The 57,671-nt window shown below is 57.9% G+C and carries 41 protein-coding genes and 2 pseudogenes (2 of these 43 running past the window's edge); 29 read left to right on the forward strand and 14 right to left on the reverse strand.

All coding sequences use genetic code 11. The features are described from left to right. A protein-coding gene (locus CAF90_RS01940) for a PLP-dependent aminotransferase family protein (protein WP_085603108.1) crosses the window boundary here: on the reverse strand, positions 1-1,400 show its 5' portion. It extends 37 nt beyond the left edge of the window; 1,400 of the gene's 1,437 nt are visible here — the first part of the coding sequence; its start codon is at positions 1,398-1,400; its stop codon lies beyond the left edge, outside the window. A 198-nt stretch (positions 1,401-1,598) separates the two neighbouring features. Here CAF90_RS01940 and CAF90_RS01945 point away from each other — a divergent pair, with 198 nt between their 5' ends. Beyond that, entirely contained in the window at positions 1,599-2,039 is a 441-nt protein-coding gene (locus tag CAF90_RS01945) for a carboxymuconolactone decarboxylase family protein (protein ID WP_007959341.1), read from the forward strand. Between the two features lie 144 nt (positions 2,040-2,183). Here CAF90_RS01945 and CAF90_RS01950 read toward each other — a convergent pair whose 3' ends face one another. Next, a complete protein-coding gene (locus CAF90_RS01950; RefSeq protein ID WP_085603110.1) occupies positions 2,184-2,498 on the reverse strand; it encodes a hypothetical protein in 315 nt (104 codons plus the stop codon). A gap of 150 nt (positions 2,499-2,648) precedes the next feature. On the opposite strand from CAF90_RS01950, the gene CAF90_RS01955 reads away from it, so the two are divergent. Genes CAF90_RS01955 through CAF90_RS01965 form a run of 3 tightly spaced genes read left to right on the forward strand, consistent with a single transcriptional unit; the run spans position 2,649 to position 4,900 of the window. Continuing rightward, positions 2,649-3,368, forward strand: coding sequence for an STN domain-containing protein (locus CAF90_RS01955; RefSeq protein WP_085603113.1), 720 nt, complete (start codon positions 2,649-2,651; stop codon positions 3,366-3,368). Next, positions 3,365-3,916, forward strand: a complete 552-nt coding sequence (locus CAF90_RS01960; protein ID WP_011334580.1) for an RNA polymerase sigma factor — start codon at positions 3,365-3,367, stop codon at positions 3,914-3,916. The genes CAF90_RS01955 and CAF90_RS01960 overlap by 4 nt, the downstream gene beginning before the upstream one ends. A 45-nt stretch (positions 3,917-3,961) precedes the next feature. Further along, the gene (locus CAF90_RS01965; protein ID WP_085605119.1) at positions 3,962-4,900 is read left to right on the forward strand and encodes a FecR family protein; all 939 of its coding nucleotides are present in this window, start codon (positions 3,962-3,964) and stop codon (positions 4,898-4,900) included. Between the two features lie 141 nt (positions 4,901-5,041). On the opposite strand, the gene CAF90_RS01970 is transcribed toward CAF90_RS01965, so the two are convergent. Further along, positions 5,042-5,650, reverse strand: coding sequence for a prepilin-type N-terminal cleavage/methylation domain-containing protein (locus CAF90_RS01970; RefSeq protein ID WP_085603115.1), 609 nt, complete (start codon positions 5,648-5,650; stop codon positions 5,042-5,044). Next, positions 5,647-6,099 (reverse strand): type II secretion system minor pseudopilin GspH, encoded by a 453-nt coding sequence (gspH, locus tag CAF90_RS01975; protein WP_011334577.1) that lies wholly within the window; start codon positions 6,097-6,099, stop codon positions 5,647-5,649. The genes CAF90_RS01970 and gspH overlap by 4 nt, the downstream gene beginning before the upstream one ends. Before the next feature lie 133 nt (positions 6,100-6,232). Between gspH and CAF90_RS01980 the strand changes: the two are divergent. From CAF90_RS01980 to CAF90_RS01990, 3 genes and pseudogenes are all read left to right on the forward strand, one after another. Continuing rightward, a pseudogene (locus CAF90_RS01980) lies at positions 6,233-6,439 on the forward strand (type II secretion system protein N); the annotation flags it as partial. A gap of 363 nt (positions 6,440-6,802) precedes the next feature. After that, a complete protein-coding gene (locus CAF90_RS01985) occupies positions 6,803-10,492 on the forward strand; it encodes a hypothetical protein (protein ID WP_074690235.1) in 3,690 nt (1,229 codons plus the stop codon). 346 nt (positions 10,493-10,838) lie between these two features. Beyond that, entirely contained in the window at positions 10,839-11,747 is a 909-nt protein-coding gene (locus tag CAF90_RS01990; RefSeq protein ID WP_074690237.1) for an abortive infection family protein, read from the forward strand. 68 nt (positions 11,748-11,815) lie between these two features. On the opposite strand, the gene CAF90_RS29075 is transcribed toward CAF90_RS01990, so the two are convergent. From CAF90_RS29075 to gspI, 4 genes are all read right to left on the reverse strand, one after another. Continuing rightward, on the reverse strand, positions 11,816-13,471 hold the full coding sequence (locus tag CAF90_RS29075) for a hypothetical protein (RefSeq protein WP_134333647.1): 1,656 nt from the start codon (positions 13,469-13,471) through the stop codon (positions 11,816-11,818). 330 nt (positions 13,472-13,801) lie between these two features. Next, the gene (locus CAF90_RS02000) at positions 13,802-14,839 is read right to left on the reverse strand and encodes a hypothetical protein (protein WP_074690241.1); all 1,038 of its coding nucleotides are present in this window, start codon (positions 14,837-14,839) and stop codon (positions 13,802-13,804) included. Positions 14,840-15,334: 495 nt separating this feature from the next. Next, a complete protein-coding gene (locus CAF90_RS02005) occupies positions 15,335-15,697 on the reverse strand; it encodes a DUF6124 family protein (protein ID WP_007959368.1) in 363 nt (120 codons plus the stop codon). A 614-nt stretch (positions 15,698-16,311) separates the two neighbouring features. Continuing rightward, positions 16,312-16,692: a type II secretion system minor pseudopilin GspI gene (gspI, locus tag CAF90_RS02010; RefSeq protein WP_085603117.1), complete on the reverse strand. Its 381-nt coding sequence runs from the start codon at positions 16,690-16,692 to the stop codon at positions 16,312-16,314. Between the two features lie 146 nt (positions 16,693-16,838). Between gspI and gspG the strand changes: the two genes are divergently transcribed. The 9 genes from gspG to CAF90_RS02055 all read left to right on the forward strand — a co-directional run bounded on the left by gspG (position 16,839) and on the right by CAF90_RS02055 (position 39,159). Then, positions 16,839-17,297, forward strand: coding sequence for a type II secretion system major pseudopilin GspG (gene gspG / locus CAF90_RS02015; RefSeq protein ID WP_011334561.1), 459 nt, complete (start codon positions 16,839-16,841; stop codon positions 17,295-17,297). Between the two features lie 8 nt (positions 17,298-17,305). Beyond that, entirely contained in the window at positions 17,306-18,259 is a 954-nt protein-coding gene (gene gspK / locus CAF90_RS02020) for a type II secretion system minor pseudopilin GspK (RefSeq protein ID WP_085603119.1), read from the forward strand. Continuing rightward, positions 18,256-19,404 (forward strand): type II secretion system protein GspL, encoded by a 1,149-nt coding sequence (gene gspL, locus CAF90_RS02025; RefSeq protein WP_085603121.1) that lies wholly within the window; start codon positions 18,256-18,258, stop codon positions 19,402-19,404. The genes gspK and gspL overlap by 4 nt, the downstream gene beginning before the upstream one ends. Continuing rightward, a complete protein-coding gene (gene gspM / locus CAF90_RS02030; protein ID WP_085603123.1) occupies positions 19,397-19,942 on the forward strand; it encodes a type II secretion system protein GspM in 546 nt (181 codons plus the stop codon). The genes gspL and gspM overlap by 8 nt, the downstream gene beginning before the upstream one ends. Next, the gene (gene gspD / locus CAF90_RS02035; RefSeq protein WP_085603125.1) at positions 19,939-22,284 is read left to right on the forward strand and encodes a type II secretion system secretin GspD; all 2,346 of its coding nucleotides are present in this window, start codon (positions 19,939-19,941) and stop codon (positions 22,282-22,284) included. The genes gspM and gspD overlap by 4 nt, the downstream gene beginning before the upstream one ends. Next, positions 22,281-23,687 (forward strand): type II secretion system ATPase GspE, encoded by a 1,407-nt coding sequence (gspE, locus tag CAF90_RS02040; protein ID WP_039768906.1) that lies wholly within the window; start codon positions 22,281-22,283, stop codon positions 23,685-23,687. The genes gspD and gspE overlap by 4 nt, the downstream gene beginning before the upstream one ends. Then, entirely contained in the window at positions 23,687-24,898 is a 1,212-nt protein-coding gene (gspF, locus tag CAF90_RS02045) for a type II secretion system inner membrane protein GspF (protein WP_085603127.1), read from the forward strand. Before gspE ends, gspF begins: the two co-directional genes overlap by 1 nt. Before the next feature lie 473 nt (positions 24,899-25,371). After that, positions 25,372-26,481 (forward strand): substrate-binding domain-containing protein, encoded by a 1,110-nt coding sequence (locus tag CAF90_RS02050; protein ID WP_085603129.1) that lies wholly within the window; start codon positions 25,372-25,374, stop codon positions 26,479-26,481. A 189-nt stretch (positions 26,482-26,670) separates the two neighbouring features. Beyond that, positions 26,671-39,159: a filamentous haemagglutinin family protein gene (locus CAF90_RS02055; protein ID WP_085603131.1), complete on the forward strand. Its 12,489-nt coding sequence runs from the start codon at positions 26,671-26,673 to the stop codon at positions 39,157-39,159. Positions 39,160-39,207: 48 nt separating this feature from the next. On the opposite strand, the gene CAF90_RS02060 is transcribed toward CAF90_RS02055, so the two are convergent. From CAF90_RS02060 to CAF90_RS02070, 3 genes are all read right to left on the reverse strand, one after another. Beyond that, complete coding sequence (locus tag CAF90_RS02060) at positions 39,208-39,576, reverse strand: type II toxin-antitoxin system RelE/ParE family toxin (RefSeq protein WP_371915852.1); 369 nt, start codon at positions 39,574-39,576, stop codon at positions 39,208-39,210. After that, positions 39,482-39,676: a stability determinant gene (locus tag CAF90_RS02065; protein ID WP_085605124.1), complete on the reverse strand. Its 195-nt coding sequence runs from the start codon at positions 39,674-39,676 to the stop codon at positions 39,482-39,484. Before CAF90_RS02065 ends, CAF90_RS02060 begins: the two co-directional genes overlap by 95 nt. Before the next feature lie 253 nt (positions 39,677-39,929). Next, positions 39,930-40,877: a transporter gene (locus CAF90_RS02070; RefSeq protein ID WP_085603133.1), complete on the reverse strand. Its 948-nt coding sequence runs from the start codon at positions 40,875-40,877 to the stop codon at positions 39,930-39,932. 211 nt (positions 40,878-41,088) lie between these two features. Between CAF90_RS02070 and CAF90_RS02075 the strand changes: the two genes are divergently transcribed. The 11 genes and pseudogenes from CAF90_RS02075 to CAF90_RS02125 form a co-directional block, all read left to right on the forward strand. Next, positions 41,089-42,123, forward strand: coding sequence for an AraC family transcriptional regulator (locus tag CAF90_RS02075; protein ID WP_085603136.1), 1,035 nt, complete (start codon positions 41,089-41,091; stop codon positions 42,121-42,123). 56 nt (positions 42,124-42,179) lie between these two features. Continuing rightward, positions 42,180-43,067, forward strand: a complete 888-nt coding sequence (locus CAF90_RS02080) for a Dyp-type peroxidase (RefSeq protein ID WP_085603138.1) — start codon at positions 42,180-42,182, stop codon at positions 43,065-43,067. Positions 43,068-43,076: 9 nt separating this feature from the next. Beyond that, on the forward strand, positions 43,077-44,045 hold the full coding sequence (locus CAF90_RS02085) for a Gfo/Idh/MocA family protein (RefSeq protein ID WP_085603140.1): 969 nt from the start codon (positions 43,077-43,079) through the stop codon (positions 44,043-44,045). Between the two features lie 95 nt (positions 44,046-44,140). After that, a complete protein-coding gene (locus CAF90_RS02090; protein ID WP_085603142.1) occupies positions 44,141-44,887 on the forward strand; it encodes a GntR family transcriptional regulator in 747 nt (248 codons plus the stop codon). Positions 44,888-44,889: 2 nt separating this feature from the next. Then, positions 44,890-46,620 carry a fumarate reductase/succinate dehydrogenase flavoprotein subunit gene (locus tag CAF90_RS02095; RefSeq protein ID WP_085603144.1) on the forward strand — a complete coding sequence of 577 codons (1,731 nt, stop codon included), beginning with the start codon at positions 44,890-44,892 and terminating at the stop codon, positions 46,618-46,620. Positions 46,621-46,645: 25 nt separating this feature from the next. Then, entirely contained in the window at positions 46,646-46,891 is a 246-nt protein-coding gene (locus CAF90_RS02100; RefSeq protein ID WP_085603146.1) for a ferredoxin family protein, read from the forward strand. Positions 46,892-47,124: 233 nt separating this feature from the next. After that, a complete protein-coding gene (locus CAF90_RS02105; RefSeq protein ID WP_085603148.1) occupies positions 47,125-48,528 on the forward strand; it encodes an ABC transporter substrate-binding protein in 1,404 nt (467 codons plus the stop codon). A 125-nt stretch (positions 48,529-48,653) separates the two neighbouring features. Next, positions 48,654-49,427, forward strand: coding sequence for an ABC transporter permease (locus CAF90_RS02110; RefSeq protein ID WP_085603151.1), 774 nt, complete (start codon positions 48,654-48,656; stop codon positions 49,425-49,427). After that, a complete protein-coding gene (locus CAF90_RS02115) occupies positions 49,427-50,275 on the forward strand; it encodes an ABC transporter ATP-binding protein (protein WP_085603153.1) in 849 nt (282 codons plus the stop codon). The genes CAF90_RS02110 and CAF90_RS02115 overlap by 1 nt, the downstream gene beginning before the upstream one ends. Beyond that, positions 50,272-51,234: a HEAT repeat domain-containing protein gene (locus tag CAF90_RS02120; RefSeq protein WP_085603155.1), complete on the forward strand. Its 963-nt coding sequence runs from the start codon at positions 50,272-50,274 to the stop codon at positions 51,232-51,234. The genes CAF90_RS02115 and CAF90_RS02120 overlap by 4 nt, the downstream gene beginning before the upstream one ends. Then, positions 51,231-51,500, forward strand: a pseudogene (locus CAF90_RS02125) (DUF971 domain-containing protein); the annotation flags it as partial. The gene CAF90_RS02120 and the pseudogene CAF90_RS02125, both read left to right, overlap by 4 nt. A gap of 7 nt (positions 51,501-51,507) precedes the next feature. Here CAF90_RS02125 and CAF90_RS02130 read toward each other — a convergent pair. After that, positions 51,508-53,166 (reverse strand): phosphoethanolamine transferase, encoded by a 1,659-nt coding sequence (locus CAF90_RS02130; RefSeq protein WP_085603159.1) that lies wholly within the window; start codon positions 53,164-53,166, stop codon positions 51,508-51,510. Between the two features lie 317 nt (positions 53,167-53,483). On the opposite strand from CAF90_RS02130, the gene CAF90_RS02135 reads away from it, so the two are divergent. Then, positions 53,484-54,302 (forward strand): hypothetical protein, encoded by an 819-nt coding sequence (locus CAF90_RS02135; RefSeq protein WP_139834452.1) that lies wholly within the window; start codon positions 53,484-53,486, stop codon positions 54,300-54,302. Next, a complete protein-coding gene (locus CAF90_RS02140; RefSeq protein ID WP_085603163.1) occupies positions 54,295-56,766 on the forward strand; it encodes a DEAD/DEAH box helicase in 2,472 nt (823 codons plus the stop codon). Before CAF90_RS02135 ends, CAF90_RS02140 begins: the two co-directional genes overlap by 8 nt. Positions 56,767-56,813: 47 nt before the next feature. Here CAF90_RS02140 and CAF90_RS02145 read toward each other — a convergent pair whose 3' ends face one another. Then, positions 56,814-57,551 (reverse strand): TorF family putative porin, encoded by a 738-nt coding sequence (locus tag CAF90_RS02145; protein ID WP_085603165.1) that lies wholly within the window; start codon positions 57,549-57,551, stop codon positions 56,814-56,816. 102 nt (positions 57,552-57,653) lie between these two features. Further along, positions 57,654-57,671: the 3' end of an amidohydrolase gene (locus CAF90_RS02150; RefSeq protein ID WP_085603167.1), read on the reverse strand. 1,737 nt of this gene lie beyond the right edge of the window; the window shows 18 of its 1,755 coding nt (coding positions 1,738-1,755); its start codon lies off the right edge, out of view; it ends in the stop codon at positions 57,654-57,656.

Consider the following 57,671-nt stretch of genomic DNA (forward strand, 5'->3'; position numbering starts at 1 on the left):
TCGAGCGCGATATCGATGTCCAGGGTTTCGATGGCGCCGAAACCGAAGTACATCCCGCTTTTGGCCGGCTGCTGATAATAGAAGCCGTCGATGGCGTACAGCCCGACTTCGACCTTTTTCGCCAGTTCGATCACCAGCGGCAAGTCGATCGGCACCTTGCAGAACACCGCCATGTGAAAACCCGCGCTGGGCGGCACGGCCTCCAGCCAGGGCGAAAGGTCGGCGGCCATGCGCGCCAGAATCCGTTCGCGGCGCTGGGCATAAATGGTGTGGCAGCGGCGGATGTGCTTGAGCAGACACCCTTCGGCGATGAACTTGGCCAGCGCCCATTGCGGCAGGGTGGAAGCGTGCAGATCGGTGAGCTGCTTGGCGCGAATCACCGCCTCGAGAATCGCCGGCGGCAGGATCGCGTAGCCCAGTCGCAGCTCCGGCAGCAGGGTTTTCGAGAAGGTGCCGACGTAGGCGACGATGCCGCGCTGATCGAGCTTGTGCAGCGAATCCGTCGGTCGGCCCTCGTAGCGGAACTCGCTGTCATAGTCGTCCTCGATGATGATCGCGCCCAGCTCATGAGCCCGTTCGAGCAGGGCCTCGCGCCGCGCCTGACTCATCGGCATGCCCAGCGGGAACTGGTGCGATGGCGTCACGTAAATCAGCCGCGTGCCCTCGGGAATTCGCTCGACCTGAATGCCCTCGGCATCCACCGGCACGCCGACCACCGTCGCCCCGTGAGTGCCGAACAGCAGCCGCGCGGGCGGGTAACCGGGATCTTCCATTGCCACCAGACTGCCGGGACGGATCAACACCCGGGTGATCAGATCCAGCGCCTGTTGCGCGCCGTTGCAGACCACGATGTCCTCGTCCTGACAGTTCACGCCACGGGAAAACGCGATGTGCCGGGCAATCGCGTTGCGCAGCGCCGGCAGGCCTTCCGGCACGCTGTAGAAACCTTTGGAATTGGCCATCTGCCGCAGCGCGTGAGAGACGCATCGGCGCCAGTCATCCTGGGGAAACTGGCCCTTGCTGGTGGCGCCGCCGATGAAGTCATAGCGCAGCGAACCCTCAAGCGTCGGATGGCGCAGGAACACCGGCAGATTGCGCCAGCTCTCGATTACTTCGGAGCTGGCCAGCTCGGAATGGCTTTGCTTGCGCTGGACCGGCGTCGAGCGGGCGTTGACGTAAGTGCCTTTGCCGATCACGCCGGTGAGGAAATTCTCGTAGGTGAGCTGCGCGTAAGTGTCGGAAATGGTCTTGCGCGAGATCCCCAGTTGCTCGGCGAGCAAACGGCTGGGCGGCAACTGCGTGCCGGCGGCCAGAAGCCCGGATTCAATGGCGCCGCGCAGTTGCTGGTACAACTGACCGGCCAGGTCCTTGCGGCCGTTGATCACGACATGAAGTTCCATACCGAGGGGGCTCTCCGGGCGATTGAGTGTGCCGGCCAGATTACTCCCGAATGCGGGCGGGGCAGAAGTTGCGTGGTCGAAAAACCGTGAATTGGCCTCCGGTTCAGTGGTCTGCCGTTTTTTCGTGGAATTGGGGCTGTAACGTTGCCGAATCAGCGCTTACCGTGAAATCACTCTTCTGCTGCCCGAGGCCCGCCCATGTCCCCGCGTCTGGATTACTACAGCGCTTCACCCAAAGCCATGAAAGCGATGATTGCCCTGGAAGCGCTGACCAGCAGCCTGAGCATCGAACCGCCGCTGCTGCACCTGATCAAGATCCGCGCCTCGCAACTCAATGGCTGCGCGTTCTGCACCGACATGCATTCGGTGGAAGCGCGGCGGGCAGGGGAGACGGATCGACGGCTGTACGCCATCGCCGTCTGGCGCGACAGCGGCTTCTTCAACCTGCGCGAACGGGCGGCGCTGGCCTGGACCGAGGCCGTGACGCTGCTGGCGGATAGCCGGGTGCCTGACGATGTTTACCAGCAGGCGCGGGAACAGTTCAACGAGACGGAACTGGTAGACCTGACCATGGCCGTCAGCACCATCAACAGCTGGAATCGCCTGGCGGTGAGCTTCCGCCAGATTCCCAGTGACTGACCACTTGCCATCAATCGCTCCGCCTCCTACACAGTGATCGTTCCCACGCTCCGCGTGGGAATGCCTCTGGGGACGCTCCGCGTCCAGTGACGCAGAGCGTCACGGGCTGCATTCCCACGCGGAGCGTGGGAACGATCTACGAAACTAGTTCGGTGGCCGCTGCGGTTTCACCGACGTGCCAAACGTGTTGCCCATCCGCGTACTCGTGGCCGCCGGCGTCGCCAGCCCCACCTGATTCGGCGGCCGCTTGTTCACCGGCACATTCATCGCTTCCTGATTCTTCTGCGCAGCCGCCGCGCCATCGGGGTTGTTGCCCATCTGCTGGCTCAGGCAATCGTAATTCGGCGCCTTGTAACCACCCACCGTCACCTCGACGCAGCCCAGCGGCTGCTCCGCGTGCGCACCGCCCAACACTGTCAGCAACAACCCGCCGAAGACGACTTTCCAGACTGATTTCATGCCTGCCTCCTGGCCGGCCCGAAGGGGCCGCTCTAGCTCAAGAGTCTAGTGCAACGGCGGCGCCGATCCCGTGATGGTTTTTTTGCAGTGGCCGTCACACCAGATTCATAAACAGCCCTCAGGATGACGGTTTTCAGGGATACATCAGCCGTGCAGCGAGGCCGTGCCAGGGACGAATTTGCGCGCTCAGCGCTCGTGCGCCAGCTCTGTCTGGGGCTGCTGCTTGGCTTGTTTCTGAGCCGCGCCGGCGCCGACCCGATGCCAGCGACGATGCGCATGACGCTGCACATCCCTGCCCAGGAACTGGCCCGTGCCCTCGATCAGTTCAGCCGCGCCACCGGCATGGCGGTGTTGGTCGACAGCCAGTTGAGTCGCGGTCGACGTTCGTTGGCGGTGGATGGCGAATTCACCGCCGCCGAAGCGTTGCGCCGGATGCTCGGCGGCAGCGGATTGATGGCCAAGTACAGCCGCGACGACGCGTTCACCTTGCAGGTTGCGCAAGTCGAGGAAGTGCCAATGCCGGCGGAGAAACCGACCCCCGCCAGCGCAGCGGTCAACCGCAGTTACGCCACAGCGGTGCAGGCCGCGATTGAACGCAACTTGTGCCGCTCGCCGCTGACCCGGCCCGGCAGTTTTCGCGCGGTGTTACAGCTGTGGATCGGCCGCGACGGCGTGGTGCAGCACAACCGGTTGGTCACCTCGACCGGCGATGTACGGCGCGATGCAGCGCTGGTAGACAGTTTTCACACGCTCAAAATCGACCGGCCGACACCCGGCGCATTGCGCCAGCCAGTCACGTTGCTGTTGTTACCCGAATCGTCAGGAAAGCGCATGGAATGCACACAATGGGAAGGAGTTTCCGGGGGATGAAAGACGCCGGACAAAGTTCGATGGTCCAGCTGTTCCTGACGTCCTACGAGGACTTTCGGGTGCGCCTGCGACGCCGTCTCGGCTCGGAGGACCTGGCCAACGACGTGCTGCACGAAACCTACCTGCGGGTCGACCGCATGGAAGCGCCGCCGAACCTGCTGCGGCCCAACGCCTACCTCTATCGCATGGCCCTGAACATCGCCGCCGACCGCCGCCAGGCCGATGCGCGGCTGCTCACCGGCAGCGAAGTCGAAGAGCTGCTGCAAGTCAGCGACGAAGCGCTGGACCCAATGCGTGTAGTCGGCGGCCAGAAGGAAATCCAGTCCCTGCTCAGCGCCCTCTACGAACTGCCGGCCCGGCGCCGCCGGATCTTCATCGCCGCACGCCTGGAAGAAGCGCCACACCTGGAAATCTCCCAGCGTTTCGGCATCTCCACGCGCATGGTCGAGAAGGAAATCAAGGCCGCCCTCGGACACTGCGCGGCCAAACTGGAAAGAAAAGTGTTTCAGCGGTTCGGTCGCGGGGCCGGAAAACCGTCTAGTGAATGAAGCTCCGATTGAGTGTCCCGATCAACCCGTCGAGTACCTGTGCGTTTGAACATCTTCCGTCTGACACCTGCCGAGCCCACGCCTGCCGAGCGTCTGCAAAGCGAAGCCCGCGACTGGCTGATCCTGCTGACCTCCGGCCGCGCCACGGTCGCTGACGCCCGAGCGCTGCGCCAGTGGTGCGCCCAAAGCCCCGAACACGCCCGCGCCTTCGAAGAGTGCAAGGCTTTGTGGCACCTGCTGCAACCGGCGGTCGAAGCGACGCAAGCGCCACGACGGTTTGGACGCCGGGCGTTTCTCGGCGGCGCGATTGCCGCGTCGGCGGCGTTCCTGCTGGTGCGCGGCACGATTCCGGGCGGGTTCTCCGGGCTCGGCGCGGATTACATCACCGAGGTCGGCCAGCAACGCCGCGTCGAACCGGCCGATGGCTTGAGCCTGGAACTGAACACCCAGACCCGCATCAACCAACGCTCGGTGGATGAGGGCGTGCAAGGTTTTGAACTGGTCAGCGGCGAAGTCGAAGTGCAGACCGCACGGCTGCCGATGGCGATGCAGGCCGGTGGCGGTTGGTTGCGGGCGAGCAGGGCGCGGTTCAACCTGCGCAATCTCGATCAACAGGTGTGCGTGACGTGTCTTGATGGAGCGGTAGAAGTGGAAGTTGAAGGTCGTAGCCTGCACCTGGAACCGGGCCAGCAATTGACCTATGACGCGCAACAGGTTGGCACCGTGCAAAGCGTCGACACGGCGGCAGTAACCAACTGGCGCCAACAGGTCCTTGTGTTCAACGGGGCTACCCTCAGCCAGATGATCGACGAGATCAACCGCTACCGCCCAGGCATGTTGCTGCTGCTCAACCGCGAGCTCGGCCAACGCCGCGTACAAGCACGTTTCTCCCTCGACCAACTGGCCGGCGTAGGCGCATTGATCCGCGATGCCTACGGCGTCAAATGCACCGAGTTGCCGGGCGGCGTAGTCGTCCTCAGCTAACTAAAAACAGTACTCACAAACACCCTATATCCCTGTGGGAGCCAGCCTGCTGGCGATGAGGGCAGCACATCCGACATCTCATTGCCTGACCCACCGCATCGCCAGCAGGCTGGCTCCCACAAAGTTCAACGGTGACCGCCGCTACTGCAACGGCCCCATCACCTGCCGATACTTCTCCACCCCCTGCGCCGTCTCCCGAGTCAACCGCACCTCCAGCCCCAACGGATCCTCCCGCCGATTCCCACTCAACTGCCGCCACCCCTTATCCATCTCCCAAACCCGCACCTGCAAATCACTCACCTCACCCAAAACCGCCACCCCAGCCGTAGGCGCCGGCAACGGATAGCGACTGCGCGCCGGCGCGACCGCGCGATACAACGTGTCCCCCTTGAGCCACCAGCGCACCCGCTGCAACGCCCCCGGCTGATCCGCCGCGCTACGAATAATGTCCAGCCGAAACCCCTTGCTGTCACTGCTGCGCACCGTAAGGGCAGGCGGGGCCGTCGCCGGTTCATCCTCGGTGCCGACCTTCTTCGGTTCCGTCAGCTCGATCCCGGCGCGCATCTCCACATCCCGCTGCATCTGATTCAACGCCCGCAACAGGCTGTCGCTCTGCTCACCACTGGCCTGCAAATGGCTGTCGGCGCGGGTGACACTGTCCAGCCCCTTCCAGGCAATCAGACTGACCACCGCCATCAACAGAATCGCGACCATCACCTCGATCAGCGTAAAACCTTGTTGTCTGTTCATTGCACGCTAATCCGGCCCGAAGCATCGCGCAGCACACTCAACCGATTGAGCCCGTCAGACAGCGTCAACTGCAGCGGCGGATTGATCCACTCCGCGTTCAGCACCACCTTCTGCTTCGGCTCCACCCGCACCTCCAGCTTCGGACTCTGCCAGGGACGCGGCCGCAACTGCGGGTCCCGATCGAAATGATCAAAACCCTTGCCACTGTCACTGCGCCGACTGAACCGAAACCCCTTGCCATCGCTCAACCACGCAATCGGCCGGCCATCCGCACGGGCTTCGGCCTGGGCAATCTGCAGCAACTGCGCCACGCGCTCGGCGTCCTTGCGCAGCAACTGCAACGGATCGGGCTTGATACTCAGACTGATCGCCGCACTGGCGATACCGATGATCACCAGCACCACCATCAACTCGATCAGCGTAAAACCCTGCTGCCTGCACCGGTTCATCGAATGCGCACTCCCTTGCGTCCAGCCCGTCCCAAAAAAACCATCCTGCACGGCCAACATGTAAGGCGTGTGAAATAAAACCGTGAGAATTGCCGCGTAGTCTGGTCACCGGGACTAAAAGGAGATTCAGCCCATGAGATTCACCGCACGCTTTTCACCCCCCCAACTCATCCAGGCCGCCGCACTGCTGGCCGCCCTGGTCGGCATCGCCACCTGGTCATCCCTGCTCCTGACCACCGCCGAATCTCACACCCCGGCGGCCACGCCGCAACTGCTCGCCGCGCGTAGCGATAATCCGGCGTTGCAGTGGTTTTCCAACCGCACGGCGCCGGTGGAGATGCCTAGGTTGGTGAGGCCGTGATCTCTTTTGGTGTGATTTTGGCGTTTTAGTCGGGTGGCGGGTACTGGATCGCCGAGGACGTGCTTGATTGCTTTTGACCAACCGGAGGAAGCTTGGCGCAAATGTCCCATTTCGGCCAAAAGCTGCCACTGAATAATTTCGGCGATTCAATCATGGTACCCCTTTGAGCAGGCCAGCTTCTTTGCAGGTAAATCGCTACTAACGACGCAGAGCCCAACAAGGTTGGACAGATGTATGAGGCAGATTGATATCAACACGTGGGAGAGCATAATGGGTCTTTGAGATCTATCAGTCGTGTGCGGCACTCCGATGGAGGACGCAGCGAAAGTCAAGGATGCAAGGATGATGGGATTTAACAAGTTACTAGCAAAGCTGCAAAATACCTCGACCTACAAACGTATCGCTCGGCGATTTCATGCGAAAAGCCCTTTGCGCAACAGTTTTGTTGATTTGGCACCTATCGACTTTGCCGACCAAGATGGCCTTTACCAAGAAGCGCTACGCTTTGCGATGTGCAATGCATCAATACGTAATGTGGCCATTACCGGCCCGTATGGGTCAGGCAAGACCAGCGTTATCAAAACATTCGAGAAAAACAGCCCTTACCGCTCTTTGAACGTTTCCTTAGCGACGTTCAGTGACCCAAACTCTTTGACTCCGCCTCTCCAAGATTCGCAGCAGGTCGATGTCACCGTTAAAGTTGAAAGAAGTATCCTTCAGCAAATGCTTTATGGGGCGGGCTCTGGCACATTGCCCTATTCACGGTTCAAGAGAATTTCCAAGCCACGATGGGTCGATCTCAATGCGATCTTGTTCGTAGGGTGGATAGCCTCCGTCGGTATGTTGTATCAGAATCATGACGAACTTCTGAAGGCACTCAGCAACCAAACATTGGAATGGGTCTGGATATTCACTGCGGCGTATGTGCTCCTTTATCTGGCTCGGACTGTGTCAAAGGCAATTCAAGCCTCACATTCGCTGTCAGTCAAAAAGCTATCTCTTCAAAGCGGTGAGGTTGAACTGGACGGAATACCCGAAAGTTCCATACTCAACAAGCACCTAGATGAGATTATCTACTTTTTTGAAGAAAATGATTATGATCTGGTCGTTTTTGAGGATTTGGATCGATTCGGCAATCCTGAGATATTTATTAAGCTTCGTGAAATAAACAAGATTATAAATGATCGCCCCAAGCGTAAAGGGACACTTCCATTCCTAAACAGAACACAACCGCTAAAATTTGTTTACGCCATTAAAGATGACATATTTCTAAACAAGGATCGGGCAAAATTCTTCGACTTTATTCTCCCCATAATTCCAATAATAAACAACTCTAACTCACGGGAGGTTTTAAAAAGGAGCATTGAGTCGGCAGGTTATGGTATAGGGGTCCAGGATAGGTTTATCGGAGAAGTCTCGCTATATCTTGATGATATGAGATTAATAAAAAATATAAGCAATGAATTTTTGATATATGAAAAGAAAGTCGGATCCAGCAATCTCAACGTCAATAGGCTACTCGCAGCTATAATCTATAAAAATGCATACCCTAAAGACTTTGAAAATTTGCATCATGGAAGTGGCGCATTACACGAAATAGTTCAGAGGCGTACCAGTATTTTGATACAGTCCGCCAGCAACATAGATTTCCAGATAGAGGAGCTCAGAATACTGATTCAAGAATCAGATCACGAAACCAGTACCGCCATTGTTGAACTTGTGAAATTGTTTTGGGGGCATTTATGCTCAACATATAATGAGTATGATGTTGTAAGCGTATACTCAGGCGAAACGCCTATTAATATATCTCAACTTTTGGAATGGAATAATTTTGAGAAAATTTTTCAGGAGAAAAATCTAAACTTGCAGGTTCGCCAACGCAACCAATACAATAATTACGAACACAGGCTCCCTCTATCTTTGTCTTTTAAAAATCTAGAGGAGGCGATAGTCCCCGGCACAACATTTACTCAGCGCCACAGGAGTATAACTAATAAAAAAGCTAAAAATAGAACAGAGCTCAATGCGCAAATCGAAAAGCTAAAGTCCGAAAAATCTTCTCTAGCTAGGCAGCCGCTGTGCCAGCTTTTAATACTCTCTGGCTTTGAGATCTCAGATATAGCAAAGCAGCACAATATAGATGACCCTCGCCTGCTAAATTATTTTATTAGAAATGGACACATTGACGAAACATATCATCTTTACATTTCTACCTTTCACGAAGGTAGAATGTCTCGAAACGACTGGGATTTCATACTTTCAATTCGAGACTTTAGAACGCCTGACCCAGCATCGCAGGTTGATAACCCAGCGGAAGTCTTGGAGGAACTTAGGGAAGAGGATTTTGGCTCGAGTCACTCCCTCAATGTTCATCTGATTGATGAGCTTATCCAAAATGGATCGACCAATACTAAAAGAATACAACTGGTCGTTGATTGCTTTTCCAACAGCCTTCCAGAGTCACAAAAATTCTTTGACGCTTACTGGCTAATTGGAAAAAATACCGCAGCTTTAACTCGGATCATTGCTCAATATTGGCCGGGATACGGTATGGCCGCTATCGATGCCTCTTCGGCGACACAACACGTCGCACGCATTATCGCCTACGTCGAGCCGGATTTTGTTGCAGAGCAAATGAATATTGGCAGATCGTTAAGCGACTACATTTCAAAATATGCGGCAGTTATATTTTCTGAGAATATCGTATTTGAAAAAGGCTTTCAGGCCCTTGAACTTTTAAAAATCAAAATCGAACAGATCTCTGATGCCACCCAAAATATCGCGCTAGTTAACTACATACACCAACAAGACCTGTATCGAATTACGGCTGATAACATTAAGTTTTTAGTTGAGCAGTTCAGCGCGCCTATCCAGCAACAAGGACACTACACTAATCACCTTTTTGACCTAGAGAGAGCGAACTATACCGCGATACTCGAATCCGGAAGCGACTCATTAAAGTCGTACGTTGATCGAAATATTAATACTTATGTACGCGATGTTGCCTGTGCGATAGTTAGCAATAATTCAGAATCCCCGGACGCCATTATCCGATTGTTGAATCACTCCGAAATTGATCAGGACATGGCTATTCAATTTGCCCTTCAGCAAGATCACGTTTTTGCGAACTTCGATGATTTACCTGCCTATCAATGGGACGAACTGCTATATAACGAGAAGGTAAATGTAACATGGCCTAATATTCTCAGTTTTTACGGCCTTGATGATAGCGATAAGGATCGCTTAAATGAGATTCTTGATCGCAATACGGTCTACCAAGCGCTTTCTGAGCAAAAAATTCCCATCACCAAGAATGAAGAAGAACTAGTCAAGAGCCTGTGCCGTTTCTTGATCTCCAACCATGCGTTAAGTGAAGTAGGTTTTAGGGCTTTGTGCAAAAGCGTTCCATATCATTATCAGTCGTTTCCCGAGGGCTTATCAGAAGAGTTCTTAATAATTCTCATCGATCTGGGGATTGTAAGACTCAACGACATATCATTCAGCGAAACGAAAAATTCAGTTTTGCTCAGAGCAAAGCTTATAGAGAAAAGCTTCTTGGTTTATACAACTGCGATGGATAAATACCCTCTAAGCCAGGAAGTAATAACCCTGCTCTTGACTTCAACCCTTTCGGTGCAACAGAAATGTTTCATCGTGGGGCACATCACCGTAAATGACCTCAGTTCGAATGCAGAACTGGCGAAGCACGCGAGTCAATTACTCGGGCGTGAAGATCTCACCGATAAAGATTTTGATCTCGGTATGGTCTCTTATTGTCTCGCTAACGCCCCAAAAACACTGGAGCGAAAAGACATCTTATACAATTTCGTAGATATACTTTCCGAGGCCGAAATCATTAGCGCGATGTTAACTTTGGAGTCGCCATTTGCTGATTTAGCAAAACGTGGCATGCGGCCGAAGCTCGAAAATACTGAAAGGAATAGGCGCTTTGCAAAGTCACTAGTGGACAGAAAGATAATTTCATCCCAAAAGCCGAACGGCAATCATATTAGATTAAACACATTTAAATAAAATGACTTGGAATTCGGAAAGTCAAGAGTTTGGATGCCCTAACCCTTTGGTTGCGTGAAAGAGGCCGAACTGAATCCCTAATAAATACCCTCTACAATCAATATTACCCGATATCTGTTGTATTTTCAGGCTGCAATCTCCCCTAAGCATTCTCGTGGTGGGCATCTGATTTTGGCTGGTTCCCAAAAGCGGACTGATTTATTTTCAAAATAGATCAGTCCCATTTTTTCAATAGTTACACCTGGGAAATTTCCGTGGCCCTAGGTGGCTGTTTTCGGACAATTACGTTGTCGAGTTTTTCAGAAGGCTCCTGTACAACGTTATTTTTGCTTGAGGCTGAAAAATCATGGCAAGCGGTGACGGATTCGCAGCGTTGAAGGCATTGTCCCGGAGGGTAAAAAATCAGCGTAGTATGCTGCTCCACAGGCTGAAGGCCTTCGAGAATAAGCTGTTGGAATCGTCGGAGGGAGTAGGCTGCTTTGGTTCCAGTACATACGAAACACTGAGCACTTGGGACCACGAAGAAAGCGGCATCAGCGGCGGCGTAGTAGGCTGGCTGTTTTTTGATGGGGGAAAGCTTTGGGTCCGAACAGAAGCATACTCGGATAGCGGCCATGAGTCCGAATGTAAAGACCACGAATTGGATGACGTCGAACCACGTTGGTTGGTGCTGCTCAGCACCTCCAAAATCCTTAATTCACTGATAGAAAATATTTCTAGAATTCTGGAAGACGAACACATTCTCACTGCTTCTGCAAACGAGTGGCTTACCGAATTCGTCGCAGTGGAAAAGGCTTTGATTGATAAAGATCTTGAAGAGCAATTCGAGACCCATCCAACCATGCTTGAATCGTGGCAGAAAGCTCAGCAGTCTGTTGAGATCGATCCAGAAGATTCCATTGCTCGCAGCAGTTCTCATGTGGAAACAGTGCTGAAAGCGTGTCTCAAACAGCTTGGGGATACCGGGCATGAAGCCATGACAGTGCAAGCTCTCACTGCTCGCACTGTGAAGAAGCTTAATAAGATGGGCATGCTTGACGAAGGCGCTAAGCAAGCTCTGATAGGGATCGCAACGATCTTCCACGGAGTTGGAACACTTAGGAATTCTAGCAGTACTGCCCATGGTAAAAACGATGGGTACACACCACCTGGCCTAGATTTGGCACAGCTGATTAATCACCTCGCCGGGGCTTGTTCGGTATTCGTCCTCAAGCAAACGGAAAAGGTTGTAAAGGGCGGGCACAAGTCGGAATAAAAGTAAAAAAAGGGGACTGTCCCATTTGTGACTGCCCCCTTTGTGACTTATAAATTCAACCGAGCATACTAGGCTTCCCCCTTAGTGACCTCCCCCCAATATTTAGCATCGTAAAGGTTCTTCATGTGATGCGTTTCAACGTGTCTTTGATAAATGGTATGACCAGGAAGGTCGAAAACTTTTTTTTCCTCTGTGATCTCAATTTCAGATTTTATCCTATAAATAAATTCTTCAATTTTTTCTGGTAGCTCAGTTAAAGTATCGCAGCAGGGCAGCACGTTTTTAAGGAGATTACAGTTTATTGGAGCTATATTTTTGTTTTCTAGTAGTTGCCAGCTAAAGGTGCTTCCGAAACTGGAATTTGTTAAAACTGCGCGAATGTGATTGATTTGCGCCGATTCATCCATGCCGGGAAAAGATTTTTTGAATAATTTATTTTTTTCTTCAAGTTCGAGCAAGTCAAATCGGTTGGTCTGATCAACTGCTTCCCGAATTCTATCGTCCAAGCGTCTTACCATGCGAGCTGATTCAGGGTATAAAGTGGCTTTTGCCTGGACGGTCATCACGGTATTGGATTTTTTGCAAAAAACTAATAAATCAATCTCGCCCCCAGTGTAATCAGATTCTATGTCAGTACAGAATCCATTGCTTTCGAAATGTCTTTGAGCTCTTTTCAAAAGTTCAGGTTCGAAAAGATGAGATATCAAGCTGTCATAGCTGTATTTGGTGTTTTTATCATCATCTATTAGTATGGAGATCAAGAGATTCCTAGTACCCAGCAGAGCTGGAACTAAGGCAGGGCAGAAGTATATGTCATCCGAAACAATCCAGAATGGTGGCATGAATTTTAAGCTTAGGTTGCTATTTTTTTCCTCGCCGCAGAAGAAGAATTCAGAAAATTTATCGTAGTCTGACTCAGATACCCCAGTGAGCGCTTGTACTAGACGTTTCAACTCAGCGGCACCCAATTTGGCCATGCCCAAGCCTTGCAAATGATGATCCCCATCCCCTGAGTCTTGAAGCTTATTGACTTCCAGATATTTGTAAACTACGAACGTAATATCATTATAAATTTGCCCTATACAAATAAAAGCATTCCTAATTTTTTTAAAGGCATCAGTAGAAGAGAACCCAATCTGCGTATAGAAATCAGGTGGAATGATATCTGCTTCAATGAATGCATTTTCAGATGCTTCGTACTGTTCGGAAATATGATCAAAATAGAATGTGGGGTTTACTGGCTTGTTTGTTTTGAGTCGATTAATAACGCTCGCGAGCCAAGGTCTAGTATCGTGAGTTTGATTTGAAATAACTGGAAGAGACAAATGCGTTAAAATTATGTCATTAATTTCATGCTTGAGTGTGGTTTCATCGGCATAGTCGATAATTGATTTCTCGCTGCTTTCGCGAGTAAAGCTATATATTTTGCTACGAATAAACGGGATGACTATATTGAGGTTTGCACAAGCGAATAAATTTTTAAAGTCATTAGAGTTTAGTTTGCGCAAAAAATTATCACATGATTCAGGCGTTTGAGGGCTAAAGTCGTTCATGCGCTCAAATACAAATGTATATGGAGTTGCGAAGCTGTGAGGTACTTGCTTTTCCTGAATGAATTTGAAGGTGGCAATTTGGCAAAAATGATTATAAACATGGAGGAAAGGCTGGCGAAGAATTGGGTTTTCATCAAACAGTTTGTCGATCTGTGGCTCGAGAGTTTTCATTGATAAGCCTAGCTGCAATAATTGGAAAGTAGAATGGAAATGCCCCGTCACGTCAGACTGTATTGTCGATTTAATGGGGTGGGAGAATGTTATTATCTCACGCATTTCCAAAGTAGGTAGAATACGATAAATAGAAAAAGCTTGGATCTTAAGTGCGCATTGTTTCTTAGTCTCGGGCAAGCTCTGCTGGCAGTAGTTGAAAATGTTTAGAAAAAGGGGGGCGGTTCATTGTTGTAAAATAAATCAGTCTTCTTTGTTCTTTTGTCCTCCGGTTGCTGCTAAAGCAATCTTGAAAGGACGTTTCACTGCCTTTGAACGAATAACGAGGCCTCAAGAATCTAATTTCTCGTTATCTGCCAAAGCCCATGTGAGCCTGTGAGCCTGCATGTCTGGGTGGAAAAACAGCCTGTAGGATATATTTCTTCGCTCTTCGGCAAATACGCCGTCACGTATTCTGTCGAATTTAATATGGGAGGACTCTTGTTTTTCAAAGTTATAGTCGGCCATGGTTCCGGCAATGTAGTCAGGTACTCTGATGAAGCTATCGTAAATTAGTTTTCCACTCATCTCGGGCTTGGCAAATAAAAGTCTGTGAGAAGAATTTATCCCGCTATTTGAGCAAAGTGTGTGATAGAGGTGGCTAACCTGGTCAAACATATAGTCGCCTATGACTTTGTTCTTGAACGTCAGCATGCTGTCGCGATCTGAGAGCCAAGCTATTTTCTCAGGGTTGGCTTTTACGCTTATCTCTGTAAGCAAATAAGCTGCCAGGCTACCGACAATCTCGATGTCTCTGAATAGACGTAAATTCAGACTTCTCGAGCTAATCAGCCCCTTCACCTTTTTCAGTTGTTTGATTGTGTCTTTATATTTGTCTTTCCCTTCTGGCGTGGATTGGCACCAATATTCCAGCATGCCAATCTGGGAGTCAATTCGGGTTAAGTGGTAAAATTTTTCATCGCTGAACATTCGGCGTTCGCGATCTAATATTAGCGTGATGCTAAATACTGGTCCTTCTTTAAGGAATGATATGAAGCTGTCGTTAACTGAACCGACATTTTTAAGGTCAGATGGGGCCACTGAATCTATGTCTGATGACATTTTTTCAAAAGGTGCCCAGTGTGGGAATAGCGAGAAGGTTACAGCGTCACTAAATTTGTTGGTGTCGTAAAATGCGTAGTCTGACGCTAAAATCCATTTCCTGGTGGGAGCATGCTCTTTTATAAAGTCGTCCAGTAGCTTCGATCCCCTCTTCATAAAGCTGTTATTGAAATGAACAATGGATTCATGGATGCTGAAACCAATCTGTGGCTGGTCAGGGTGCACTCCTTCAAGGGAGTCTTGCTGTATAAACTTCGAAAAATCCATTTCTTTCTCAATCTAATACGAACAGAATTTTTTGGAGAGTTTGGACTACTTGATCTCTGCGAAAATGAGACACTATTTTTACACAATCTGGCTAGTCAGCCTGTCGTAAAATTCTTGCCTTTGAGCGAAGAATTCTGCCGTGTCCAATCGATACGTGCTTTCCGACGCAGAATGGGAAACAGATCTCTTTACCATACGATGATTCAAATTTCCATCCTCATCCATGATTTCGCCATTTACGTTGATATGGACCAAAAAAGGGGACTGATTTATTTCAAGAAAATAGATCAGTTGCCTTTGTTATAAAGACAGGGGAGCGGGTGGGATTATTGATTACTGCTGGTATCGCTTGGGAATCGACACCGACCTGAAGACTCAGGATGACGTCGAGATGTGTCGCAAAAAATAGAAATGCTCATTTGGCCGAGGTTGTCAGCTACACCTGACAACCTCGGCCATTTTCTTTCCAGCTATAGAGCTACAGCGCTCAGCCGATCACGCCTTCACCTCAACATGATCCAACGCCTGATTCACCGCCAACTCGCTCAACATCACCAACTGCGCAATCCCAATCGCGGTTTTGCGATGCGCAGGCTCCAGCGTGGCGGCGAAGTTGTTGAGCATTTCGCTCGCCGATCCCAGTGATTCGCTGGCGTTGGCCAGCAAAGATTCGGTGTTGTAAGCCGGATTGGCCAGGTACATGGGGTCGTGTTTGTGGTGGCTGCCCATGATGCGTTGTTGTGGGGTGAGGTAGTGGTCGAGGGCGCGTTCGGCGGCTTCGTTCAGAGTTCGGGAGTCGGGGAATTTGTAGGGGGAAACCGGATCGGTTTCTGGTGGGTTTGGTGTTGGTTTGAACATAGATGTAGCTCCATATGGGACTCAAGGAGCCATCACTCTCGCTACCAAACGAGTGGTGGTGGCCATACGAAGGTTGGTAGACCGGCCCATATGGAAAATCCGGCGCGCCCGAGGGCGCCCTGCGCATGGCCACCATAAGACGGATGCCGAAAAGGCATCTGCGCTAGGTGACGTTATGCGTCATATGGGAGGTCGGGCTACCAAACCCGATCACTGTTTTTCAGTGACCCGGAAACGATAAGACCCGCGCATTAGACGCACAAGCCGGCGGATTCTGGCGTAGTCGTAGGTAATGACGCAAGGTTGTGTAGCCTTGGGGACGTTACGGTGAGTGTCTTTTAAACGGGGTTTTTGGGGTGGGTAAACGGGTGGTTCAACAAGCGGCCCTCACCCCAGCCCTCTCCCGGAGGGGGAGGGGGCCGACGGAGGTGTCTGGCGTTGTACATCGACCTGGGCGACCGAGTTGATTATGGGTTTGGAGGCGGGCGTTTGAGTTGATTATGGGTTCAACGCGGTGTGTGGGAGTTGGTGAAGATCTTCTGGTGGGTATCGGAAATGTCCCACGGTTGATTCATATACCTCTGAGCCGTCCGACGTTTCGGGACGGTTTAGGGCTAGGGACTCTCGGGACGGCTGAGCAGCGTCTCCAGCCGCGCAAGCGGCGGTGCCTCCTGGCTGCGATCAAAAACTTGCACCCCAACCTTGAGCAACCGCCCATTCTCCACCCCCCCAATCACCTGCTCACACCGCAACAACAACCTCCCTTGATCACACTCCACCGCCTTAACCCCCATCGGCAATCTCCCCTCCAACCGAAGTTCAGCCATCCGACTCTGCGCCGCAATCATCGCAATCGAACGATCCCGCAAAACCCCGCTGCTCTGCGTCATCAGCCCCGCCACACGCACGGCGGCGGACATGGCGACGGCGATGATCGCCAGCGCGACGAGCACTTCAATCAGGGTGAATCCGGCTTGCTGGGAGGGTGTGCGCATCGGGGTCTCGGGCGGTCGGGCAGCCCTTGACGCTAACGCCCGTGCTTGACGGCTTGACGACGAAAACACCCGAGGATTTTCAACATCCCTGACATATCTTCTTGCAACACTGCGCGTCGAATCGAATCAAGCCAGGGAATGACGAGATGGATATCGCGCAGTTCAAACAGCCCAGTCGACCGAGCCGGATGCCCCGTGGGCAGCAGGGTTTTACGCTGATCGAGATCATGGTGGTCGTGGTGATTCTCGGGATTCTGGCGGCGATGGTGGTGCCCAAGGTGCTCGACCGGCCGGATCAGGCGCGGGCCACGGCGGCGAAGCAGGACATTGGCGGGTTGATGCAGGCGCTGAAGCTGTATCGCCTCGATCACGGCACTTACCCGAGCCAAAGTCAGGGCTTGAAGGTGCTGGTGGAGCGGCCGGCCGATGCGAAGAACAGCAACTGGCGCTCGTACCTGGAGCGCCTGCCGAATGACCCGTGGGGTCGTCCTTATCAGTACCTCAATCCCGGCGCCAACGGTGAGATCGACATCTTTTCCCTCGGCGCCGACGGCCAGCCTGACGGCGATGGCGTGAATGCCGACATCGGTTCCTGGCAGTTGTAAGGCCGGTCATGAACAGCCAATCGAACCAGCAGGGGATGGCGATCATCAGTGCGCTGCTGATCGCGGCGGTGGTCGCGGTGATCGCCGCCGGCATGCTGACGCGCCAGAGCGTTGCGACCCGGGCGCTGGAAGCCGAACAACTGCGCGTGCAGGGCCGCTGGGTGTTGCACGGCGGGTTGGAGGTCAGCGGGCAATTGTTGTGGGATGCGCGGCAGCGCGATCCGCTGACCCGACTCGATCAGCCTTGGGCGCAGCGGTTGAACACAGAGGGTTTCGAGGGGCGGCTGGAGGATGAGCAGGGCAAGTTCAACCTGCGTAATCTGGTGGCCAACGAGCGGATCGATGATGCGCAGGTGCAGGCGTTCGAGCGTTTGTGCGAGTTGATTGGTATCAGCAGCGGCTTGAGCCGGCGCATCAGTCAGCGGGTGATCGGCTCTTATCCGCACCTGTTGAATGCCCAATTGGTGGACAAGCCTGTGGCGAAAAACACTTTCGACAGTGGGCGAGCGACATCGCCGTCCGCGTCGCGTAAACCGCAATCGCCGACCTTGCCGATGCTGCGCACGCTTGATGACTTGCGCAGTGTCGACGGGGTCAATGATGCGCTGTTGGCGAAACTCGCGCCGTACCTGACGGTCATTCCGGCGACCACCTGGCTCAACGGCAACACGGCCACGGCGCCGGTGCTGGCGGCTTATGTGCCGGGGTTGTCGCTGGAGCGGGCGCAGGCGTTGATCAATGAGCGTGACGCCGGGCGCTGGTTTATCAATCGCGGGGATTTCGTCAATCGCCTGCGACTGCCGCAACTGGAGATCACCAGCGTCAAGGTCGGCATCACCAGCGACTGGTTCCGGCTGCGCGGGCAGGCGCGGCGGGATCAGCGGCGGGTCAGCCTCGATGCGTTGCTGCATCGCAGCCAGGATCGTTTGCCACAAGTGATCTGGTCGCGGGTGGGCGTATGAGCCAGTTGCGCGTGAGTTTGCCGCCGCTGGCGGAGCTGAGTCTCGACAGTGACGTGGATTGTGCTTGGCTGGATCGTCAGGGGCAGGTCGTGCGCCAGGAGCGCGTGCGGCTCGGCGCGCTGCCGAAGCAACCTCTGGTGTGCTTTCTGCACCCGTCGGACAGCCTGTTGGCGAGCATTGATCTGCCGCCTCTGCCTGCGAACAAAACCGCTGCGGCGGTGCAATGTGCGGCGCAGGCCTTGATGCTCGGCGACAGCGCCGAGATGCACATCGCCCACAGCACTCGCAATGAAAGCGGCCAGGTGCAGATTGCCTGGGTAGCTCGCAAGGATTTGCAGCACCTCGGGCAATTCGGCTTGAACCTCAAAGGCCTGTACCCGGCGGCCTACAGCTTGCCGGTGATGGCGGGCGGCGTCGGCTGTCTGCACGACGATCATCTGTTGCTGCGCCACGGCCCGAATGCGGCGCAGGTGCAGCCGATGATCGACGAAGCGTGGCTGCTGGAAACCGGTCTGCCGGCGCACTGGATCGGTGGCGGCGCGCCGGAAGCGGTGCAATCGATATTGGCCGACACACAGCGAAACTCCGGCCCGTTGCCGAGTTGGGGCCTGCACGGCGGCCTCCAGCAACCGGGCACCGAACATCGCGGCTGGGGCAAGGCGCTCGGTTGTTGTGCGCTGGCACTGGCGGTGTGGGTGATCGGTTTGAACCTGTACGCCGCCCGCGAGGCCGGGCAGGGCCAGCAGCTCAAGGCGCAGATGGCGCAGCGGGTGAAGCAGGCGTTCCCCGAGTTGCCGGTGATCCTCAATCCGCTGCAACAGGCCCGTCAGCAAATCGCGGCGCGCCAGCAAGGCGCGGTGGATGCGCCGGGGCAGGATTTCACGCGGCTGGTGTCGCAGGCCGGCAGTGGCATGCCGTCCATGGCGGGCACGGTGCAGCGGCTGGAGTTTGTCGATGGCGCGTTGCAATTGAGTCTGCTGCCCGAGGCCCGGCGTTCGGGCAACGACAAGGACTGGCAAGGCACGCTGGCCCAGGCCGGCATCAGCATCAGCCCGAACGACGACGGCTGGGTCCTGCGCCCGGCCGGCGAGGCGACCGCCGCCGCCGCCGACAACGACGACAGCAGCGGAGCCGAAGATGAATAGCCCATCGCTTGCGAAATACCGCGCCGGTTGGCAGCGCTTCAATGCTCAGTTGCAGGTCCGTTGGCAGCCATTGGCGTTGCGGGAAAAACGCATGGTCGGCGGGATGGCGGCGCTGTTACTGGGGCTGTTTGTGTGGGTGGCGTTGATTCAGCCGCCGCTGAAGAAGATCGCCGCCTCGCAAGTCGAGACCCCGAAATTGCGCGCACAGGCTGAAGCGCTGGAAGTGCTGTTGCGCGACGTCAGCGTGCGCCCCGACGGGCAAAACCTGGAGCAGTCGATGCAACAGACCTTGCAGGCCAGTGGACTGGGCGGCCATTACCAATTGGCGGCCGCGTCCGCCGGCTGGCAGTTGACCTTCGACGCGGCACCGGCCGACGCCGCGCTCGACTGGCTGCTGAGCCAACCCCGGAATTTTTCACTGCAAGTGGTCGAGGCCCGTCTGCAACGCGCAGACGACGCCGCGACCGATGACACCGCCGGCACTCTGTCGGGCACCGTACGCATGGATCAGGCGCTGGGCGCTAAGGAAGCTTCATGAAGGGGTCAGGATCCAAACGCATGGCGTTGCCGATGCTGTTGATGGCATTGAGCGCGTGCAGCAACACCACACCACCGAATCAACCGCCGCTGCTGGTGGACAGCGAACTTGGCCGGCCGCTGGCCAACACCCAGCGCAGTGGCGACGCGGTGCTCGACCGCGAGCGGGCACAGGCTCAGGTAAAACCTGCGCCGAAGCAATTGCACAACATCACCGAACGCGCCCGCAGTGGCGGCTCGGCGCGGGGCACAACGTTGCCGGCCAATCCGTTGGGCGATCAACCGGTGACGCTGAATTTTGTCGATGCGGATATTCAAGCGGTGGTGCGCGCGTTGTCGCGCTCGACCGGTCAGCAGTTTCTGGTCGATCCTCGGGTCAAGGGCAACCTGACGCTGGTGTCCGAAGGCCAGGTGCCGGCGCATCAGGCTTACGACATGTTGCTTGCGGCGCTGCGCATGCAGGGCTTCAGCGTGGTGGATGTCGGCGGCGTGGCGCAGGTGGTGCCGGAGGCCGACGCCAAGTTGCTCGGCGGGCCGATCTACAGCGCTGACAAACCGGCCGGCAACGGCATGCTCACCCGTACATTCCGCCTGCAATATGAGAACGCGGTGAACCTGATCCCGGTGCTGCGCCCGATCGTGTCGCCGAACAATCCGATCAACGCCTATCCGGGCAACAACACCATCGTCGTCACCGATTACGCCGAGAACCTCACGCGGGTCGCGCAACTGATTCAGGGCATCGACACCCCGAGTGCCATCGACACCGACGTGGTGCAGATCCAGAACGGCATCGCTGCCGACATCGCGCCGATGGTTGCGGACCTGCTCGACGCACCGGGCAACGATCCGACGCAGAAAATCGCGGTGATCGGCGACCCGCGTTCCAACACCATCATCATCCGCGCCGGCAGCCCCGAGCGCACCGAGCTGGCGCGTAACCTGATCTACAAACTGGATAACGCGCAAAGCAATCCGAGCAACCTGCACGTGGTGTATCTGCGCAACGCCCAGGCCGGCAAACTGGCCCAAGCCTTGCGCGGATTGTTGACCGGCGAGAGCGACAGCGGCAGCAGCGACAATGCGCGCTCGGTGCTCAGCAACATGGGCAGCACCACCAACTCGAGCGGCGGGCAAAACGGCCAGAGCGGTACGCAAACCAACGGCAGCACGTCGACCACCAACAGCGGCAGCACCGGCGGCAGTTACGCTCAGGGCAGCAGCGGCACCAGCGGCAATGCGCAAAGCAGCGAACAGAACGTCGCGTTCAGCGCCGGCGGCGTGACCATTCAGGCGGACGCGACCACCAATACCTTGCTGATTTCCGCGCCGGAGCCGCTGTACCGCAACCTGCGCGAAGTCATCGATCTGCTCGACCAGCGCCGCGCGCAAGTGGTGATCGAAAGCCTGATCGTCGAAGTCGGCGAGGACGACGCCAGTGAATTCGGCGTGCAATGGCAGACCGGTAACCTCGGCGGCAAAGGCGTGATCGGTGGGGCCAACCTCGGTGGCTCGGGGATCAACGTCAACGGCAAGACCAGCCTCGATGTGTTGCCGCAAGGCCTCAACCTCGGCTACGTCAACGGCACCGTAGACATCCCCGGCATCGGCAAGATTCTCGATCTGAAAGTGCTGGCCCGGGCCCTGAAGAGCAAGGGCGGCACTAACGTGCTGTCGACGCCGAACCTGCTGACCCTGGACAACGAAGCGGCGAGCATTTTCGTCGGCCAGACCATTCCGTTTGTCAGCGGTAGCTACGTCACCGGCGGCGGGGGCACCAGCAACAACCCGTTCCAGACTGTGACCCGCGAAGAGGTCGGTTTGAAGCTCAACGTACGGCCGCAGATTTCCGAGGGCGGCACGGTGAAGCTCGACATTTATCAGGAAGTCAGTAGCATCGACGAGCGCGCCTCGGCCGCGGCCAATTCGGCGGGGATCGTCACCAGCAAACGCGCGCTCGACACCAGCATCCTGCTCGACGACGGGCAGATCATGGTGCTCGGCGGTCTGCTGCAGGATGGCTACAGCCAGAGCAATGACGCGGTGCCGTGGCTCTCGAATATTCCGGGGCTGGGCGCACTGTTTCGCAACGAGCGTCGTTCGATCACCAAGACCAACCTGATGGTGTTCCTGCGCCCGTACATCATCCGCGACAGCGCTGCGGGGCGCAGCATCACGCTGAACCGCTACGACTTTATGCGCCGCGCTCAGGGCGGTCTGCAACCGGAGCGCAGCTGGGCGATGCCGGACATGCAGGCGCCGCAATTGCCGGCCACTGCCCAAGGCGTGCCGGCGCCGGTGTCCGGCCCGCGCGCGACCATCAAAGCGGTGCCGCTGCAATGAGCGCATTGCCTTATGCCTGGGCCAAGGCGCAGCGGATTCTGCTGCGCGACGGCGTGCTGACGGTGTGCCCGTCAACGCCGGGCTGGTCGATCAGCGAGGTGCGCCGGCAGTTCGGCGCGGCGAAGCTTGAGCGGGTGCGCGATGACGAACTCGACGGCTTGCTCGCCACGGCCTATGCCGATACCGGCAGCGCGGCAGCGGTGGTCGGTGCGGCGGAGAACGAAGTCGACCTCGACCGCCTGATGCAGGACATGCCGGAAATCACCGACCTGCTCGACACCCAGGACGGCGCGCCGGTGATCCGCATGATCAACGCCTTGCTCACGCAAGCGGCGCGGGACGAGGCCAGCGACATTCACATCGAACCGTTCGAAACCCATTCGGTGGTGCGCTACCGGGTCGACGGCACGCTGCGCGACGTGGTCTCGCCGCGCAAGGCGTTGCACGGTGCGTTGGTGTCGCGGATCAAGATCATGGCGCAGCTCGATATCGCCGAAAAGCGCTTGCCGCAGGACGGCCGCATTGCGTTGCGCGTAGCGGGGCGGCCGATCGACATTCGCGTCTCGACCGTGCCCACCGGTCACGGCGAGCGGGTGGTGATGCGTCTTCTGGACAAGCAGGCCGGGCGCCTGCATCTCGAAACGTTGGGCATGGACGCGCAAGTGCTGGCCAAGCTCGATCACCTGATCCGCCAGCCCCACGGCATCGTGCTGGTCACTGGCCCGACCGGTAGCGGCAAGACCACCAGTCTGTATGCAGCGCTGGCGCGGCTGGATGCGAGCACCAGCAACATCCTCACCGTGGAAGACCCGGTGGAATACGACCTGCCGGGCATCAGCCAGATTCAGGTCAACGCCAAGATCGACATGACGTTTGCCCTGGCCTTGCGGGCGATTCTGCGGCAGGACCCGGACATCATCATGATCGGCGAGATCCGCGACCTCGAAACCGCGCAGATCGCGGTGCAGGCTTCGCTGACCGGTCACTTGGTGCTCGCGACGTTGCACACCAACGATGCGGTGTCGGCGGTCAACCGCTTGGTCGACATGGGCGTCGAGCCGTTTCTGCTGGCCTCGTCGATGCTCGGCGTTCTGGCCCAGCGCTTGGTACGTCGACTGTGCAATCAGTGCAAACAGGAAGATCCGGCGACGCCCGGCACTTGGCGCCCGGTGGGTTGCGCGGCGTGCAATCACACCGGTTACAGCGGCCGGACCGGCATTCACGAATTGTTCTGCATCGATGACGACATCCGCACGCTGATCCACCAAGGGGCAGGGGAGCAGGCATTGCGTGCGGCGGCGAGCAAGGCCGGGATGTTCAGCCTGCGCGAAGACGGCGAGCGCTGGATTCGCAGCGGTGCCACGGCGCCGGAAGAAATCCTTCGTGTGACACGGGACGCCTGATGAATCGCTATCGTTTTGAAGCCGCCGATGCCAGCGGCAAGATCGAATCCGGGCACCTGGAAGCGGACAGTCAGGGCGCCGCGTTTGGCGTGCTGCGCGGTCGTGGTTTGACGGCGTTGTCGGTGGAGAAGGAAAGCAACGTCTCTCAGCACGGCGGCGGTGGAATGTTCAGTGCCAGGCTGTCGGATAACGATCTGGCCTGGGCGACGCGGCAACTGTCGAGCCTGCTCGGCGCCAGTCTGCCGCTGGAGGCTGCGCTGAGTGCCACGGTCGAACAGGCCGAGAAAAAGCACATCGCCCACACCCTCAGCGCCGTACGCGCCGATGTGCGCAGCGGCATGCGTCTGGCCGAAGCGCTGGCGGCGCGGCCACGGGATTTTCCCGAGATTTACCGGGCGCTGATTGCGGCGGGCGAGGAGTCCGGTGATCTGGCGCAGGTGATGGAGCGGCTGGCGGATTACATCGAGGAGCGCAACAACCTGCGCGGCAAGATTCTCACCGCGTTCATTTATCCGGGCGTGGTCGGGCTCGTGTCGATCGGTATTGTGATTTTCCTGCTGAGTTATGTCGTGCCGCAGGTGGTCAGCGCGTTTTCCCAGGCGCGGCAGGATCTGCCGGGGCTGACTTTGGCGATGCTCAATGCCAGTGATTTCATCCGGGCCTGGGGCTGGTTGTGCGCGGGCGTCATGGCCGGCGCGTTCTGGAGCTGGCGTCTGTATTTGCGCAATCCGGCGGCTCGCTTGAGCTGGCATCATCGGGTGCTGAAGCTGCCGCTGATCGGGCGGTTTGTGCTGGGGCTGAACACCGCACGGTTTGCCTCGACGCTGGCGATTCTCGGCGGCGCCGGGGTGCCGTTGTTGCGGGCACTGGAGGCGGCGCGGCAGACCTTGTCGAATGATCGCTTGAGCCTGAGCGTCAATGAGGCCACCGCCAAGGTCCGGGAGGGCGTCAACCTGGCGGCAGCGCTGAAAGTAGAGAACGTGTTTCCGCCGGTGCTGATTCACCTGATCGCCAGCGGCGAGAAAACCGGCGCGCTGCCGCCGATGCTTGAACGTGCTGCACAAACCCTGTCTCGCGATATCGAACGCCGGGCGATGGGCATGACTGCGTTGCTGGAGCCGTTGATGATTGTGGTGATGGGCGGGGTGGTGTTGGTGATCGTGATGGCGGTGTTGTTGCCGATCATCGAGATCAACCAACTGGTGCAGTAGGGGTGTGTCTCTTGGTTTGATGTTGTCTGTTCCGGCTCCTTCGCGAGCAAGCCCGCTCCCACATTTGAAATACATACTCCTGTGGGAGCGGGCTTGCTCGCGAAGAGGCCGGTCAGAGCAATAAATAATTCAGGTTTTTTTCAGCGGCCTCAGCATCACCCGACCCTCATTCCCCCCATCCTCGGGTTCTCCTTTCTGTCATCTGCAACGGCCCTCCAAGGGCTGTGGCCGATTCCCTCGAAAAGCTTGCCGTAGACACTCCGCACAACCACCAGAACACCCGAGAAAATCCCTCGAAAATCAGCCTGCACCTCCCGAGGTTTTTTCCTTTATCTGTCACCGGAAACTGCGAATTTCTCAGTGCGACTTAACCACGGACCCCCGCTTGCGAAGGTCGGCGGTGAGTCTTCCCAGTGTCATGCAAGTCCCCTGAAAACCTGTGTTCACAACCAACGTTGAAAAGGAGATTCTTCATGTTCAAGCGCACTCTGATCGCAGCTTCCCTGACCGTTGCCGCTCTGGCTTCCGCTCAAGCCATGGCCGTTACCGGTGGTGGTGCAACCCTGCCAGCCGCTCTGTACAAAGGTTCGTCCGACAGCATCCTGCCAGCCAACTTCAGCTACGCAGCCATCGGCAGCGGCGGTGGCAAGACCGCTTTCCTGACCAACAACCCGGCCGGTTTCAGCACCACTGGCACTGTGCACTTCGCCGGTAGCGACTCGATCCTCAGCGCTTCGGAACTTAGCACCTACAGCAGCACCTACGGCGCTTCGTTCGGCCCGCTGATTCAACTGCCTTCGGTTGCCACTTCGGTTGCCATCCCTTACAAAAAAGCCGGTCAGACCGCTCTGAACCTGACCAGCGCTCAACTGTGCGACGTGTTCTCCGGCGCCAAAACCACTTGGGGTGCTCTGTTGGGCACTTCCGACACCACCGCCATCCGCGTTGTTTATCGCAACGTTTCCAGCGGCACTTCGGAAATCCTGACCCGTCACCTGAACGCCGTCTGCCCGACTCAATTCGCCACCAACACCACCTTCACCGCCGCTCGTATCGGTGGCATCGCGCTGCCTTCGAACTGGGTCGGCGTTGCCAACACTTCCGATGTCGCCACTGCCGTGAACGCAGTTGACGGCTCCATCGGTTACGTCGGTCCGGACGGTGTCGATGCCACCAGCAACGCTGTTGTTGCCCGCGTCAACGGTGTTCAGCCGACTTCGGCCAACGTCAACCTGGCACTGGCATCGGTTTCCGCTCCTTCGACCGCTGCCCAGGCTGCCAACCCGGCCAACTGGTCGCCAGTGGTTGCCAACCCGGCTCTGGGTTACAAGCTCGCTGCCTACACCAACTTCATCTTCGGTCAGTGCTACAAGGATGCAGCCGTGGCCGCCGACGTCAAAGCCTTCCTGACCAAGCACTACAGCATCCCGGGCAACAACGCCGCGACTCAGGCTCACAAGTTCGTCGCAGTGCCTGATTCCTGGAAAAACGCTGTAACCGCCAACTTCATCACTAACACCTCGGGCAACAACCTGGACATCAACAACACCACCGTGTGCAACACCATCGGTCGTCCTTTGTAAGCTCGCGCAGTCGTAACAGAAATGGCGGCAACCTTCGGGTTGCCGCCATTTTTTTTGGTTGGATACACCTCAATCATGAAGTTTGTGTGACATCCGTTCGGTCGCGCCCCTCGCCAACTGCCTATGACGTAACAGCAGGTTTTTGCATGCCTGCGGCCTTGTGTGGCAATCAAAAAGGATCTCGTAGTGATGCTCGCTCGCCCATCCCGTCGTCGTACCAGCGTTCTGTCCTCCAAGCGTGAAACCGTCGAGCCGTCGCTGTGGTTGCTCAAACCGTTGGCGCACGCGGTGGCGTTGTGTCTGGTGGCGGGCAGCGCGCAGGCGCAGACGGCGTTCAGTTCGGGCTGGTTTGCTGCCAAGGGCGCGGCGCAACAGGCTGCGGCGGCGCGTCCGAGCGTGGGTGGCTTGCCGGGGATGACACCGCCGCTGGCCCAGCAGCAGAAGGCCAATGCGCAGTTGCAGCGCTCGATTCAGACCCTGAACAACACGGTCGCTGCAATTGCCGCGCAGCAGGCGGCGCAGGCGGCTGGGCGCGCCGCCGCGTTGGGCACGGTGCAGTTCGTGCCGGACGGCCTGGGTGAGGGCGGTCTGAAAGTCGACAACAGCCTGACCCAGGGCTGGCAGAACGCGAAAGGCCCGCAGCAGACCCAGGTCGATGGCAAGACCACGGTGACGATCGAGCAGACTGCCGACAAGGCAATCCTCAACTGGGAAACCTTCAACGTCGGCCGCAACACCACGGTCGATTTTGCCCAGCAGTCGAACTGGGCAGTGCTCAACCGGGTCAACGATCCAAACGCCCGGGCCAGCCAGATTCAAGGCCAGATCAAGGGCAACGGCACGGTGATGCTGATCAACCGCAACGGCATCGTGTTCAGCGGCAGCAGTCAGGTGAACGTGCGCAATCTGGTAGCGGCAGCGGCGAACATCACCGATATCCAGTTCCGTGATCGGGGTCTGTATTTCGACAGCACCGGCAGTCAGCCGACATTCACCGATGCGGCCGGCAAAGTGCTGGTGGAGCGCGGCGCCTCGATTGAAACCCATAAACCGTCGGCTTCCACCGATGCCGGAGGCTATGCGCTGCTGCTCGGCAACGAAGTGCAGAACAACGGCAGCATCAGCACTGCCAAGGGTCAGACCGTGCTGGCCGCCGGTGACCGTTTCTACATCCGCAAGGGCTCGGGCACTGAAGGCAATGCGCTGTCGACCACCTTTGGCAGTGAAGTTATTCCGGGCTTCAAGGCCGGTGCCGTGGCGGGCAAGGTCAGCAACAACGGATTGATCCAGTCCGCGACGGGCGACATCACCCTGACCGGTCATGAGGTGGTGCAAAACGGCGTATTGCTCGCCAGCACGTCAGTGGCGACGCGGGGCACGATTCACCTTTCCAACCCGAGCACCGATAACAACGGCAGTGTGACGCTGGGGCAGGGCAGTGCCACGGCGATCATGCTCGACAGCAGCGACATGACCGCCCTCGACAGTCAGCATCAGGCCGCGCTGACGGGCGTCACAGCCAACAACCGGATCCGTGGCGACCAGTCGCGTATCGAGATCCAGAGCGGCGGTAGTGTCGAGTTCCAGAATGGCTCCATCACTCTGGCCACAGGCGGCCAGGTCGCGGTCAGCGCGCAGCGTCGCAGTCTGGTGCGTGACGGCGCGATGATCGATGTGTCCGGTGCCATCGGCGTCAAGGTGGCGATGGAAAACAACAGCATCAAGATCAACGTGCAGGGCAACGAGCAGCGTGATGCGTCGGTCAACCGCGAGAAGGGCGCGCTCAACAGCAACGACATCTGGGTCGATGTGCGCGAGCTGGTGTATGTGCCGGCCGGCACCAACGGCTATGCCACGGATCGCTGGTACACCGCCGGCGGCTTGCTGGAAGTCGGTGGTTATCTCGGCACCCAGGGTCACAGCGTCGGCGAGTGGATGGCGCAGGGTGGCACGGTGAGTTTCGCCGGCAACGACGTGGTCACCGAAAAGGGTTCGCTGATCAACCTGTCCGGCGGCACCCTGGATGTACAGAGCGGGCAGATCCGCCAGAGCTGGCTGCGTGGCGCAGACGGGCGCTTGTACGAAGTCTCTCGTGCGCCGGGGGATCTGCTCTACACCGGCTTGTACAAAGGTTATGAAGACAACAGCGAGCGCTGGGGCCAGACCAGCTACTTCTACAACCCGCTGATCGCCCCGCGTTCGCGCTTCGAGTCGGGTTACACCGTGGGTCGCGATGCCGGGCAACTGGTGATTTCCACTGCCAGCGCCGTGCTCGACGGGCAGATGATCGGTGATGTGTACCAGGGCGAGCGGCAGAATCAGGCGCCGAAACCGGTGCTCGACGGTTATCAGCAGAGTCAGACCGCACTGGCCCGGCGTGCGCAATTGATTGTCGGCAGTTACGACCCGACCTTCGTCGCGGCGTCGAACGGCCTGCTCTACAGCCTCAATCCATTGCTCGATCAGGTACAGATCGGTGGCACGCGCCCGGTCGCCGGCAATGATCTTGACTTGACCGGCGCGGTGTCCGATACCCGCAAGGGCAAGCTGTATCTCGACAACGATCAGCTCAACGGATTCCGCCTTGGTGCGCTCAAGGTTTCGACCAAGGATCAGATCGCCGTTGACGGTGCGCTTACGGTCGACAGCGGTGGCGATATCACCCTCTACGCCCCGGATGTGCAGGTCGGCGCCGATCTGACTGCACGCGGTGGCAGTCTGCGTCTGGGCAACGTACTCAATCAGTTCAATGGCGGTACAAACACCGACACTCGCCTGGTGGCCAAAACCGACAAAGCGACGCAAACCCGCATCGCCGAAGGCGTGCTTCTCGACACCCGAGGCCTATGGAGCAACCTGCGCACCAATCCGGACGATAACGCCAGCCTGGCGTATCTGAACGGTGGCCTGATATCGATCCGCAGCAGCGGCGATATCGACGTCGCTGCCGGCAGCCTGCTCGACGTTTCTTCCGGTGGCGCTGTGCTTGCCAATGGCAAGACCCGGGGTGGCAAGGGCGGCGACCTGACGCTGGAGTCGAGCGCTATTTCCGCGCCAGGCAAAACCCGTCTGAACCTCGACGGCGAACTGCGTGGGTACGGCGTCACGGGCGGCGGCACCCTGACGGTGCAGGCCAACAAAATACTCATCGGGCAAACGGACAAAACCCTGGCGGACAACACCCTGCAACTGTCCGCCGATTTGTTCGGCAAAGGATTCTCCGCCTACAACCTGATCGGCCTGAGCGGACTCGACGTTGCCGAAGGCACCGCAATCGACGTGAACATGCCGGTCTACCGTTTCGGCGACGCGGCACCGAACGTGATCAGCAGCGTTGATCCGCGTACGGCGCTGGAGCTGTGGACTCCGACGCTGTTCCAGGAAAACCCGACCAAGGGCGTTCTGACTCAACGCGCCGGTGCCAGCCTGACGTTGCAAGGTGGCGCGACATTGGACGACCTGATCGATGCCGCCAACAGCACCCTGACGCTGGGCCGTGGCTCGCGCATCAGCGTCGACCCGGGACAAAGCATCAAACTGCGTGGCGCCGGGCAGATCACCGTCGATGGTGAGCTATATGCAAGGGGCGGCACGATTGACATCCGTCAGCAACAGTTCGGCTCGATCAAGCCGGCGACGTCCATCCTGGTTGCCGATCCGAAGGCCCACGACCGTTCGATCTGGATCGGTGAACAGGCCGTGCTGGATGTATCCGGACAAGTCAGTACCGCAACGGACGTTCTGGGGCGCACGTATGGTCAGGTGGGCAAGGGCGGCAGCATCGTCATCGGCGGCGAGATCGACTCGAAACTCGCCACAGCCACCGCTGCCGATGCTTACGTGATCGTACGACCAGGCGCACGGCTGGATGCCTCGGGTGCAGAGGCGTTGCTCGATATCGCCGGCCAGGGTCCGACCCGCATCGCTACTGACGGTGGTCGCATCAGCCTGAGTTCTTACAACGGTCTGTCCATCGAAGGCAGTCTGCGTGCGGTGGCGGGTGGTCTCGGGGCCGCTGGAGGACGTCTGGACATTGCCCTGGAATCACCGTTGTACGCGGACTCTGCGGACAACAAGGTGCGAGCGCCAAGGGAGATGATCATTGCTCAAGGCGCGGCTGATCAGCGATTGGGATCGGATCTGGAACCCGGCCATAGCGCTGACGGTTTGCGCTATGGGCAGGCGCGCTTGAGTGCCGATGGTTTGATGAGTGGTGGTTTCGATAACCTGAGTCTGCTCAGCAACGGTCTGCTGTCGTTCGACGGTGACGTGAATCTGCACATGAATCAGAGCCTGAGCCTGTATGCGGGCGCCTTGTCTCTGGCCGAGTCGTCGAACGATGCAACGCGTGTCGATGTCAGCGCACCCTATCTGCGTCTGTCCGGAGTCGGCACCTACTACGGCATCGTCGGTAAGGTTCGACCTCAGGCAACACTCAATCCGACGACCCGACTGTCAGAGGCCAGCTTCAATGCATCAGCGAATCTGCTGGATCTGAGCAACGGTCTGTCGTTCGGTACCCAGGGCGTGATCCGGCAAGTCAGCGGACCTGCCGCTGAATACAGCCGAAGGGCTTTTGGCCAGGTATCGCTCGACAGCAGCGGTGATCTGCGTTTCCTGGCACAGACCGATGGCGCGGAGAAGACCCGCCTGTGGACGCCGGGTGACTTGAGCCTTGGCGCTGCACAGATTTATCCCGCCAGCGGCGTCCAGGCTGAAGTGCGTGTCGGTTATCAGGGCTCGATTACGGCGCCGGCGCACACGTTGCGCATCAGCGGACGGGGTGCGGCGCCCGTTGCATTGCCGTACTCGGTGTTCGGCAAGTTGAGTCTGTATGGCGGATACGTCGAGCAGGGAGGGGTGATTCGCGCACCGCTGGGCCAGATTTCCCTGGGTGACGACCTGTTGACCCAGACCCGCGAGGTTCATCTGCTTCCCGGCAGCCTGACCTCGGTCAGCGCTGCCGGCCTGGTCATGCCGTATGGTGGCACCACCGATGGCATCGACTACCTTTACAACGGCAAGTCCGTCGCCCTTGAGGGGATCACGGGCGAGAACACAGGCGTGGCAATCCGCTCGCAATTCATTGACGTACAGAGCGGCGCGGTGATTGACCTTTCGGGCGGTGGCGATCTGCGCGGCGCCGGTTTCGTTTCCGGGCGTGGCGGCTCGACCGATGCGCGTTTCAACCCGCTGGTACGCAACGCCGCTGACGGTACGTTCAGCTTGCCGGGGCTGGCAAGCAACCCTGTCTACGCCATTGTCCCGGGCAATCAGAGTACCTACGCGCCCGTGCTCGCCGAAGCCGGTGCGGTGGACCCGCGTATCGGCCAGCAAATCACCCTTGGCAGCGGTGTGCCGGGGCTGCCGGCGGGCACTTACACACTGTTGCCTTCTACCTTCGCGCTGCTGCCCGGCGCGTTCCGGGTCGAGGTCAATGGTCAGGCCGCGCCAGGCGCGACGGCAGGCTCTTTGCAAATGCGCAATGGGTCGTGGACCAGCAACGCACAGATGTCGATTGCCAATACCGGGCTGCGCGACAGTCTGGCCAGTCAGGTCATTCTGACGTCGGCTGACGTGTTGCGCCGTTATTCGCAGTACAACGAAACCGGATTCACTGCATTTATCCAGAGCGACGCCGCGCGCCGTGGCGTGCCAAGGGCGTTGGCACCGATGGATGGCAAGACGCTGGATTTGCGTCTTGTCGCGGGTGGCAAGCAAGACATTGCGCTTCAGTTCGCGGGTAGCGCGTTATTCGCGGCAGCCGAAAATGGCAGGGTTGGCACAGCGGTGGTACGCAGTGGCAACGCCGGCGCAGATTTTGAAATCCTGGGTGCAGGGCATGCACCTACTGAGGGTTTCAAAGGCGTCTCTCTCTATGCCGATACCCTGAACAACCTGAATGCAGGACGTCTGACCGTCGGTGCAATGCCGAATGTGCGGTACACCGTGGAAGGTAATCTCATCGGTTTCCTGGGTGATAACTCCAGCATCGTTCTGCGTGAAGGAGCCGTGTTGTCGGCGCCGGAAGTCCTGTTGCGCACGACGTCGGGCGCCGGCGGGATAACGGTCGAGGCGGGGGCGGGCATCAATACGCTGGGACGCGGCAATGTCGCCTATGACTCCGCGGATGGCTATCTCTATAAACCGGGGGCCGCCAGCATGTTGTTGGTGTCCAACGGCTGGACCAACGTGCTGGCACCCGACCTCGGCAGCGGCGGCAACGTTCGTATCGGCAGCTGCGCGTCGGGCGCATGCAGCAACCCGGCGCTGCTTTATTCCAATGGCAGCATTACCGCCGCCACCAACGATCAGTTCGAGCTGGGTGAGACAGTACGTTTCGGTACCCGACACCTGGCGCTCGCCGTTGGCGCGGTGAATGTCGGTAATGCAGCGTCGCTGGCGGCGGCAGGCAACCGCGTACCCAATGGCCTGGTACTGAACCCGACTGTGCTTGACCGCCTGTTACGCGGCGACACCCAGTATGGTGCGCCAGCTCTTGAAACCCTGAGCCTGACCGCTCGCGATGCAATCAACTTCTTTGGCAGCGTGACCCTCGATACGCTGGATCCGCAGACCGGTCAGAGCAAGTTGCAGAATCTGTTACTCGTGACACCTGCGATTTACGGCTTGGGCGATGCCAATGATATGGCGACCATCCGTACCAGCAATCTGATCTGGAACGGTGCCACTCAAAACCCGGGTACGGTGATCAAAGAGGGGGCCGGCACCGGAAAGGGCACGCTGGATATTCAGGCGCAACGCATCGAGCTGGGTTACGGGCCGATGCCACAACCCAATGGTCTGGATCAGAACAATCGTCTGGCGCTGGGTTTTGCCAACGTCAACCTGAGCGCCAGCGACCGTATCACCGCCAATCACAAAGGCAGCCTGGCGGTTTATCAGCAGCAGGGCGTTTACGACCCGGTCAAAGGCTACACTTACAGTGGCGGCAATCTGAATCTGCGCACACCGTTGCTGACCGGTGAAGCGGCATCGGTCAGTCTGCTCAAGGCCGGCAACAGCCTGACGCTCAGTGGCGCCGGGGCTGTCGGAGTGGCCAATGCCTTGGGGGCGGAGTTGAACCTTGAAGCCCGCGACGTCGTGCTCGACAGCCGTATCGCATTGGCCAGCGGCAAGCTGACGGTGAAGTCCGAGGGCGATCTGACCCTGGGCAGCGGAGCCGTGCTGGATATGGCCTGGCGCACCCTGCCGTTCAACGATGTCAGCAAGTACAGCTGGGGCGGCGATGTTTCGCTGTACAGCGCCAACGGCAATATCCGTCAGGCCGCGGGCTCGCGCATCGATCTATCGGCGCAGAACAATCAGGCCGGCAATCTCAGCGTCGTCGCATTGGCGGACGCAGCCGGGATGGTCGACCTGCAAGGCGAGATTGTCGGCGGCAGCAGCGGTTACTACGACGCCGGGGGCACGTTGGTGCCGTACAAGGCCGGGGGCGTGGACATTCGCGCTCAACGCCTGGGCGGTGACGCCACTGAGCAGTTCGCCGCGCTCAATCAGCGGTTGAACGCAGGTCAGGTGTTCGGCAGTCGCAGCCTGCAACTCAAGCAGGGCAATCTGGTGATCGGCGACGGTCTCAAGGCTGGCGAGGTCAATGTGTCGGTGGACAATGGCAGCCTGACGGTGGCCGGTCTGATCGATGCCAGCGGCGAACGTGTCGGCAGCATTCGTCTGTCGGCGAAAAACGGTCTGACCCTCGCGGGTAACAGCGTGCTCGACGCCCATGGTCGCGTGCTGCGGGTGGACAGCTACGGCAAGATCATCGATGCGCCGAACCGTGCCACGGTCGAACTCGGTTCCGGCGATGGCGTGCTCACGCTGGGCAGCGGCGCACGCATCGACCTGCGCCACGGCACCGATGCCGTGCCCGGTTTCCTCGCAGGGCAACATGACGGAATGCTGCGCGGCACGCTGGAACTGAACGCGCCACGCCTGGGCAACAATGACATCGCCATCGACGCCAGTGGTGCGCTGACCATTCAGGGCGCGCGTTCTATCGGGCTCAATGGTGTGCGCCGTTACACCGATGCCCGTGATGGTGTCGATCAGGCCGTCAGCGGGCGGCCTTATCAGGTCATCGATCAAGCCATGCTCGATCGCATTCACGGTGACAGCAACAACTTCATCAACGCCGCGCTGGGCAACAGTGATCTGCTGCAACGCAAACTGGCCGGGCTGAACAACGCCACCTACGCCGATGCATTCCATCTGCGGCCGGGCGTGGAAATCGCCAGCAAGACTGCCGACGGTGATCTGGTGGTGGAGGGCGATCTGGACCTTTCGGGCTATCGCTACGCCAGTCTCAATCCGCACACGCGGCTGAACCCTGCCGTTTACGGTTCAGGGGAGGCCGGCAGCCTGGTGATCCGTGCCGGCGGCAACCTCGATATTTACGGCAGCATCAACGACGGCTTCGCCCCGCCACCGGAAACCGTCGATGATGCCGGTTGGAAACTGATTGCCGGTGTGCAGCCGTTTGGCGGCGATCTGATCGTTCCGGGCACCGGTGTTTCGCTGGCCGAGGGGACGAGGTTCCCGGTGGGTGCAACGCTGAACTATGACGTGGCGATTCAGAGTGCGACCTTCGCCAGCGGTACGTTGCTACCAGGTCAGGTGACCTTGAAAGAATCCTATACCTTCAGCGCCGGTACGGTGCTGGCTGGCGCCATTCACGACCAGAACGGCAATCTGCTGTACGCCGCAGGAACATTGCTCAGCGACAGCGTGACCTTGCCAGCCACTACGCGTCTGGGTGCAGGCATTCGCCTGAACAAGGCGACCGCACTGGACGCGATGACCTGGCCCAAGGGCGTGCCGCTTCCCGGGACTGTCGATGCAGACACCGGCAACACTGGCGGCGTTCTGTTGAGCGGTTCACTGGCCTTGTTGCGCGGGTCGCTGATTCCGTCAATGACGGACGTGAAGCTGGCCGACGGTACGTCACTGATCGAGTTGCGCCCGTTCAACGGCACGCAGCAGGGCAAGAACTGGGCAGTGGCGAGCATGTTGCCGTCGGGCAGTGCGTCGTGGTCGATGCGTGTGGTGGCCGGTGCCGATCTTGAGGCCGCCGATAACCGCATGGTCAAACCGGTGACCAGCGAAGGCAATTTGCGACTGGCGGATACGCACTATGGCGTGACGGTCACTCAAGGTGCCGCGAAACTGGTCTGGGCCGTCGGCAACCAGTATGGCTTCCCCGCCTATGAACCGATCCCCGAGGAGTACCTGATTCTGTGCGAGATCGGCCCTGGCGATTGCGCGCCGATGGCACGCTGGGTCTGGGCACCGGGCAGTGGCATGGGCGCCGATTACGAGCCCGTTCCGGATGACTACCTGATCCTCTGCGAACTGATGCCGGAATTGTGCCTGGAAAACAATCCGCAAAAATCCGCCAAGGCTCACACCCAGATGTTCAGTGTGCTGCGCACCGGTACGGGCGATCTCGACTTGATCGCGGCGGGCAATCTGAGCATGGACTCACCTTTTGGTGTGTACACCGCAGGGACGCAGTCGGCCAATGTCGATCCGCTCTATAACCAGCCACGCGGGCACCTTTCCGATAACAACTCGGTTCTGGGCAGCACGGGGGTCGACTACGAAAAATGGGTCAACGGTGGTACTGACAGCCTTTATCAGGCCTGGTATCCACAGCTGGGCGGTAACCTCACGGTCAATGCCGGTGGATCGATTTCCGGCGACTCGGTAGGGCATAAAGAGCAAACCACTTCCGGCGGTTTCCGCGACCAGATCGCCAGCGTCGCCGTCGGTAACTGGCTGTGGCGCCAGGGGACGGGCAGCGCCGATGTTCCAACCGCCTGGTGGATCAACTTCGGCAGTTACATCACTCAGCCGATACCGAACTCAACCAGCACCGACCCGTACCTGGTCGGGTTTACCGGCTTTGGTACGCTGGGCGGCGGCAACATCAGTTTGCGCGCCGGGGCTGACGCGGGCCTGTTGAAGCCCATGGGCGATTCGCGCAATTACCTGCGCAGTCAAGGGCTGATCGTGGCAGTCGGCAGCACAGGCAGAATCGGCAGCGATGGTAGCGTGCAGATGACCGGTGGCGGTGACATGGATATCCGCATAGGCGGTCAGCTCAACCCGTCGCTGCAAGCCCGGGCGGGTGATACCGGCACGGCGCGACCATTCCACGATCTGCAAGGTACGCTGATCAACCTGCGCGGCGCGGCACAATTGAGTGGCGGGGCTGTGGGCGGAATTGATCTGCAATACGGCGCGGCCTCGCAATTTAATGACCCGCGGGAGACGCGCGCTTTCGATCCGTTTACTTCCACGCTCAGCAAAGCTTCCGGTGGCCTGGTATTGATTCCCGGCGACTCGGGCATGAGCCTGAGCACCCGTGGCGATCTGGTGTTGGGCGGGGCCGGCGATCCGGGGCGAGTGAGCCTGCAGAACGCAACCCCTGTTTTCGACAGCAATGGGGACATCCAGAGAGGCGGGATCCTGAGCGGTTTTTCGTTGTGGACCGACCATACGGCGATCGACTTGTTTTCGGCGGGGGGCAATCTCACGCCCAGTACGCAGATCGCAGAGTTCGACGGTTCCAACAATCTGATCACTGGGCGAAACACTTCGCCTACGGACGGCCGGTTCGTCTATCCCTCCATCCTTCGGGCAGTGGCGGGGCAGGGGTCCATTTATGCCGGTCCGTCCGCCGCTTTTGACGGCGGACTTGGCAACAACCCGTTTAAAGCCTATTCGTTGCTGCTGGCGCCGGCGCAGTCAGGTCAGCTGGAATTGTTGGCGGGTGACTCGATCTACGCGGGTGGCTATGCGATCAATCAATCCGGTGCCAGTCCTTTGGCCATCGCTACACCATTCAATCCGGCGTTCAATCGCTTTGATGCCAATTCACCAGGCTCACTGGTGGCCAGCAATTACAGCCGCGACGGTGTTGTTCCGGACGGAAACACGCGTTACCCGCTGTTCGCATTCGGCCCCAACAGCTATTCGGGATTGAGCAATGTTCAGCAGCCTGCACGCTTCTATGCGTTGACCGGTGATCTTGTGGGTGTACGCACAGGTGAGACCTTGAATTTCGAAATATCCAAACGTACCTGGTATGAGGCCGCCGGGCCGGTCTGGATGATCGCCGGTCGTGACATCGTCGCGTCAGGGACCAATCTTGGACAGCCAACCTCCGTGCAGCCCGAAGAGATGGGTATCAACCGCGAAAACATCACGTCCACCGGCAACCTGTTCGTCCACAATGACCCACGAGACGTATCGCGGGTGTCGGCGGGTCGCGACATTCTCTACAGCAGCTTCGATATCGCCGGGCCCGGTGTCCTCGATATCAATGCAGGGCGTAACATCCTCATGGAAAACCGCGCCAGCATCACCAGCCTCGGCTCGCTGGTCGCAGGCGATAAACAACCGGGCGCCAGCGTGGTATTGCAGGCGGGGGCCGGGGCGCAAGGTCCGGATTATTCGCGGTTCATCGCCCGTTACCTGAACCCGCAGAACCTCGCCGACCCGAATGCGTCGCTTAACGGGCAACCGGGCAAAGTGGTCAAGACTTACCTCGACGAGCTGCAGAGCTGGCTGACCCTCGGCTATGGCTTCAGCGGCAACGCCGAACAGGCGCAAGCCTTCTTCGCCGCGTTGCCAAGTGCCGAGCAGGCGATCTTCGCCCGTCAGGTGTACTTCGCCGAACTGCGTGCTGGGGGCCTTGAATACAACGACGCCGATGGCCCGCGCAAAGGCAGTTACCTGCGTGGTCGCAACGCCATTGCTTCGCTGTTCCCGACTACCGATGTGGCCGGCAATCCGATCCGATACGACGGCGACATCACTCTTTATGGCGGCGCCGGGGTCAAGACGCTGTTCGGCGGTGACATCCAGATGCTCACGCCGGGTGGTGGTCAGGTGTTCGGTATCGAGGGCGCGGCGCCACCGTCCACGGCGGGGATCATCACCCAGGGTTCGGGAAATATTCAGCTCTACTCCGAGGGCAGCATTCTGCTGGGGCAGAGCCGGATCATGACGACGTTTGGCGGCTCGATTCTGGGGTGGTCCGCTGAAGGCGACATCAACGCCGGTCGCGGCTCGAAAACCACCGTGGTCTACACGCCGCCGAAACGCGTGTACGACACTTGGGGCAACGTGACCCTGTCGCCATCTGTGCCGAGCACCGGCGCCGGTATCGCTACGCTCAACCCGATTGCCGAAGTGGCCCCGGGGGACATCGACCTGATCGCGCCGCTGGGCACCATCGATGCGGGCGAGGCGGGGATTCGCGTCTCGGGCAACGTCAACATTGCTGCGCTGACGGTGGTCAACGCCGCCAACATCTCGGTGCAGGGCAAGGCGACCGGCGTGCCGGTGGTTTTGGCGGTCAACACCGGGGCGATCACCTCTGCCAGCTCCGCTGCATCGTCGGCAACCCAGGCGGCGGAAGACGTCGCCCGTCAGCAGCAAGCCGCGTCGCGCCAGAACCAGGCCTCGGTATTCACCGTGCAGGTACTCAGCTTCGGCAACGAACAACTGGCCCCGACCCGCGACGGTGCCAGCCGCGTACCGACGCCGGGCTACAACCCCAACAGCCCGGTGCAGGTGCTGGGCGCCGGGGCGCTGGATGAACAGGCGAAACAACAGCTGACCGAAGAGGAGCGGGGACAGCTGACGTTGTAAAGGACTCTCGTGTAGTACGCTTCGGGCGGCCACTTGGCCGCCCTTTTTTTATGGTGATGAGGTTGGAGGGTATTTTTGTCGGGCGTGAAGTACCGTCAGTATTTTGATGTGGCCATTCACTCGATAGACCAGCAGATAGTTCGGATGAATCACCATTTCACGAGTGCCAGGCACTCGGCCAGGTCGGTAACCATAAGGTATTGATGAAAGTCGCTGTGCTGCTGCACCCACCTTGTGTCTTAGCGAAATTGAAGCGTTGGTGTTGTGTTGCTCAATGTATTTGAAGATGTCAGCCAGTTGGCGCGAGGACTTGCTGCTCCATTCAAGCAGCAGCGCGGCGCTTCCTGCGCATCTCTTCCAGCATCTGGTCGAGCATTGCCATAGCTTCATCATGGGGAATGCCAGGGCTAGGATCATCCAGTGCATCCTGTACCTCTGCACGAAACCAGCGATCGTAGCTCTCTGCCTCTTCTTCGGATTCGAAGTCAGAGTAATACGGGGAAAGTAATAAGCTCATAGTGATCTCCGTGATCAATTTCAGCAGTTTAAGGGGGAATGGCCCATTGTCGTCACTGGCAGACGATGTACCCCATGAGCCCTTGAAGAACCATGGGATAACGAAGCCCAGTATCTGCAAGCACCCCTTTGAAATCTGCCGGACGTTTCCCACCGTTGTCCGGCAATCTCGACCGCCGCTGTAGGCCTATTCCTGCCCTCCGTTTTTCAGGTTTTCAGCCTACAAATCCGCGCACGCCTTCCTACAAACGCACTCAGAACGCATACGGAATACTCACCTTCGCCCACAACATTTCCCCCTCCGGCCGGTTCTCTACGTCGAACTCCTTGGCCCAGCGAATCTCGGCGCTGGCGTACTTGAGGAAGGTGAAGTGCAGCGCCGGGCCGATGGCGAACACCTTGCCGCGGACGCCGTCGTTCACGTCTTCGCCGGCGAACTGCACGGTGTGGCCGAACTGTTTGTCGTCGGTGGTCTGCTTGAGGTAGTAGCCGTTGATGCCGAGCATCAGGTCGTCGGTGATCTTGTAGCTGGCCGAGTAATCGAAGTGGAAGATCTGCCCGGACTTGTAGTCGGTGTCCTTGTTCTTCTCGTTGAAGCTGTAGGTGGTCTTCATCGACACCTCGGTGCGTTCGGTCGGCAGCCAGGTGAAGGAAAACAGCGGTTTGTAGGTGTAGAAATTGTTGCTGGTGTTGGCCAGGCGATCGACGCTGTATTCGCCGGTGGGCACGGTGATTTCCACGGCGGCGCCGAGGGTCAGGTCCTTGCCCATGTCCCACAGGATGATCGGTGCGATGGTGGTATCGCCCATGCCTTCACGGGTGTCGCTCAGGCCGAACACCGAGACTTCCTGCTTGAGCCACGGCTGGGCGATGTAACCGGCCAGGCGCCCGCCGAAGATCCGCACCGGGCTCAGGTAGTCGAGACGCGGGATCACGGCAGTGGACTCGATCTCGACATTCGGCACCTTGCCGCCGAACGAGCTGATGTTGAGCTTCCGCGCCTTGTAGTGGTTGTAGTAGAGGTTGAAGGCGACCATGTTCTCCGGAAGGCTGTCGACCTCCATCGGCAGCATGAAGAAACCGTCGGTGCCGGGGCCGATGTTGTCGACGCCGGCTTCGGTGGCCAGCGCCGGCAGGGTCGCGGCGCAGCCGAGCAGGCTCAGCGCCAGTCGCACAGGGAATGTCGCGCGGTTCGGGGTCATGTCCGTCCTCATTATTATTGTGTTTGGGCGCAACGCCGGCACGCAGGGCGCCCGGCCACTATAGAAATAAGCCCTTGGCGCACGTCAGGGCAGGGTATTGGCGGACACGGAAGGGGACTTCTGCGGACAGCCCGTCAACCCTGTGCTAACTTCCTTCGACATAACCGGTTACAAAAATAACAATTCAGCGTGATCCGGAATGTCAGCCTCCATGAACGTAAAAGTCCAAGACCCCACCTTCGAACTGGCGCTGGTGTCGCCATTTCTCCTGCAAACCCTGGCCGAAGTCGCCGCCAACAAGGGCATCGAGCCGCAGAGTCTGTGCCGTGGCCTGGGTTTTGATTTCGAAGACCTGCAGGATCCGGCACAGCGGATTTCCTACCGCCAGGCCGTTGCCATGATCCAGCGTGCGCTTAAAGCTTTGCCCAATCAGGGGCTGGGCCTGTGGGTCGGCGCGCAGAACGTGCTCGGGACGCTGGGGCTGCTGGGGCATGTACTGTCGCTGTGCAAGACCTTGCGCGACGCGTTCGAAATCGGGGTTCGGCATCAGCACACTTCCGGCGGGATCGTGGTTTCCAGCGTCGATGTGGTGGGCGATCAGGTGTACGTCGACGTCGAATGCCGGTTGCCATTCGCCGAAGTGCAGGTGTTTGCGGTTGAAGAGTTTTTCGCCAGCCTGCTGGTCTATGGCCGGGCGCTGGTGGGCGAGACGTTCAAGCCGATTGCCGTGGAGTTCATGCACGCCGCGCCGGATTACGTCGATGAATACCGGCGGCTGCTGGGGCCGGAGGTGCGTTTCGGGTGTCTGCACAATCGCATGCTGATCGACGTGCAGTGGCTGGATGTGAACCTGCCCAACCACCATTCGCTGGCGCTGCGTCAGGCGGTCAAGTTGCTGGAGCTGGAGGCGGCGCAGGTTCATCAGAAGCTTGATCTGATCCAGGCTGTGGAGCGGGCGATTGCCCGGGATCTGAGCCGGGGCAGTCACATCGAAAAGATTGCTGGTGACTTGAACATGAGCAGTCGTACTTTGCGTCGGCGGTTGACTGAACATTCGCTAACGTTTGAGGCGCTGCTGGAGCAAGTGCGTCAGGCGCGCACCATGAGTCTGCTGGCCAATCCTGAGATGCCGATCGAGCGGATTACCGAGGAGGTCGGTTACAGCGACGTTCGCAGTTTTCGGCGGGCGTTCAAGCGTTGGACGGGGAAGAGTCCGAGTGCGTGGCGCAGCGAGTGCGTCATCTGATCCCACACAAACCCTCCGGCTACAGTTAAACTCCGCGCTCTTTCCAAGGAGTCGACATGAGTTACTACCAGCCGGGCATCCTCGCCACCCCAGTTCCGCCGCAAGCACGTCACCTGTTTTTCGCCCTCGAGTCGGTTGAAGCGCTGCCGCAGGCGATCGACAACCTGCTGAACCTGGTGGACGGCAAGTCGGCAGTGGTCGGTTTCGGTGAATCCCTGGCCAAGGCCCTGAATGTGAACATCGACGGCCTGCGCAGCTTCCCGGCGCTGACCGGCGTTGGCGTGGAAAACCCGTCGACCCAGCACGCCCTGTGGGTCTGGCTGCACGGCATCGACCGTGGTGATCTGCTCAACCGCAGCACTGCACTTGAGGCCGCACTGGCCCCGGCGTTGCGTCTGGTGCAGATGCAGGAAGCCTTCCGCCACAAGGACGGTCACGACCTCACCGGTTATGAAGACGGCACTGAAAACCCGCATGACGAAGCCGCCATCGCCGCCGCACTGCAAAGTGAAGGCGCGGACGGTCTGGTCGGTGGCAGCTTTGCCGCGATCCAGCAGTGGCAGCATGACCTCAGGGGTTTCCATGCGTTGTCCGCCGAGGACAAGGACAACATCATGGGCCGTCGCCTGAGCGACAACGAAGAGATCGACGACGCCCCGGTGTCCGCCCACGTCAAACGCACCGCCCAGGAAAGCTTCGCCCCGGAAGCCTTCGTCGTGCGTCGTTCGATGCCGTGGATCGAAGGCGACCGCGCCGGCCTGATGTTCCTGGCGTTCGGTTTCTCCCTTGATGCCTTCGAAGCACAACTGCGCCGCATGAGCGGTCTGGAAGACGGCATCACCGACGGTCTGTATCGCATCAGCCGGCCGATCACCGGCGGCTACTACTGGTGCCCGCCGCTGCAAAACGGCCACCTCGACCTGCGCGCACTGCGCATCGGCTGAGGCACAAGCATGAACGTGGTGCGTTGGGGCATGATCGGTTGCGGCAGCGTCGCTGAACGCAAGAGCGGGCCGGCCTTCTACAAGGCGCCCGGTTCGGCGTTGGTGGCGGTGATGGGGCGACGCCTCGAAGCCGTGACCGATTACGCCGCGCGCCACGGCATCGCCCGGACGTACACCGACGTCGATGCCCTGATCAACGACCCCGAGGTGGACGCGGTGTACATCGCCACGCCCCCCGACAGTCACCACGCCTACAGCCTGAAAGTCGCCGCCGCCGGCAAGCATTGCTGCGTGGAAAAACCCATGGCCCTCAATGCCGGGCAAAGCCGCGAGATGCAGCGGGTATTTGCCGACGCCGGCTTGCACCTGTTCGTGTCCTATTACCGCCGTTCGTTGCCGCGTTTCCAGCAAGTTCGGCAATGGCTGGAACAGGGGCGCATCGGTGAGGTGCGGCACCTGAGCTGGACGCTGACCAAGGCACCATCGCCCAAGGATCTGGACGGCAGCGCAAACTGGCGCACCGATCCGGCGGTGGCCGGGGGCGGGTATTTCGCCGATCTGGCCAGCCATGGGTTCGACCTGTTCCAGTACCTGCTCGGCGACATCGTTGAAGTCGCCGGCTTCACCGCGCGCCAGGCCGGGTTGTACGCGGCGGAGGATGCGGTCAGCGCCAGTTGGCGATTCGCTTCGGGAGCGCTGGGCATGGGTTGCTGGAGCTTTGTCGCGGACCGGCGCGAGGATCGGGTCGAGATCATCGGCAGCCAAGGGCGAATCGGTTTTTCGGTGTTCGACGAGCATCCGGTCGAGCTGCATGCCGATGAACACATCAGCCTGGAAATCCCCCATCACGAACACATCCAATGGCACCACGTGCTGGGCATGAACGCGCAGATTCGCGGTGAGTCGCAGCACCCGGCAATCGCCGCCGAAGCCCTCAAGACCGATTGGGTCATGGATCAGATCCTCAAGCGCCACTGAAGGCGCATCTAACCTTATGCTCATTCGGTATTTCTCAAGCTTGTCATAACGTCTCTAAGATCACGTCATAACTCGTTATAACAAGTGATCCCGTGATGACCGATAACGTTCTCTCCCTTGGCAGCGTTCCTCTGCACACCCAACTGCGCGACGTGCTGCGCGCCCGGATTCTCGACGGCGAATACCCGCAAGACAGCCAGATGCCGTCCGAAAGCGAGCTCGGCACGCTGTTCAAGGTCAGCCGCATCACCGTGCGCCAGGCCCTGGGCGATCTGCAGAAAGAAGGGCTGATCTTCAAGATCCACGGCAAAGGCACCTTCGTCGCCAAACCCAAGACCTTTCAAAACGTCAGCACCCTGCAAGGCCTCGCCGAGTCCATGACCGGCCGTGGCTACGAGGTGATCAACCGCCTGCGCAGCTTCAAATTCATCGCCGCCGACAAACTGGTCGCCGAGCGTTTGCAGGTCGCTGAAGGCGAAATCGTCGCGCAGATCAAACGCGTACGGCTGATCAACCGCGAACCAATCTCGCTGGAAATCACCTACCTGCCCAAAGCCGTCGGCGAGCGGCTGGAGAAGGCCGATCTGGTGACCCGCGACATCTTCCTGATCCTCGAAAACGACTGTGGCATTGCCCTCGGCCACGCCGATCTGGCCATTGACGCGGTGCTGGCCGACAGCGACCTGACCCAGGCGCTGAACGTCGAAGCCGGCTCGCCGATCATGCGCATCGAGCGTCTGACCCATGACGCCAACGGCCAGCCGCTGGACTTCGAACACCTTTACTACCGTGGCGATGCGTTCCAGTACCGCCTGCGGATCGACCGGCAAAAAGGGGCCTGACCATGACCCGCAACACCCTCGAACAGGAATACGACATCGTCGTGATCGGCGGCGGCACTGCCGGCCCGATGGCCGCGATCAAGGCCAAGGAAAAGAACAAGGAACTGCGCGTGCTGCTGGTCGACAAGGCCAACGTCAAGCGCAGTGGTGCGATCAGCATGGGCATGGACGGCCTGAACAACGCGATCATTCCCGGGCACTCGACGCCCGAGCAGTACACCAAGGAAATCACCATCGCCAACGACGGCATCGTCAATCAGGCAGCGGTGTACGCCTACGCGACGCACAGTTTCGAAACCATCGAACAACTCGACCGCTGGGGCGTGAAGTTCGAGAAGGACGAAACCGGCGATTACGCGGTGAAGAAAGTCCACCACATGGGCGCCTACGTGCTGCCGATGCCGGAAGGGCACGACATCAAGAAAGTCCTGTATCGCCAGTTGAAACGGGCGCGGGTGAGCATCACCAACCGACTGGTCTGCACCCGTTTGCTGACCGACGAGGAGGGCGCCGTCAACGGTGTGATGGGGTTTGACTGCCGCACCGCTGACTTTCACGTGATCAAGGCCAAGGCTGTCATCCTCGCTTGCGGTGCGGCCGGGCGACTCGGTCTGCCGTCCTCGGGTTACCTGATGGGCACCTACGAAAACCCGACCAATGCCGGCGACGGTTACGCGATGGCGTATCACGCCGGGGCCGAACTGGCGAACCTCGAGTGCTTCCAGATCAACCCGCTGATCAAGGACTACAACGGGCCGGCCTGCGCCTACGTCACCGGCCCGCTGGGTGGCTACACCGCCAACAACAAGGGCGAACGCTTCATCGAGTGCGACTACTGGAGCGGGCAGATGATGTGGGAGTTCCACCAGGAACTGGAAAGCGGCAACGGCCCGGTGTTCCTCAAGCTCGATCACCTGGCCGAGGAAACCATTCAGAACATCGAGGAAATCCTCCACAGCAACGAGCGCCCGAGTCGCGGCCAGTTCCACGCCAATCGCGGCACCGATTACCGCACGCAGATGGTCGAGATGCACATCTCGGAAATCGGTTTTTGCAGCGGCCATTCGGCGTCCGGCGTGTGGGTCAACGAGCGCGCCGAAACCTCGGTGAAGGGGTTGTACTCGGCCGGTGACATGGCCGCCGTGCCGCACAACTACATGCTCGGCGCGTTCACCTACGGCTGGTTCGCGGGCAACAACGCGGCGGAGTTTGTTGCCGGACGCGAGTTCTCTGCGCTGGATGCCGAGCAGATCGAAAAGGAAAAGGCCCGGGTCTACGCACCGCTGGATCGCGAGCATGGCCTGCCGCCGGCTCAGGTCGAGTACAAGCTGCGGCGCTTCGTCAACGACTACCTGCAACCGCCGAAAGTGACCAAGAAAATGGAAATCGGCCTGCAACGTTTCAGCGACATCGAACGCGATCTCGACGAGATGAAGGCCAACAACGCCCACGAACTGATGCGCGCCATGGAAACCAGCGTGATTCGCGACTGCGCCGAAATGGCTGCGCGCGCCTCGCTGTTCCGCGCTGAAAGCCGCTGGGGCCTGTACCACTACCGCGTCGATCACCCGCAACGGGACGACCGCGAATGGTTCTGCCACTGCCACCTGAAGAAGGGCGAGGACGGGCGCATGACCAGTTTCAAGAAAGCCGTCGAGCCTTACATCATCCCGCTCGATGCCGAGGAAATGCAGGCCTACGACCGTCTGCGGGTCGGCGCTTTCGCCGCTTGATGCATCACTAGAGAGAGTCCGAACCATGGCCTATCAAACCCAGGAAATCTTCTTCCGCTCCAATGCCCCCGTCACCGTGGACGAGGACAAATGCATCGCCGAAAAGGGCTGCACCGTGTGCGTCGACGTCTGCCCGATGGACCTGCTGGCGATCAACCCGGCCACGCAAAAGGCCTACATGGCGTTCGATGAATGCTGGTACTGCATGCCTTGCGAAAAGGACTGCCCGACCGGCGCGGTGAAAGTCGACATCCCATATTTACTGCGTTGACCCCAAATCCACTGTGGGAGGGGGCTTGCTCCCGAAGAGGCCGGCATTGCTGGCATCACTATTGACTGAAACACCGCTTTCGCGAGCAAGCCCGCTCCCACAGGGGATTTGTGGCGAGCCGATAGCCATCCGTAAACCCCGGACGCTGGATTCACCAAACACCCCTCGTTTCCCACCGCGCCCTGATCGCGGCGGAGACGAACATCCTATAAATGATTCGAGGGGATTCAACCATGTTGCGTGCAGCAATCGCCGGTCTGGTACTGGCTTCGTTCACCCTTTCGGCCTCGGCCGAAACCATCCGCATTGCCATCGGCACCCAGGACACCACCATCAACTGCGCCGCCGGCGGCCTGTTGATTCGCGAGCTGGGCCTGCTCGACAAATACCTGCCTCACGACGGCGCCTACAAGGACGCCAAGTACGACGTGCAGTGGAAGAACTTCACCAGCGGCGCACCGCTGACCAACGAGATGGTCGCCGGCAAACTCGACTTCGGCGCCATGGCCGATTTCCCCGGCGCGTTCAACGGCGTGGCGTTTGAAACCGCCGGCAAACACAGCCTGTTCATCAGCGTGTTGTCGGGCAGCATCAAGGGCAGCGGCAACGGCATCGTGGTGCCGAGCGCGTCGGGCGTGCAGTCGCTGAGTGAGCTCAAGGGCAAGACCATTTCCGTGCCGTTCGCCTCCACCGCCCACGGCATGTTGCTGCGCGCCGTGGCGGAGCAGGGTTGGGATCCGCTCAAGGACGTGAACATCATCGCCCAGCCGCCAGAGGTCGCAGGCTCGGCGTTGCAGGCCGGCAAGATCGACGCCCACGCCGACTTCGTGCCGTTCGCCGAACTGTTCCCGAGCCGTGGCTTCGCCCGCAAGATCTACGACGGCGCCCAAGCCAATGCGCCGACTTTCCACGGTGCGCTGGTCGATCAGGCCTACGCGAAGAAGTACCCGGAAATCGTCGTCGCCTACCTGCGTGCGAGTATCGAGGCCAACCAACTGCTGGCCGCCGAACCGGAGAAATACAGCGAGCTGATCGCCAAGGTCACCGGCGTCGATGCCGAGGTCAATTACCTGTTCCACGGCCCGCTCGGTGTGCAGACCCGTGACCTGAGCTGGAAACCGGAGTATCGCCAGGCCGTGGGCACCGCGATCGACACGCTGAAGCTACTGAAGAAGGCGGATCGCGGGCTCGACCTGAATACCTTTATCGACGATCAGTACATCCGTGCGGCGTTCAAGGCTTCGAATCTGGATTACACGGCGCAACTGGCCAACTACGCGCAGACGCCGTTGAAGTCTGTCGATGCGGCGACCGGGAAAGCAATTTCGGACTTCAGTCATGTCGCGGAAATCTGGGTGCGCGGTGAGGACAAGGTCCGGCGGTATGCCTCGGCTGAAGAGGCGTTCACGGCGCTGGCCGGCCTGAAGTCGGAAGGCAAGAACATCCGTGCGGTGTATGCGCAGGCGAGTGACAGCGGGATCAAGTTGCTGGCGGAGCAGGCGTGGTTTGCCAGTGATGCGAAGGGGCGCCTCAGCGCGTTTTTGCTCAAGGGGCAGGCGCAGCAATACGCGTCGGCGCAGGGCGGGAAGGTGTTTGACTTCACCGATGCCACGACCCAGGCCGTTGCCAGTCGTTAACTCAAACGTAGATCGTTCCCACGCTCTGCGTGGGAATGCCGCCATGGACGCTCTGCGTCCACTGTGACGCGGAGCGTCACGGGATGCATTCCCACGCAGAGCGTGGGAACGATCAGAGGTGATATATGTTTTCACGCTGGATCCCCCGAGCCGCCTCACTGCTGCTCTGCCTGCTCTTCTGGCAACTAGCCGCCAGCCACCACTGGAACCTCGGCCTCGTCACCTTCGCCAACGTGCCAACCCCGCTGGCCGTGATCGAAGCCGCTCTCGGCCTCGGCGACTCCGGCAAACTCATCCAGCACCTGACCGCCAGCCTCGGCCGGGTCTTCGCCGGTTACCTCGCGGCGCTGGTCCTCGGCATCGCCCTGGGCCTGGCCATCGCCCGTTCAAAGTGGGCCGAAGACTTGCTGCTGCCGCCACTGGAAGTGTTGCGCCCGATCCCTGCCGTGGCCTGGATTCCACTGGCGATCCTGATGTTCCCGTCGTCGGAACTGTCGATGGTCTTCATCACCTTCACCGGCGCGCTGTTCCCGATCCTGCTCAACACCGTGCACGGCGTCGAAGGCGTCGACCCGCGCCTGATCGCCTCGGCCAAAAGCCTCGGGGCCGGGCGTCGGGCGATCCTGCTGGAAGTGATCCTGCCGGGCGCCGCACCGAGCATCATCACCGGCCTCGCCATCGGCATGGGCACGTCGTGGTTCTGTCTGGTGACCGCCGAAATGATCTCCGGCCAGTTCGGTATCGGTTACTACACCTGGGAGTCCTACACCATTCAGAACTACGCCGACATCGTGGTCGGCATGTTGCTGATCGGCGTGTTGGGCATGGGCAGCAGCCTGCTGATCAAACGCCTGGGCGGGCTGTTCACGCCCTGGCACCGACCACGAGGAAAAGCCTGATGAGCGTGATGCAAACTCCGGAAGGGCGGATCGACATCCGACAGTTGTCCATCGTCCTTGGCGAAGGCCCGCAAGCCTTTGAAGCGGTGCAGGGCCTGGATTGCCAGATCGAGCCGGGCCAGTTCGTGTGCATTCTCGGCCCGTCCGGTTGCGGCAAATCAACCTTGCTCGGTGCGCTGGCCGGGCATCTGCAGCCCCATGGCGGGCAGTTGAAAGTCGATGGCGCCGAAGTGTCTGGCCCGTCACCGCAGCGCGGCATGGTGTTCCAGCATCACACGCTGTTCCCGTGGCGCACCGTGCGCGACAACGTTGCCTTCGGCCTGAAAATGCGCGGCATCGGCAAGGCCGAGCGCCATCGCGCCGCCGACGACATCCTCAAACTGGTCGGCCTCGAAGGCTTCGCCGAACGCTGGCCCGATCAACTTTCCGGCGGCATGCAGCAACGGGTGGAGATCGCCCGGGTGCTGGTCAATCGCCCCCGGCTGTTGCTGATGGACGAACCCTTCGGCGCACTGGATGCGCTGACCCGACTGAACATGCAGGAACTGCTGCTGGATATCTGGACGCGAATTCGCACCACCGTGGTGTTCGTCACCCATGACATCGATGAAGCGCTGTTCCTCGCCGATCGCTTGCTGGTGATGAGCGCACGGCCGGGGCGAATTATCGAAGACTTGCGCCTGGATTTCCCCCGGCCACGCACCACCGAACTGGTGACCAGCCACGAGTTCTCGCGCCTCAAGCGCCACTGCCTCGACCTGCTGCGTCACGACAACGACCGACCGCTGCCGCGCCTCAATCCGCTCGGTTTGCCTCCTGAAAACTCCTTGCCGCGATTTGCCCTATGACCTCATTTTTTGCTGTGACCGATAACGACGACATTCTCGCCCTGCAACCGCGCCTGACCGCCGATGACGCCGGTGTGCGGCGGATTGCCCTGATCGATCTGGCCGACCTCGAAGAGCCGGACGGTCTGCTCTGGCTGGTCGAGCGTCTGGCCGAAGACCCCGCCGAAGAAGTACGTGCCGAAGCGGCGCGTCTGTTGGAAGCCTGGGAAGACGAGCCGGTGGTTGAAGCGCTGTGCCAGGCGCTGACGGATCCGTCACCAGCAGTGCAAGCCGCTGCGGCGCAGAGCCTGAGCCTGCTCAAGACCGAAGCGGCGGGCAGGGTGATTCTGCCGTGGACCAGTCATGCCGAAACCGGCGTGCGTATAGCCGCGTTCCGGGCCTTGCGTGAATTGCGCTTCCCCGGCGCTGCGTCGTCCGCGATTCAGGCGCTGAACGATGCCGATGCCAGTGTGCGCCGCGAAGCCGTCGGCGTGCTCGGCTGGCTCAAGCAGCTCGACGCACTGCCGGCCCTGGCCCGATTGGCGAGTGACGACCCGGACACCGAAGTACGTCGCGCCGCCACCGGCGCCCTGGGCCTGGCAAGTGATGCCGAGGTGCTGCCCGCATTGCGTCAGGCCCTGCAGGACCAGGCCTGGCAAGTGCGCGAAGAAGCCGCGACCACCCTCGGCAAGGTCGGCCATACCGACGCCGGGCCGGCGCTGATCGAAGCCTTGGCCGACGACTACTGGCAAGTGCGCCTGCGCGCGACCCGCAGTCTCGGGCGCCTCAAGTACGTCGCTGCCCTCGACGCCCTGATCGACACCCTCGGCCATCGCATCAGCAACCTGCGCAAGGAAGCCGCGCTGGCCCTCGGCGAACTGAATGATCGCGGCGCCGTGGCGGCATTGCAGGCCGCGCAGGACGACGGCGACCCGGAAGTGCGCAAAGCCGTGCGGATTGCCTTGAGTCAGCTGCAATGAGCCCGCTGTCGGTCGGCAATTCCCAAAGTAAGCACCGGTTGCGGCTGAGCTGGCCGGATGGCCGCGAGCAGTTGCTCGACCATGCCGAACTGCGCCGCCAATGCCCGTGCTCGCAATGCCGGGCGTTTCGTCTGCGGGGCTCGCCACCGTTGGTTGACCCGCGTGTGCGGGTCATCGAATTGAACGCTCAGGGCTATGGCCTGCAACTGGTGTTCAGCGATGGCCACCAGCGCGGGATTTACCCGTGGGCCTATCTCGCGCAGCTGGAGGGGATCACTGTCCCGCCGTCATCGCCGGCCGGCAGCCATGGAAAATATCCAGCCCCGGCTGATACAGCGACGTCCTGACCTCGAATAACCCCAGCACCGAATGGAACAGGTTGTCGTGGCTCAGATCCGGCTGGCCGCTTTTGCCTTGCAGGCAGCCACGGTCGATGCCGAGTTGCGAGAGGGTGTTGTTGCCGAACCACATCACCATCGGCACATGGGTCTGGGCTTCCGGCGCCAACGCATAAGGCGCGGCGTGCAGATAGAGGCCGTTCTCGCCCAGCGATTCGCCATGGTCGGACACGTACAGCATCGACGTATCGAGGTGGTCCTGATTGCGCTTGAGCAGCTCGATCACCTTGGCGAGGAAATGGTCGGTGTAGAGAATCGTGTTGTCGTAGACGTTGACCAGTTCGTCACGGCTGCAACTGCCCAACTGATTGGTGTGGCAGATCGGTTTGAAGCGCTCCATGTCCTTGGGGTAACGCTCGTAGTATTCCGGGCCGTGGCTGCCGTCGGCGTGCAGGACGATGATCGCGTTGCCCTTGAGGCTGTCGATGTAGCCTTGCAGGTCGGCCAGCAGCGCTTCGTCGAGGCAGTTGTTGCCGTCGCAGAACGGCCCCGGCTGGTTCTTCGCGATGTCGCGGTTCGGCACGCGCAGGCAGGTGCCTTTGCAGTCGCTGTTGTTGTCCAGCCACAACACCTGCACGCCGGCCCGTTGCAGGATGTCCAGCAGGCCTTCGTAGGTTTTGCCTTTCTTGTCGCTGTAGTCCTCGCGCGGGAACATCGAGAACATGCACGGCACCGACACCGCCGTCGAAGTACCGCAGGAATGCACCTGGGTGAAATTAAGGATGTCGAGTTTGCTCAGCTCGGGATTGGTCTCGCGCTCATAACCGTTGAGCGAGAAATGGTCGGCCCGGGCGGTTTCGCCGACCACGAACACCATCAGCGATTTCTTCTCGCGACTGGCCGCCTTGGCGCTCATCACCGCGTCTTCGCCGATGGCCTGCACCACGAAATGCTTTTTGATCCCCAGCCGCTGCTTGGTGTATTTGCTGATCGCGTAGATGTAGTTGGTCGGGTTGATGAAGTGGGTGAGCTTGTCTTCCTCGCGAAAGATCGGCGCGTAGGTCGAATAGAACGCGCCCACCGAAGCGCCGATCACCAGCACGCAGGCCACAATCACCAGCACCTTGTTCAGCAAGCCCCGAAAGAACGGCCGATACACCACCGGCCAGCGCCAGATCAGCATGGTCGGCAACACGCCGAGCAACAGCACGTAAGCCAACAGTTTGCCGCTAAACAGCGCCGTGGCTTCCCCGGGATTGGTTTCGAACACGTTCTGGATCATCACCGTGTCGATGGTGATGCCGTACTCGTTCATGAAATACGCCGCGCAGGCCGAGAGCAGGGCCACCAGCGTCAGCACCGGTTTCAGCGTCCAGCGAAACGAGATCAGCGTCAGCAGCAGTGTGATCGCCGCCCAGAGAAACAGCCCGAAGGACGCGAAAAACGCCAGTTTGTGCACGCCTTGCAAGGTGATCAGCGTTCCCAGCGCCTTCCAGGTCGCCAGGTTATACAGCGCCACCAGTGCCAGGGAAAACAGCAGCACCAGGCGGGTCGGAGTGATGGACGGTAAACGCAGTCCTTTGCCCAAAGCCATTTCGATACTTTCCTCTACGTCAGTCGAAAACTCATACGGTTACGCGCGTAACTATAGAAGAACAATAGTAAAAAAATCGTAAACATCCTGCAGATGGTCAGACTGGAGGGAGGGTGGGAGACGGCTGGCGCTTTGAATTAGCCATCTGTCAATTTTGTTTGTTAAAAAATTGACGATGGCAACACTTGGCGTTTAATAGAAAACGGGCAATAATGCCATGTGGCCACTATCTACAAATTAGAACTATAGTCAGTGTTTGCTGCAATGCAATTAATTCAGCTTATAAAACGATTTGCCAGAAGAGTAATGGTAAAAATATGAAAGTAGGGAAGCTAAAGGGTGTTGATGTAGTTAATGGTGATGAATATCTAATTTGTAAGGTTGATTTTTTCTCTGAAGATCTTGAGGCTTCAATTAGAAGGAACTTATCGAGGATTTGTAATGGGGCAGAGCAGAGTAAAAGCGCAAGTCGGATGTATAGCTATTCTACAACGTTAAGTTGTTTCTTTTCTCGCTACGAAAACAAAGCAGATACTACAAAAAAAGGAATGCTTGGAGAGCTCCTTACACATATTCTCGCGATTGAGCTGTTTTCGGGTTTTGAAACAATATCTCCTTATTTTAACTTGGAGGAGAAAAGTATTAGAAAAGGGTTTGATTTGCTTCTGTTTGATCCAGGGGAAAGTGCTGTATGGATTACCGAAGTGAAGTCTGGTCATTTACATAAAGATAAAGATCAGACACAAACCACTCAAGAGCTACTTGCTGCTGCTAGGAATGATTTGAATGTGAGGCTTAATGAGAATGAGCTTAATCACTGGCAGAATGCAATTCATGCGGCGAGAGTGGCCGTCGAAGGGGTTAAAGACTATAAGTCAGCTGTAATTTCTATCTTGGAAAATAGAGGGGAGTGCGTGCTGGATAAGCGCGCCTCCAGTAAGGATAACTCTGTAATTTTAGTCGCGACACTTTTTCATGATGTGTCTCAGCCCGTCGATGTAGAGAAGGTCAAAGAAATTTCTATAAATCTCGCTGCAAAAAAGATGTTTAAGAGATTTGTTTTGGTTTCTATTCAAAAAAACACTATAGAAAAAATAGAAGATTTTCTGAAGAGGGAGGCGCTTAATAATGCCTGAACGTAAGCCCGCAGAGTTGACTTTAAGACAGCTTGCTAATACGTCATTTTCTGGTATTTATAGAAAGTTGCTATCGAAAGAAAAGCTTTCAGACAGGGAAAGTATTCAGCTTTTGTCGATTTCCATTGTTTTGATTAATCAGCAGTGTTCGAATCTTAAGAGGCTCGGCTATCGGATTGCTTTGTTTTATGGGAATGTTTCCGGTAATTACGATGCCTTGAATGAAATAGCTATAAATAATGGCTTGATTCCAGTTTCCTCAGTTATTTCCGCTGAAGAGGAATTGGGTGGAGATAGAAAAGACTCTTTTGGTTTTAATTATATATCTAGCTATATTGATAATTTTCGCGATGGGGGTATGGTATTAACTGAGCAGCAAATGGATCTAAGGAGATATTTTTTAGAAAAGAATGAAGGGTCAATTGCAGTTATTGCACCTACTTCTTATGGGAAGTCTGAGCTTATAGTTAAGGCTTTTCAAGATAATCCAAAAGCAAGTGTGTGTGTATTGGTTCCTTCTAAGGCACTGTTGGCGCAGACTAAGAAAAGAATCATTGATGCGGAAATTCCTGAACTTGGGAAGATAGTTACACATCCGGAAATGTACAATGAGTTGAAGCCGGCTCGTGCATATGTACTGACTCAAGAGAGATTGGCTAGACTCCAAACGGATCAACCGAATCTACATTTTGATATTGTGTTTGTCGATGAGGCACATAATCTTTTAGCAAGTGACAAGAGGAGTGAATTGCTTGCCTCGGTTATTTGTATTGCTTACTCTAGAAATCCTGCCGCTGCATTTAAATACCTGACGCCTTTTCTCAATGATGAGTTGAGTTTAAGTTTAAGATTTGTAAAGGAAAATTTGTCAGCTTTTAGAATTAGCGAGTATTTGAAGTCTGAAAGATTCTATTTGTGCGACTTTCGTGAGGGTAAAGGGGATCGCATTAATTCGTTGTATGATCATTTTTTGGATAGGTGGTATAGCACGAACAAGGTGTACTCCGATTATTTTGATTTTATTCGTATGAATTCTTTAGGAAAAAATATTGTTTATGCGAACAAGCCTAAAAGTATTGAGATGTTTGCGGTAGATTTCGCCCAAAGCTTGCCGCCTGTGGAATGCCCACTGATTCAAAAGGCTTGTATAGAGTTGGAGTTGAATTTTGATAAGCGCTATTTGCTGATTGAGTGCTTAAGGAAGGGGGTTGTTTATCATCATGGTTCAATGCCTGATACGGTGAGATATTATGTTGAGCGACTTTTTTCTAGTTCGACGCATTTGAAGTATTTGGTTTCAAGCTCTACATTGCTCGAGGGTGTTAATTTACCTATCGAACGGTTGTTTATTTTAGATCAAAGGAAGGGCAGAAGTAATTTAGATGCGTCTCAGTTTAAGAATCTTGTTGGTCGGGTTAATAGATTTAGCGAGGTTTTTTCCCAGAAAGGTCGTGATGCATTATCTCGATTGGAGTCTCATGTTTATCTAGTAGGGACGGACAAGTACTCCAGTAAGCGCGCTGATTTGCAGGGGTTCTACAAAAAAACGGTCAAGGTTACAAATAAAGTTTTTGACAAAGTCTCGAATACGCTTCTCTTGTCGACAGAGATAAATGAGCTGAATAAGGCGGAGTTAAAAGAGGCTGTGGAAAGGCTGGAGAATTTAGAGCCGGGAGCCACTTCTAGTAAAGATGTCCGTAGAGTCAGCACTCAAGTTGGGAAGCAACTAATCGCAAACAGTGTTACGGAAATTGATATTTTTGCTAAAGAGGAAAAAATTCAAAAATCGATCGAAGAATTTTTTGCGGAAAACTCTTTGATTTCTTCTCCGTATGAGTTGATGTTGGCAATAAAGATGTTTTTTATAGATAACCTAGATGAAAGCAAAGGTTATTCTGACTTGTATCGATTGAAAAATGAAGAGGCACTAAAATTTTATTCCATGCTGATTGGTTGGAAGCTCAACAAGTACACTATAAAGCAAGTGATTTATAACTTTGTAAAGTATTGGAATGATCGTGGCGAGGGTGAAAAAAATCTAGTATTCGTGGGTAAGTGGGGTGACACTAAATTTCCAGATAGTCATTATGAACACTGGGTGGATATGTCAAAGAAAAATGATAAGGAGAAGATAAATCTTGCAATAGTTAGAATAAAAGAAGAGGATGATTATTTTGATCATAAAATATTCAGATTTGTTGAGATATTAAACGATCAAAAAGTGATTGATCCAGATTTTTTTAAGTTGGTTAAATATGGCACTGTTGATGATGTTAAAATTCGTTTGATAAGAGATGGGTTTAGCCGTAGCCTTGTTGATTTGATTCTAAAAAAATATCGTAAGACTGTTTCATTTGATGAATTTAACCAAGTTGTCGTATCTCCAAGGTTGGTCGGGTTAATGCGCAGCGAAGACGAAAGTGACTTGCTAATACTCGAAGCTACAATGAATTTAAGGACTTAACTTAAAAAATGCTCCCACCAGATCTGGGAATCATGGTGGGAGGTAGGTCAGAAGGATTTGCTGACGCTGGCGACGACCGTCGCCGTGCACACGTCCTTGAAGCCCCAGTTGCTCAGGCACTGGCTCTGCGAGAGGTCGGTGTCGATGTAGCTCAGGCCCAGCACCATGCCGGCCAGGCTGTGGGTCAGTTTGACTTCCCACTCCCGGTAGGACTCTTCGCTATGCCCGGACGCCGAATACATATGCGGGTCCTTGAAGTCCATGTTGCCGTAGCGCAGCTTCAGCCCGGAATCCAACGGCAGTTCGGTTTCATAGCCGATGTAGCTGTAGAGCGAACTCTGTTTGCTGTCGATGCCCGGCGCGTCACTGGAGTAATAGGCCGCGAGTTTCACGCCGTAAGCGCTGAGAATCGAGTACACCTCGCTCTGGTTGAACTGGCTCTCCTTGGGGTACGCGTATTTGATGTAGCCCAGATCCAGGCTCACGGCCTCGGTCGCCTGCCACAACCAGCCGGCGTAGTAATCGACTTCCTGACGGGTTTTCAGGCCGCCACCGAAATCGACGTTCGAGCTCCACGCGCCGAGGTACAGGCCGCTGCTGTGGGCCAGGGTCAGGCCGGCCTGTACGGCCGGGTCGTTCTGGGTCTGGGAGATGCCGCGGGTGCGGTAGTCGCTGGCCAGGGTCAGGTCGACCAGCACCGCGAAATCATCGTTCAGGGGAATCGCGTGGCTGCTCAAGGGCAGCAGGCTCAAGGAAGTGAGGGCGAGCAGGGGCAAGGCTTTCATGTGAAGTCCCGTTGTTGTGGTTGTTATGGGCAGGAAGCGGGCAAGGCTGCGCCGAACCCCGGCGGCTGGCGCGGGGTCGGGCAGCGGATACGGCGATTGTTATTAGAGGGTAGGGGCGTA

It is taken from the genome of Pseudomonas sp. B37(2017) (assembly GCF_002112885.1).
Lineage (GTDB): Bacteria > Pseudomonadota > Gammaproteobacteria > Pseudomonadales > Pseudomonadaceae > Aquipseudomonas > Aquipseudomonas paraglycinae.

What these genes read in the sequence shown, in the direction of transcription:
- CAF90_RS02075 (WP_085603136.1), top strand. Translation starts at nt 41,089, where the DNA reads ATGAACGTAAAAGTCCAAGACCCCACCTTCGAACTGGCGCTGGTGTCG.
- gspF (WP_085603127.1), top strand. Translation starts at nt 23,687, where the DNA reads ATGAATCGCTATCGTTTTGAAGCCGCCGATGCCAGCGGCAAGATCGAA.
- gspE (WP_039768906.1), top strand. Translation starts at nt 22,281, where the DNA reads ATGAGCGCATTGCCTTATGCCTGGGCCAAGGCGCAGCGGATTCTGCTG.
- CAF90_RS02135 (WP_139834452.1), top strand. Translation starts at nt 53,484, where the DNA reads ATGAAAGTAGGGAAGCTAAAGGGTGTTGATGTAGTTAATGGTGATGAA.
- CAF90_RS02095 (WP_085603144.1), top strand. Translation starts at nt 44,890, where the DNA reads ATGACCCGCAACACCCTCGAACAGGAATACGACATCGTCGTGATCGGC.
- CAF90_RS01945 (WP_007959341.1), top strand. Translation starts at nt 1,599, where the DNA reads ATGTCCCCGCGTCTGGATTACTACAGCGCTTCACCCAAAGCCATGAAA.
- CAF90_RS02120 (WP_085603155.1), top strand. Translation starts at nt 50,272, where the DNA reads ATGACCTCATTTTTTGCTGTGACCGATAACGACGACATTCTCGCCCTG.
- gspL (WP_085603121.1), top strand. Translation starts at nt 18,256, where the DNA reads ATGAGCCAGTTGCGCGTGAGTTTGCCGCCGCTGGCGGAGCTGAGTCTC.
- CAF90_RS02090 (WP_085603142.1), top strand. Translation starts at nt 44,141, where the DNA reads ATGACCGATAACGTTCTCTCCCTTGGCAGCGTTCCTCTGCACACCCAA.
- CAF90_RS02100 (WP_085603146.1), top strand. Translation starts at nt 46,646, where the DNA reads ATGGCCTATCAAACCCAGGAAATCTTCTTCCGCTCCAATGCCCCCGTC.
- CAF90_RS02140 (WP_085603163.1), top strand. Translation starts at nt 54,295, where the DNA reads ATGCCTGAACGTAAGCCCGCAGAGTTGACTTTAAGACAGCTTGCTAAT.
- CAF90_RS29075 (WP_134333647.1), bottom strand. Translation starts at nt 13,471, where the DNA reads ATGAAAACTCTCGAGCCACAGATCGACAAACTGTTTGATGAAAACCCA.
- gspI (WP_085603117.1), bottom strand. Translation starts at nt 16,692, where the DNA reads ATGCGCACACCCTCCCAGCAAGCCGGATTCACCCTGATTGAAGTGCTC.
- CAF90_RS02065 (WP_085605124.1), bottom strand. Translation starts at nt 39,676, where the DNA reads ATGAGCTTATTACTTTCCCCGTATTACTCTGACTTCGAATCCGAAGAA.
- CAF90_RS02130 (WP_085603159.1), bottom strand. Translation starts at nt 53,166, where the DNA reads ATGGCTTTGGGCAAAGGACTGCGTTTACCGTCCATCACTCCGACCCGC.
- CAF90_RS02085 (WP_085603140.1), top strand. Translation starts at nt 43,077, where the DNA reads ATGAACGTGGTGCGTTGGGGCATGATCGGTTGCGGCAGCGTCGCTGAA.
- CAF90_RS02055 (WP_085603131.1), top strand. Translation starts at nt 26,671, where the DNA reads ATGCTCGCTCGCCCATCCCGTCGTCGTACCAGCGTTCTGTCCTCCAAG.
- CAF90_RS02110 (WP_085603151.1), top strand. Translation starts at nt 48,654, where the DNA reads ATGTTTTCACGCTGGATCCCCCGAGCCGCCTCACTGCTGCTCTGCCTG.
- CAF90_RS02060 (WP_371915852.1), bottom strand. Translation starts at nt 39,576, where the DNA reads ATGATCCTAGCCCTGGCATTCCCCATGATGAAGCTATGGCAATGCTCG.
- CAF90_RS02105 (WP_085603148.1), top strand. Translation starts at nt 47,125, where the DNA reads ATGTTGCGTGCAGCAATCGCCGGTCTGGTACTGGCTTCGTTCACCCTT.
- gspM (WP_085603123.1), top strand. Translation starts at nt 19,397, where the DNA reads ATGAATAGCCCATCGCTTGCGAAATACCGCGCCGGTTGGCAGCGCTTC.
- CAF90_RS02000 (WP_074690241.1), bottom strand. Translation starts at nt 14,839, where the DNA reads ATGGATTTTTCGAAGTTTATACAGCAAGACTCCCTTGAAGGAGTGCAC.
- CAF90_RS01960 (WP_011334580.1), top strand. Translation starts at nt 3,365, where the DNA reads ATGAAAGACGCCGGACAAAGTTCGATGGTCCAGCTGTTCCTGACGTCC.
- CAF90_RS01970 (WP_085603115.1), bottom strand. Translation starts at nt 5,650, where the DNA reads ATGAACAGACAACAAGGTTTTACGCTGATCGAGGTGATGGTCGCGATT.
- CAF90_RS02080 (WP_085603138.1), top strand. Translation starts at nt 42,180, where the DNA reads ATGAGTTACTACCAGCCGGGCATCCTCGCCACCCCAGTTCCGCCGCAA.
- CAF90_RS02115 (WP_085603153.1), top strand. Translation starts at nt 49,427, where the DNA reads ATGAGCGTGATGCAAACTCCGGAAGGGCGGATCGACATCCGACAGTTG.
- CAF90_RS02070 (WP_085603133.1), bottom strand. Translation starts at nt 40,877, where the DNA reads ATGACCCCGAACCGCGCGACATTCCCTGTGCGACTGGCGCTGAGCCTG.
- gspK (WP_085603119.1), top strand. Translation starts at nt 17,306, where the DNA reads ATGAACAGCCAATCGAACCAGCAGGGGATGGCGATCATCAGTGCGCTG.
- CAF90_RS01985 (WP_074690235.1), top strand. Translation starts at nt 6,803, where the DNA reads ATGATGGGATTTAACAAGTTACTAGCAAAGCTGCAAAATACCTCGACC.
- CAF90_RS01950 (WP_085603110.1), bottom strand. Translation starts at nt 2,498, where the DNA reads ATGAAATCAGTCTGGAAAGTCGTCTTCGGCGGGTTGTTGCTGACAGTG.
- gspH (WP_011334577.1), bottom strand. Translation starts at nt 6,099, where the DNA reads ATGAACCGGTGCAGGCAGCAGGGTTTTACGCTGATCGAGTTGATGGTG.
- gspG (WP_011334561.1), top strand. Translation starts at nt 16,839, where the DNA reads ATGGATATCGCGCAGTTCAAACAGCCCAGTCGACCGAGCCGGATGCCC.
- CAF90_RS01990 (WP_074690237.1), top strand. Translation starts at nt 10,839, where the DNA reads ATGGCAAGCGGTGACGGATTCGCAGCGTTGAAGGCATTGTCCCGGAGG.
- CAF90_RS02050 (WP_085603129.1), top strand. Translation starts at nt 25,372, where the DNA reads ATGTTCAAGCGCACTCTGATCGCAGCTTCCCTGACCGTTGCCGCTCTG.
- CAF90_RS02145 (WP_085603165.1), bottom strand. Translation starts at nt 57,551, where the DNA reads ATGAAAGCCTTGCCCCTGCTCGCCCTCACTTCCTTGAGCCTGCTGCCC.
- gspD (WP_085603125.1), top strand. Translation starts at nt 19,939, where the DNA reads ATGAAGGGGTCAGGATCCAAACGCATGGCGTTGCCGATGCTGTTGATG.
- CAF90_RS02005 (WP_007959368.1), bottom strand. Translation starts at nt 15,697, where the DNA reads ATGTTCAAACCAACACCAAACCCACCAGAAACCGATCCGGTTTCCCCC.